The sequence below is a fragment of the uncultured Pontibacter sp. genome, from assembly GCF_947495565.1.
GTDB lineage: Bacteria > Bacteroidota > Bacteroidia > Cytophagales > Hymenobacteraceae > Pontibacter.
Genome location: NZ_CANLZM010000009.1, coordinates 115,343 through 171,746, shown reverse-complemented (window position 1 = coordinate 171,746; position 56,404 = coordinate 115,343). Strand labels below are relative to the sequence as shown.

Annotated in this window: 53 protein-coding genes (2 of these 53 cut by a window edge); 31 read left to right on the top strand and 22 right to left on the bottom strand. The window is 48.0% G+C overall.

Annotated features, from left to right (window positions below):
• The 3 genes from Q1B04_RS12930 to Q1B04_RS12920 all read left to right on the top strand — a co-directional run.
• Positions 1-447 carry the 3' portion of a hypothetical protein gene (locus Q1B04_RS12930; protein WP_299759370.1) on the top strand. The gene continues 153 nt to the left of window position 1, outside the view, so 447 of the gene's 600 nt are visible here — the last part of the coding sequence; the start codon falls outside the window, past its left edge; it ends in the stop codon at positions 445-447.
• Positions 448-487: 40 nt separating this feature from the next.
• A complete protein-coding gene (locus tag Q1B04_RS12925; RefSeq protein ID WP_299759368.1) occupies positions 488-709 on the top strand; it encodes a DUF2905 domain-containing protein in 222 nt (73 codons plus the stop codon).
• A 150-nt stretch (positions 710-859) separates the two neighbouring features.
• On the top strand, positions 860-1,624 hold the full coding sequence (locus Q1B04_RS12920; RefSeq protein WP_299759366.1) for a YdcF family protein: 765 nt from the start codon (positions 860-862) through the stop codon (positions 1,622-1,624).
• Positions 1,625-2,108: 484 nt separating this feature from the next.
• Here the strand turns inward: Q1B04_RS12920 and Q1B04_RS12915 are convergent, their stop codons facing one another.
• Positions 2,109-3,473, bottom strand: a complete 1,365-nt coding sequence (locus tag Q1B04_RS12915; protein ID WP_299759364.1) for an NAD-dependent succinate-semialdehyde dehydrogenase — start codon at positions 3,471-3,473, stop codon at positions 2,109-2,111.
• A gap of 226 nt (positions 3,474-3,699) precedes the next feature.
• Between Q1B04_RS12915 and Q1B04_RS12910 the strand changes: the two genes are divergently transcribed.
• Together Q1B04_RS12910 and Q1B04_RS12905 are read left to right on the top strand one after the other, a co-directional pair.
• Entirely contained in the window at positions 3,700-4,209 is a 510-nt protein-coding gene (locus Q1B04_RS12910; protein ID WP_299759362.1) for a rhodanese-like domain-containing protein, read from the top strand.
• On the top strand, positions 4,196-4,801 hold the full coding sequence (locus tag Q1B04_RS12905; RefSeq protein WP_299759360.1) for a TIGR04282 family arsenosugar biosynthesis glycosyltransferase: 606 nt from the start codon (positions 4,196-4,198) through the stop codon (positions 4,799-4,801). The genes Q1B04_RS12910 and Q1B04_RS12905 overlap by 14 nt, the downstream gene beginning before the upstream one ends.
• A gap of 40 nt (positions 4,802-4,841) precedes the next feature.
• Here the strand turns inward: Q1B04_RS12905 and Q1B04_RS12900 are convergent, their stop codons facing one another.
• On the bottom strand, positions 4,842-5,960 hold the full coding sequence (locus tag Q1B04_RS12900) for a L,D-transpeptidase family protein (RefSeq protein ID WP_299759358.1): 1,119 nt from the start codon (positions 5,958-5,960) through the stop codon (positions 4,842-4,844).
• Positions 5,961-6,137: 177 nt separating this feature from the next.
• Here Q1B04_RS12900 and Q1B04_RS12895 point away from each other — a divergent pair, with 177 nt between their 5' ends.
• Positions 6,138-6,827: a DUF2461 domain-containing protein gene (locus Q1B04_RS12895; RefSeq protein WP_299759356.1), complete on the top strand. Its 690-nt coding sequence runs from the start codon at positions 6,138-6,140 to the stop codon at positions 6,825-6,827.
• 304 nt (positions 6,828-7,131) lie between these two features.
• Here the strand turns inward: Q1B04_RS12895 and Q1B04_RS12890 are convergent, their stop codons facing one another.
• Together Q1B04_RS12890 and Q1B04_RS12885 are read right to left on the bottom strand one after the other, a co-directional pair.
• Positions 7,132-8,469 (bottom strand): glycosyltransferase 87 family protein, encoded by a 1,338-nt coding sequence (locus Q1B04_RS12890; protein ID WP_299759354.1) that lies wholly within the window; start codon positions 8,467-8,469, stop codon positions 7,132-7,134.
• 57 nt (positions 8,470-8,526) lie between these two features.
• On the bottom strand, positions 8,527-9,228 hold the full coding sequence (locus Q1B04_RS12885; protein ID WP_299759352.1) for a glycosyltransferase family 2 protein: 702 nt from the start codon (positions 9,226-9,228) through the stop codon (positions 8,527-8,529).
• Between the two features lie 156 nt (positions 9,229-9,384).
• Here Q1B04_RS12885 and Q1B04_RS12880 point away from each other — a divergent pair, with 156 nt between their 5' ends.
• Positions 9,385-9,876 (top strand): peroxiredoxin, encoded by a 492-nt coding sequence (locus tag Q1B04_RS12880; RefSeq protein ID WP_299759350.1) that lies wholly within the window; start codon positions 9,385-9,387, stop codon positions 9,874-9,876.
• A gap of 93 nt (positions 9,877-9,969) precedes the next feature.
• Here the strand turns inward: Q1B04_RS12880 and Q1B04_RS12875 are convergent, their stop codons facing one another.
• The 4 genes from Q1B04_RS12875 to Q1B04_RS12860 form a co-directional block, all read right to left on the bottom strand.
• Positions 9,970-10,542 (bottom strand): hypothetical protein, encoded by a 573-nt coding sequence (locus tag Q1B04_RS12875; RefSeq protein ID WP_299759348.1) that lies wholly within the window; start codon positions 10,540-10,542, stop codon positions 9,970-9,972.
• 52 nt (positions 10,543-10,594) lie between these two features.
• On the bottom strand, positions 10,595-11,545 hold the full coding sequence (locus tag Q1B04_RS12870) for an alpha/beta fold hydrolase (RefSeq protein ID WP_299759346.1): 951 nt from the start codon (positions 11,543-11,545) through the stop codon (positions 10,595-10,597).
• Positions 11,546-11,653: 108 nt separating this feature from the next.
• Entirely contained in the window at positions 11,654-11,887 is a 234-nt protein-coding gene (locus Q1B04_RS12865; RefSeq protein ID WP_299759344.1) for a hypothetical protein, read from the bottom strand.
• Between the two features lie 353 nt (positions 11,888-12,240).
• Positions 12,241-13,629 (bottom strand): neutral/alkaline non-lysosomal ceramidase N-terminal domain-containing protein, encoded by a 1,389-nt coding sequence (locus Q1B04_RS12860; RefSeq protein ID WP_299759342.1) that lies wholly within the window; start codon positions 13,627-13,629, stop codon positions 12,241-12,243.
• Positions 13,630-14,002: 373 nt separating this feature from the next.
• On the opposite strand from Q1B04_RS12860, the gene Q1B04_RS12855 reads away from it, so the two are divergent.
• The 4 genes from Q1B04_RS12855 (at position 14,003) to Q1B04_RS12840 (ending at position 19,166) form a co-directional block, all read left to right on the top strand.
• Entirely contained in the window at positions 14,003-16,258 is a 2,256-nt protein-coding gene (locus Q1B04_RS12855; RefSeq protein WP_299759340.1) for a Tex family protein, read from the top strand.
• Between the two features lie 158 nt (positions 16,259-16,416).
• Complete coding sequence (locus Q1B04_RS12850; RefSeq protein WP_299759338.1) at positions 16,417-17,055, top strand: porin family protein; 639 nt, start codon at positions 16,417-16,419, stop codon at positions 17,053-17,055.
• A 144-nt stretch (positions 17,056-17,199) separates the two neighbouring features.
• Positions 17,200-17,949 carry an SRPBCC family protein gene (locus tag Q1B04_RS12845; protein WP_299759336.1) on the top strand — a complete coding sequence of 250 codons (750 nt, stop codon included), beginning with the start codon at positions 17,200-17,202 and terminating at the stop codon, positions 17,947-17,949.
• A gap of 47 nt (positions 17,950-17,996) precedes the next feature.
• Positions 17,997-19,166, top strand: a complete 1,170-nt coding sequence (locus Q1B04_RS12840) for a zinc-dependent alcohol dehydrogenase (RefSeq protein WP_299759334.1) — start codon at positions 17,997-17,999, stop codon at positions 19,164-19,166.
• A 136-nt stretch (positions 19,167-19,302) separates the two neighbouring features.
• On the opposite strand, the gene Q1B04_RS12835 is transcribed toward Q1B04_RS12840, so the two are convergent.
• The gene (locus tag Q1B04_RS12835) at positions 19,303-19,734 is read right to left on the bottom strand and encodes a hypothetical protein (RefSeq protein ID WP_299759332.1); all 432 of its coding nucleotides are present in this window, start codon (positions 19,732-19,734) and stop codon (positions 19,303-19,305) included.
• A gap of 286 nt (positions 19,735-20,020) precedes the next feature.
• On the opposite strand from Q1B04_RS12835, the gene Q1B04_RS12830 reads away from it, so the two are divergent.
• The 8 genes from Q1B04_RS12830 to Q1B04_RS12795 all read left to right on the top strand — a co-directional run bounded on the left by Q1B04_RS12830 (position 20,021) and on the right by Q1B04_RS12795 (position 26,612).
• Positions 20,021-20,944, top strand: coding sequence for a membrane-binding protein (locus Q1B04_RS12830; RefSeq protein WP_299759330.1), 924 nt, complete (start codon positions 20,021-20,023; stop codon positions 20,942-20,944).
• 103 nt (positions 20,945-21,047) lie between these two features.
• Positions 21,048-21,770, top strand: coding sequence for a head GIN domain-containing protein (locus Q1B04_RS12825; protein ID WP_299759328.1), 723 nt, complete (start codon positions 21,048-21,050; stop codon positions 21,768-21,770).
• 8 nt (positions 21,771-21,778) lie between these two features.
• Positions 21,779-22,366 carry a hypothetical protein gene (locus Q1B04_RS12820; RefSeq protein WP_299759326.1) on the top strand — a complete coding sequence of 196 codons (588 nt, stop codon included), beginning with the start codon at positions 21,779-21,781 and terminating at the stop codon, positions 22,364-22,366.
• 136 nt (positions 22,367-22,502) lie between these two features.
• Positions 22,503-22,745, top strand: coding sequence for a hypothetical protein (locus Q1B04_RS12815; RefSeq protein ID WP_299759324.1), 243 nt, complete (start codon positions 22,503-22,505; stop codon positions 22,743-22,745).
• A gap of 243 nt (positions 22,746-22,988) precedes the next feature.
• Positions 22,989-23,924, top strand: a complete 936-nt coding sequence (locus tag Q1B04_RS12810; RefSeq protein WP_299759322.1) for a M20/M25/M40 family metallo-hydrolase — start codon at positions 22,989-22,991, stop codon at positions 23,922-23,924.
• A 216-nt stretch (positions 23,925-24,140) separates the two neighbouring features.
• Positions 24,141-24,905, top strand: a complete 765-nt coding sequence (locus tag Q1B04_RS12805) for a thrombospondin type 3 repeat-containing protein (RefSeq protein ID WP_299759320.1) — start codon at positions 24,141-24,143, stop codon at positions 24,903-24,905.
• Positions 24,906-24,999: 94 nt separating this feature from the next.
• Positions 25,000-26,019: an SDR family oxidoreductase gene (locus Q1B04_RS12800; RefSeq protein WP_299759318.1), complete on the top strand. Its 1,020-nt coding sequence runs from the start codon at positions 25,000-25,002 to the stop codon at positions 26,017-26,019.
• 77 nt (positions 26,020-26,096) lie between these two features.
• Positions 26,097-26,612, top strand: a complete 516-nt coding sequence (locus tag Q1B04_RS12795) for an NUDIX hydrolase (RefSeq protein ID WP_299759316.1) — start codon at positions 26,097-26,099, stop codon at positions 26,610-26,612.
• Positions 26,613-26,744: 132 nt separating this feature from the next.
• Here Q1B04_RS12795 and Q1B04_RS12790 read toward each other — a convergent pair whose 3' ends face one another.
• Both Q1B04_RS12790 and Q1B04_RS12785 read right to left on the bottom strand, forming a co-directional pair.
• Positions 26,745-27,455 carry a DUF6565 domain-containing protein gene (locus Q1B04_RS12790; RefSeq protein WP_299759314.1) on the bottom strand — a complete coding sequence of 237 codons (711 nt, stop codon included), beginning with the start codon at positions 27,453-27,455 and terminating at the stop codon, positions 26,745-26,747.
• A gap of 60 nt (positions 27,456-27,515) precedes the next feature.
• On the bottom strand, positions 27,516-29,369 hold the full coding sequence (locus tag Q1B04_RS12785; protein ID WP_299759312.1) for a glycoside hydrolase family 3 N-terminal domain-containing protein: 1,854 nt from the start codon (positions 29,367-29,369) through the stop codon (positions 27,516-27,518).
• 192 nt (positions 29,370-29,561) lie between these two features.
• Here Q1B04_RS12785 and Q1B04_RS12780 point away from each other — a divergent pair, with 192 nt between their 5' ends.
• The 4 genes from Q1B04_RS12780 (at position 29,562) to Q1B04_RS12765 (ending at position 32,568) form a co-directional block, all read left to right on the top strand.
• Positions 29,562-30,383, top strand: coding sequence for a rhomboid family intramembrane serine protease (locus Q1B04_RS12780; RefSeq protein ID WP_299759310.1), 822 nt, complete (start codon positions 29,562-29,564; stop codon positions 30,381-30,383).
• Entirely contained in the window at positions 30,380-31,156 is a 777-nt protein-coding gene (locus Q1B04_RS12775) for a TVP38/TMEM64 family protein (protein ID WP_299759308.1), read from the top strand. The genes Q1B04_RS12780 and Q1B04_RS12775 overlap by 4 nt, the downstream gene beginning before the upstream one ends.
• Before the next feature lie 234 nt (positions 31,157-31,390).
• Positions 31,391-31,915 (top strand): hypothetical protein, encoded by a 525-nt coding sequence (locus Q1B04_RS12770; RefSeq protein WP_299759285.1) that lies wholly within the window; start codon positions 31,391-31,393, stop codon positions 31,913-31,915.
• An 89-nt stretch (positions 31,916-32,004) separates the two neighbouring features.
• A complete protein-coding gene (locus Q1B04_RS12765) occupies positions 32,005-32,568 on the top strand; it encodes an HD domain-containing protein (protein ID WP_299759283.1) in 564 nt (187 codons plus the stop codon).
• 58 nt (positions 32,569-32,626) lie between these two features.
• On the opposite strand, the gene Q1B04_RS12760 is transcribed toward Q1B04_RS12765, so the two are convergent.
• Positions 32,627-32,818, bottom strand: coding sequence for a hypothetical protein (locus Q1B04_RS12760; protein WP_299759281.1), 192 nt, complete (start codon positions 32,816-32,818; stop codon positions 32,627-32,629).
• A 174-nt stretch (positions 32,819-32,992) separates the two neighbouring features.
• Here Q1B04_RS12760 and Q1B04_RS12755 point away from each other — a divergent pair, with 174 nt between their 5' ends.
• Positions 32,993-33,943, top strand: coding sequence for a sterol desaturase family protein (locus tag Q1B04_RS12755; protein WP_299759279.1), 951 nt, complete (start codon positions 32,993-32,995; stop codon positions 33,941-33,943).
• Between the two features lie 18 nt (positions 33,944-33,961).
• On the opposite strand, the gene Q1B04_RS12750 is transcribed toward Q1B04_RS12755, so the two are convergent.
• The 3 genes from Q1B04_RS12750 to Q1B04_RS12740 form a co-directional block, all read right to left on the bottom strand.
• Complete coding sequence (locus Q1B04_RS12750; protein ID WP_299759277.1) at positions 33,962-34,396, bottom strand: hypothetical protein; 435 nt, start codon at positions 34,394-34,396, stop codon at positions 33,962-33,964.
• A gap of 241 nt (positions 34,397-34,637) precedes the next feature.
• Positions 34,638-35,078, bottom strand: coding sequence for a hypothetical protein (locus Q1B04_RS12745; RefSeq protein ID WP_299759275.1), 441 nt, complete (start codon positions 35,076-35,078; stop codon positions 34,638-34,640).
• Positions 35,079-35,168: 90 nt separating this feature from the next.
• On the bottom strand, positions 35,169-36,218 hold the full coding sequence (locus Q1B04_RS12740) for a nucleoid-associated protein (protein ID WP_299759273.1): 1,050 nt from the start codon (positions 36,216-36,218) through the stop codon (positions 35,169-35,171).
• 282 nt (positions 36,219-36,500) lie between these two features.
• Here Q1B04_RS12740 and Q1B04_RS12735 point away from each other — a divergent pair, with 282 nt between their 5' ends.
• Positions 36,501-37,223: a porin family protein gene (locus tag Q1B04_RS12735; RefSeq protein ID WP_299759271.1), complete on the top strand. Its 723-nt coding sequence runs from the start codon at positions 36,501-36,503 to the stop codon at positions 37,221-37,223.
• Between the two features lie 247 nt (positions 37,224-37,470).
• Positions 37,471-38,469: an alpha/beta hydrolase gene (locus Q1B04_RS12730; protein ID WP_299759269.1), complete on the top strand. Its 999-nt coding sequence runs from the start codon at positions 37,471-37,473 to the stop codon at positions 38,467-38,469.
• Between the two features lie 4 nt (positions 38,470-38,473).
• On the opposite strand, the gene Q1B04_RS12725 is transcribed toward Q1B04_RS12730, so the two are convergent.
• Positions 38,474-38,701 carry a hypothetical protein gene (locus Q1B04_RS12725; RefSeq protein WP_299759267.1) on the bottom strand — a complete coding sequence of 76 codons (228 nt, stop codon included), beginning with the start codon at positions 38,699-38,701 and terminating at the stop codon, positions 38,474-38,476.
• Between the two features lie 146 nt (positions 38,702-38,847).
• Here Q1B04_RS12725 and Q1B04_RS12720 point away from each other — a divergent pair, with 146 nt between their 5' ends.
• Both Q1B04_RS12720 and Q1B04_RS12715 read left to right on the top strand, forming a co-directional pair.
• A complete protein-coding gene (locus Q1B04_RS12720; RefSeq protein ID WP_299759265.1) occupies positions 38,848-39,588 on the top strand; it encodes a DUF547 domain-containing protein in 741 nt (246 codons plus the stop codon).
• Positions 39,589-39,687: 99 nt separating this feature from the next.
• A complete protein-coding gene (locus tag Q1B04_RS12715) occupies positions 39,688-40,059 on the top strand; it encodes a hypothetical protein (protein ID WP_299759263.1) in 372 nt (123 codons plus the stop codon).
• A gap of 124 nt (positions 40,060-40,183) precedes the next feature.
• Here the strand turns inward: Q1B04_RS12715 and Q1B04_RS12710 are convergent, their stop codons facing one another.
• From Q1B04_RS12710 to Q1B04_RS12700, 3 genes are all read right to left on the bottom strand, one after another.
• Positions 40,184-40,564, bottom strand: a complete 381-nt coding sequence (locus Q1B04_RS12710) for a hypothetical protein (protein ID WP_299759261.1) — start codon at positions 40,562-40,564, stop codon at positions 40,184-40,186.
• Positions 40,565-40,871: 307 nt separating this feature from the next.
• The gene (locus Q1B04_RS12705; protein WP_299759259.1) at positions 40,872-41,279 is read right to left on the bottom strand and encodes a response regulator; all 408 of its coding nucleotides are present in this window, start codon (positions 41,277-41,279) and stop codon (positions 40,872-40,874) included.
• Positions 41,280-41,292: 13 nt separating this feature from the next.
• The gene (locus Q1B04_RS12700; RefSeq protein ID WP_299759257.1) at positions 41,293-44,619 is read right to left on the bottom strand and encodes a PAS domain-containing sensor histidine kinase; all 3,327 of its coding nucleotides are present in this window, start codon (positions 44,617-44,619) and stop codon (positions 41,293-41,295) included.
• A gap of 373 nt (positions 44,620-44,992) precedes the next feature.
• On the opposite strand from Q1B04_RS12700, the gene Q1B04_RS12695 reads away from it, so the two are divergent.
• Together Q1B04_RS12695 and Q1B04_RS12690 are read left to right on the top strand one after the other, a co-directional pair.
• Positions 44,993-47,227, top strand: coding sequence for a heavy metal translocating P-type ATPase (locus Q1B04_RS12695; protein ID WP_299759255.1), 2,235 nt, complete (start codon positions 44,993-44,995; stop codon positions 47,225-47,227).
• Between the two features lie 36 nt (positions 47,228-47,263).
• Positions 47,264-47,473, top strand: coding sequence for a heavy-metal-associated domain-containing protein (locus Q1B04_RS12690; RefSeq protein ID WP_299759253.1), 210 nt, complete (start codon positions 47,264-47,266; stop codon positions 47,471-47,473).
• A gap of 43 nt (positions 47,474-47,516) precedes the next feature.
• Here Q1B04_RS12690 and Q1B04_RS12685 read toward each other — a convergent pair whose 3' ends face one another.
• From Q1B04_RS12685 to Q1B04_RS12675, 3 genes are all read right to left on the bottom strand, one after another.
• Positions 47,517-47,909, bottom strand: a complete 393-nt coding sequence (locus Q1B04_RS12685) for a transmembrane 220 family protein (protein WP_299759251.1) — start codon at positions 47,907-47,909, stop codon at positions 47,517-47,519.
• A gap of 133 nt (positions 47,910-48,042) precedes the next feature.
• Positions 48,043-49,062, bottom strand: a complete 1,020-nt coding sequence (locus Q1B04_RS12680) for a type IX secretion system membrane protein PorP/SprF (protein WP_299759249.1) — start codon at positions 49,060-49,062, stop codon at positions 48,043-48,045.
• A gap of 11 nt (positions 49,063-49,073) precedes the next feature.
• Positions 49,074-54,929 carry a gliding motility-associated C-terminal domain-containing protein gene (locus Q1B04_RS12675; RefSeq protein ID WP_299759247.1) on the bottom strand — a complete coding sequence of 1,952 codons (5,856 nt, stop codon included), beginning with the start codon at positions 54,927-54,929 and terminating at the stop codon, positions 49,074-49,076.
• Positions 54,930-55,984: 1,055 nt separating this feature from the next.
• Here Q1B04_RS12675 and Q1B04_RS12670 point away from each other — a divergent pair.
• On the top strand, positions 55,985-56,404 hold the start of the coding sequence (locus Q1B04_RS12670; protein WP_299759245.1) for an undecaprenyl-phosphate glucose phosphotransferase. 975 nt of this gene lie beyond the right edge of the window; only the first 420 of its 1,395 coding nucleotides appear in the window; the start codon lies at positions 55,985-55,987; its stop codon lies beyond the right edge, outside the window.

The window sequence follows — 56,404 nt, the reverse complement described above, 5'->3', positions numbered from 1 at the left end:
CCTAACTATAGCTTTGCGCAGGACAAGGTAAACGCCGAACTGCTGTATGGTTTTGTGCCGAAGCTCGATGCCGAAGAAGTACTGCACCTGCTCACTATCCGAGGAATTTACAAGCCCATTAAAAGAATTGAACTGAGCGAGAAGTATAAACTGACGCCCCTGCGTATGAACCTGGGCCTGAGCTATTATTTCCGGGATCAGTTCTCTACCTCCTGGGACAGTTCTTACCCAAAGAACTACTACTGGTGGACCAGCAGCCTGCGCATTACCGGTGGATTGGGAGCAGAACTGCACCACCCGATCAGCAACAGCCGAACTATTAAACAACTGACTTTATACGGAGAGGTAGGGACCTACGACCTGATCGTAACGTCTGCCGTAAAGGACCCTACGCTTACCGCTTGGGATATCATGAGTTTTGCCATAGGCGTGCGTGCAGGATTCTGATAAACCCCGTATATTGGGGCAGTAACCATCCGAAAACCAGATGCAGCCAATCGGGAAGACCATTGTTATCTTAGGAGTTATACTTGTCGTGATCGGGCTGGTAGTATGGCTGGCTGGCGACAAGTTCAGCTGGTTCGGAAACCTGCCCGGTGACATTCGGGTGGAGAAGAAGAACATGCGTTTTTATGCGCCCATCACCAGTATGATTCTGCTCAGCATCCTGCTCTCGCTGGCGCTGTGGCTTTTCCGGAAGTTCTTTTAGGCGCAGGTGCGGTTTTATACTTTAGTCATACTTTCCTAACTTGCCGCCGCCAAAGTATGAACCTAAATGAAACCTAAGATACACAAAGACCTTTACGCCTTGCTGGCGATTGTGCTGGTGTTTCTGCTGCTTTGGTTTTTATTCTGAGCCATGTTCTTTATACTTTCCAAAACCCTTGATTTTCTGCTGATGCCCCTCGTCTGGGTATTGCTGCTCCTTTTGCTGGCCGTTTTCCTGAGGTCAGGTAAATGGCGGCGCATAAGTTTGATCAGTGCGCTGGCGATGCTCCTTTTCTTCAGCAATCCGTTTTTGAACAATCTGGCTTGGCGTGCCTGGGAGGCAAAGCCGGTGCCGGTAAGCGAGGTGGGCAAGTATGATGTGGCGGTGGTGCTGACGGGGGTGACCTCCTTTAAGCCAGATATAACTGACCGCGTGCACACCAACAAAGGGGCCGACCGCTTTCTGCACACGCTGCAGCTGTACCGCTTAGGCAAGGTAGATAAGATCCTGATAACGGGCGGCAAAGGCTTTCTGATGGATGATATGGTGCCGGAGGCGGAGCAGCTAAGGAAAATTATGCTGCTGGCCGGCGTGCCGGAGCAGGACCTGATCGTTGAAACCGGAGCCGTAAATACCCGCGAAAACGCGGTGTTTGCAGCTCAGGTGCTGCAGCAGCATCCAAGCTGGAAAAAAGTACTGCTGGTAACCTCAGCCTTCCACATGCGCCGATCCGAAGGCTGTTTCAAAAAAGCGGGGGTAACCTTCGACAGCTACCCCACTGATTTCTACTCTTCTGAACCTGTTTTTACACCAGATTATACTTTCATACCCAGTGCCGTAGCTTTTGAAGGCTGGCATCACCTCATTCACGAAATGGCTGGGTATGTGGTGTATAAGGTTTTAGGGTATTGCTAGTTGCTTTCGCTGGCGTGCTGTAGATTATTCTCTATTTCCTGTTATTCCCTGGCACAAGCGTCCGCTTGTGCCTATAAGCTTTAGCCTCAGCTTCTCGCAACTTGACATAAGCTATACTTTCTGTCTCCTGTACATCCACAGCTTTATAACCTATTTGTTTCATAGTTGGCTTTGGCTCCCTCAAGCCCAGGAGGGCTCTTCTTCCCGCATCGCGCTGTGTATTGAAGCTGCCGGGGGTAGGGGCCCTCTTTTCCGTTGCGCTGCGGCTGCCCTTGGCGGGCACCGCATCAATACAAGGCGCTCTTTTCGAGGGCCCCTACCCCCACGGAAAGACTGGGATCAGTTCGATAGACAAAGCTAACGGAGCTTCAGCAGAGTTCCCCTCCTTGGCCAAGGAGGGGCAGGGGTGGTTGGAACTGGAACTTTAAACTCTCCCCCAGTCCAACCTTTGAAGATTCACAACAACCGACTAACAACCAGAAAACTAATCCACCCAAATACTCTTCTGGTTTACAAACTCTCGGATGCCAAGGTAGGAAAGCTCACGGCCGTAACCTGATTTTTTGATGCCGCCGAAGGGCATCTCGGGGGAGGAGGCCACCAGCGCATTGACGAACATGGCACCTGTTTCTACTTTTCGGGCCACCCGCAGGCCGCGCTCCTTGTCCTGAGTCCAGACGGCGCCGCCCAGACCGAAGCGGGAGTCGTTGGCTACCGTTATGGCTTCTTCCTCATTTTTTACCACCATCACAGCGGCCACAGGGCCAAACATTTCCTCTTCGTAGGCAGGCATTCCGGGTTGCACATTCTTCAGGATCATCGGCTTAAAGTAAGCACTTTTCTTATTCTCACGGCCACCTTCCAGCACTACCTCAGCGCCTTGCTTTATCGACTCCTGCACCTGTTTCTCCAGGTCTTCGGCCAAGTCTACGCGGGCTAACGGGCCATAGTCAATCTCCTCATTCAGCGGGTCGCCGGTTTTCAGGCTTTGCATTTTTGCTTTGAACTTCTGCAGGAATTCATCAGCTATACTTTCCTCCACAATAAAGCGCTTAGCGGCAATGCAGCTCTGCCCCGCATTCACCATCCGCGACTTTGCCGCTGTCTCGGCAGCTTTCTCCAGGTCCGCGTCATCCAGCACGATAAAGGCATCGCTGCCGCCTAGCTCCAGCACCGTTTTCTTGATCTCCTGTCCGGCTTTTTCGGCTACTTTAGAGCCGGCGCCTTCGCTGCCGGTTAACGTCACCGCTTTTACGTGCGGGTGCTCAATTACGGCATTTACTTCTTTTGAGCCGATCAGCAGCGTCTGGAATACATTCTCCGGGAAGCCTGCTTTCTGAATTATCTCCTCAATTGCCAGCGCGCATTGCGGCACGTTGGAAGCGTGTTTCAGCAGCCCGACATTGCCAGCCATCAGGGCCGGGGCCAGAAAACGATACGCTTGCCAGAAAGGAAAATTCCAGGGCATGATAGCCAGCACCACGCCTAAGGGCTCGAAGGCGATCAGGCTGCGCGAGGCTTTGGTTTCAATTTCTTCATCAGCCAGAAAATCAGCGGCGTTTTCTGCGTAATAGCGGCAGGCAAGGGCACATTTCTTTACCTCAGCAACGGCATCTTTCAAAGGTTTGCCCATCTCCAGCGAAATAATGCGGCCATACTTTTCAGCTTCCTCCTCCATTATATCCGCCTGCTTATTCATATGTTTGGCGCGTTCCACGAAGCTGGTGTCGCGCCAGCCCTGAAACGCTATTTCTGCGGCCTCTATTTTCTGGTTCACCTCTTCCGGGGTATGCGGGGTAAATGTCTTCACCACTTCGCCTGTGGCAGGGTTTATAGTTTCTATAGCCATAGCTTTGTCTTTTCGGGTTGAGTTGTAAATATACGGAACAAGCTTTAAGTAAGCTGACGTACAACGCCTGTCCGCTAATAGCGCAGGCTCAGAGAAACAATTTTACCGGAGGCTTGGTTTAAGGAATGATTCCCGAAATAACTTTACCTTTGATACACGGCTGCAGAGGCAGTCTGTTTGTCCAAACTGATTTTTATTTCTTGAAGCTATACGTTAGGAAGCCATCTTGAAAAAATTTTTACTCTTCTGTGCCCTGTGCGGGCTTACGCTGCAGTATGTGTGCAGCCAGACTGCGGATAAAGCCTATGCGCTGATGCTGAAAGGGCTTTACAAGAATACCGTTGATACTGTTGAGCCGCTTGAGTTGCAGCGCCTGCTAATCTCAGAAAAGCCGTTGCTGCTCGATACGCGGCAGCCGGAGGAGTATGAGGTAAGCCACCTTCTAGGCGCTAAGCTACTGGACTACGAAAAGTTTAAGGTAGAGGAGCTGCAGGTGCCAAAAGACACCCCGATCATACTTTACTGCTCGGTAGGCTACCGCAGCGAACGGGTAGGGGAGCAGCTCAAAGCTTCCGGCTTCACCAATGTGCGGCATCTGTACGGTGGCCTATTTGAGTGGGTAAACCAAGGGCAACCTGTTTACAATAGCAAAGGCAAAACAAATAAAGTGCATGCCTACTCCAGGTCTTGGGGGGTATGGCTGCAACAAGGCGATAAAGTATATGGGAAAAAGTAAACTGTTGCTGTTTGTGCGGAATCCTGAGCTGGGTAAAGTAAAAACCCGGCTGGCGGCCTCAGTAGGCCCGGAGGTGGCGCTGGAAGTATACATACACCTGCTGCAGCACACCAAGCAGGTCACGCAGGATTTGCCCGTTGATAAGGTGGTGTACTACACTGGCGGCATTAACAATAATGATATGTGGCCTAATACTAAGTATGAAAAGCGGGAGCAGATGTCCGGCGACTTAGGCCAACGCATGCAGTCAGCCTTTGCCGAAGCTTTTCTGGAGGGCTATACCTCTGTGGTGATTATCGGGAGCGATTGCCTGCAGCTGACGCCGGAAATTATCAGCAAAGCGTATCAAGAGCTGGAAACGCATGATGTGGTAATTGGGCCTGCCCTGGATGGCGGCTACTACCTTTTAGGTATGAACTGCCTGTATCCGCAGCTGTTTCAGAACAAGCAATGGAGCACAGAGCACGTTTTCCCGGACACTATACAGGATTTGCAGCAGCTGCACCTTTCTTGCTGCCTGCTGCCCCGCCTGTCTGATGTGGATCATGCTGAAGACCTGGATGAAGAGCTGCTGCGCGATTTCGGGCTGTAGCTTATACTTGCTCGAAAGTGGCTGGGCAGCGTTGTTTTTACTACTGCAGCGTTAGTCTTAACAGGGCGTCATAGCCATACACATCCTCCCTGAAATGTACCTCCATGTGCTCATTTACCCAGGAGGTAAAGTATACAATGTGTAGCGGTATCGGTTCCCTTACCCGTACGTAGTGGTTCGGTTTTGCTCTTCGCCATAGTTTATCCACTTCCTCAGTGGTGTAGCCCGACCCCCGCTTTAGCAGGTAATAAGCCAGTTCGACGGGTTTTTCCAACCTAATGCAGCCGTGGCTGAACGCCCGGTTTGGGTATTTAAACAATTCTTTGGCTGGCGTGTCGTGGAGATACTGCGGCAAATGGTTCGGAAACGGGAATTTTACCCGCCCCAGCTCATTGCCAGAGCCGTTTAGCTGTATGATGCGGTAACTAAAATTAGCCCGGTTTATACGATGCCAGTTCACCTTCCAGGGGTTTACCCGTATCCAGCCTTGTGCTGTAGATCGTTCCAAAATCATACGCTTGCGGGCGAGATAGCCTGGGTTGCGCCTTAAAATCGGTACAATTTCGTTTACAGCAATGGATGTGGGCAGGTACCAGTACGGGTTCAGGACAACCATATTTAGAACGGAGTGTATAGGGTATGTTTTCAAGGGCGGTTTGCCTACAATAACGCGCATACGCAGAGAAGCACTGTCGCTGTCTATCACCTGCAGTGCAAATTCTGGTATGTTGATGATTGTGTAGGGTTGTTGCGCTAAGGTGAGTGCAGAATCAAAGCGGGTCAGGTTAATACGAAGCTGCTCCAGGCGCTGCTCCGGAGAAATGTTTAGTGCCGCAACGGTATTTGGCCCAACAACCCCGTCAGGAATAAGGCCATGGCGGCGCTGGAAACGCTGTACCGCAGTTGCTGTTTGCTGCATATAGGCAGTGGCATCTGCCACGGAATCAACGGGCAAATCGCCGGTGAGGAGCAGGTTCTTCTGAAGCAAAGAAACAAAACGGCTACTGTCGCCGGGGTGAAGCAGGAGGGTGTCCGGAAAAGTATGCCAGTGCTCTGACTGAGCCAAAGCCTCGTACTGCTGAATGGCCTGCTGTAGCCGAAGCTTGCTGTAAGGCTGGTATGGCTGCTCCTGCGCCTGTACGTTATTGTGCCATAGCAAAGCAAGCAACAATATGAGCAGTAACCGGAGCATATAGAACAGAATAGAATCTATATGGGTATACGTAACACTGCGGATACTCGCCGAAGGCTGTTACTTTTCCAGGATACGGCTGAGGAAGCAGATCTGCTACTGTTAATAATTGTACTATATATTTGTTGAGAAAAAATCATACACATGGCTACCACCATTGATAAAGACACACTAAGTTTTCTGGCTGACCTGGCCAATCATAATACCCGCGAGTGGTTTAATGAGAATAAGCCCCGCTACGAAAACGCCCGCAAAAACTATATCAGTTTTCTAAACGAGATGGTGCAGGAAATGCAGCATTTTGAACCGGCCGCCCGTGGCCAGCAGGGGAAAGACCTGGTATTCCGTATTTACCGCGATGTGCGTTTCTCTAAGGATAAGCGTCCGTACAAAGACCATTTTGGGGCTTACCTGGCTGAAGGAGGGAAGAAATCTGTATTTCCCGGTTACTACCTGCACCTGGCCAGCGACAACAAGTCTTTTCTGGCGGGAGGTTTGTGGTATCCGCCGGCACCAGAGCTAAAGGCGGTGCGGCAGGAGATTGATTATAACCTGGATGCGTTTGAGAGACTGGTGGAATCGGAGGGGTTCAAGAAAAAGTTCTGCGCTATTGAGGGAGAGCAGCTCAAAACCACTCCTAAAGGCTATGACAAAGAGAACCCGGCAATTCATTACCTGCGCTTCAAAAGTTGGAACGCTATCATGCCGCTTCCCGATGAAACGGTGTTGAGCCCAGGCTTCCTGCAGGTTGTTCTAGACGGTTTTCAGGCGCTAAAGCCCTTAAATGATTTCCTAACAAACCCTATTAAAGATTTAGGCGTGGAGGAAGTATAAAGCTAAGAGAATTAGCGACAAAGCTTGTTTCAAGGGAAGGCAAAATGCGCTGCCTAACATAAACTCTTCGTCTTACCTGAAAATCGCACGTTAATAGAAAAGCCAAGTCTTTTGTAAAAGCTTTTGGTTTTATCGAAGTTTTATACCTGCAGGATAAGAAAATCTGCTTTGTTGTAGTTCTTCTGTTGATCGTTATTTTGCATGTTAGCAACTAACCTGTTAGGATAAATATACTTTAGCTTTAAACTAAGTATAGTAAATAGCAGAAGTGATGTAACTTAAGTCTTACTAAATAATCTATACTTTACTTATTTAGATTGGCGTGATGGCGGCGCTGCCGATAGAGGTATAACTCTGCAGCCAGCCATAGCAGCACCAGGCTGTACTCCAGCGTTACCAGCAGCAAATCTTCGCGGTAGGTGGGCGTGCGGTAAGCAGCATAGGTGAGTATGGCTAAGCCAGACCAGGTAACGGCAAACCGGAAGTGGCTCATAACAGTAAGCGCCAATAAAGTAGTGAGGTACCAGGGGTGCACCGTGGTCGACAACAGCAGGTACATTGTCAGGGCGGCGGCCATGTAACCTGCCAGCCGTCTTACAGATCCGAGCTTTTTAACTGAGGCCATACTTAGTATTAACGCCAATGTACCCAGCGACAGGAGCGGCCCAAGTATAGCAATGGTATTATATCCCGTAACATTAAAGCCGACCCAGCGCAACAGGTAATAAACGCTGGCGTTGAACTCAAATTTCTGAAAATACAGATCCAGGCTCTGAAAGATATTCTGCAGCACCTCCAGGTTTACCAAGGGCGCGAACTGAGCCACTACCGTTACCATTACCACCGTGCCGTAAAGTATAAACTGCCTGAGCCCCAGCTTCCGGAGCAGGAACGGCAGAAACATGAGCGGCAGCAGCTTAGAGCCGATAGCCAACCCAAACGCAAAACCAGACCAAACCAGCCGATGGTAAAAAAGCTGGTGAAGCGCCAGCAGCAGGAAAAAGATCATCAGGGCCTCAAAATGCAGGTTGCCTACCAACTCTAAAATTACCAGCGGGTTAAGGGCGTAGAGCAGCACATGCTTTTCGGGGAGAGCCATTTTGCGGAGCAGGCGCCAGAGCAACAGTATACTTCCTGCCTCAGCCAACAGAAGTACAAGCCGCATCGCCACAATGCTGCCAATGATACTTTGCGGAGATAGCTTTACCGCCAGCCAAAACACGGCCTGCGATACCGGCGGGTACACGCTGTAGTATGCCTGGGAGTTAAGTTGCGCATACAAATCCTGTGTTATACCCGGCACTTGCTGCGCCTCCGGCTGCGTAAAAAAAGCGGGCAAGTATAAATAAGGGTTCAGCCCAGCCGACAGCAACCGCCCATCCCATACAAACCGGAAATAATCATCGGAAAGGGCAGGTGTGGCAAACAGAAAAATAAGCCGGAAAAACATAGCCGCCGCAATGCCGTGCCACAGGTTAAAACGCTGGTTGGTAGTATACAGGTAAGCTACAAACACCACCGCGTACAGCAGGAGCAACTGGGTAAAGTTAGTGCGGGGCGTGGCATAAGCCAGGGCCGCATAAGCCGCTGCAGAAACTGCCAAAGCTGTGTAGCTGAGTAGGTTGCTCTTTGCGGGTGCCATACTTTGTGGAGCGTTTACGCTAGTTTGTTACTTTTAAGCCCATACGGTGAACACCGCCTACAGGTATTTAAATATAGTCAGGATGATCTTGTAACCAGCCATTACGGTGCCTTTTACCGTGCCAGATACTTTAGAGACACCAATGCGCTTACGGTACGAAACTGGCAGCTCCACATACTTTACTTTCTGTTTAGCAGCCTTGGCCTGCATTTCTACCGTCCAGCCGTAGTTGCGATCGCACATGCCAAGCGCCAGTAAAGTATCCATTCTTATAGCCCTGAAGGGACCCAAATCTGTAAAGCGGGCGCCGTAAAACAAACGGATGAGGGTGGTGGCCAGCCAGTTGCCGAAAATCTGCTGCGGCATCATAGCCCCGGCTTCGCGCTGCCCCAGCGCTCTGGACCCAATCACCATATCCGCCTGGCCATCCACAATAGGCTGTACCAACTGCACCATCTCCTGCGGGTAGTCTGAATAGTCGCCGTCCAAAAACACGATTATATCGGGGCGCTGATGTTCGGGTTTGGCGGCGGCATAGGCTATGCCTTTCAGGCAGGCGTTGCCGTAGCCGGGGTTGAGCTCGTGCAGCACAGTGGCTCCGGCGGCGGCGGCCACCTTCGCGGTAAGATCTTTGGAGTTGTTGTTCACCACAATTACCTCGTCCACAAAGCCTTCAGGAATATCCTGCACCACCTGGGCAATAGATTTTTCTTCGTTGTAAGCGGGAATAATAACGTTAATAAGGGGCTTAGCTACCATACAAAGGCAAAGATGCCCAAAATACTGCACACATACTTATCGGGCATCTATTTATAAAACTGTTTTTCTTTGAAATTCTGGCCTGTACGGCACTACCTTTGCAGTAAACTTTTTGCCTGTGAGCAGGTTAGATTATTTACAAACAACACAACAAGTATGAAAGAGGAAGCCATAAAGGTTGGAGACAAAGCACCTGATTTTGAGCTTGAGCGTCAGGATGGGGGCTTTTTTCGCCTGTATGATCTGATTGGAAAGAAAAACGTTGTGCTATACTTTTACCCAAAAGACAGCACCCCCGGCTGCACCAAGCAAGCCTGCGAGTTCCGGGACCAGTACGAAGTTTTTAAAGAACATGGCGCTGAAGTTGTGGGCATCAGCTCAGACAGTGTGGAGTCGCACCAGCGGTTCGAGAAGGTGCATAAACTGCCATTTACACTGCTAAGTGATAAAGGCGGCCAGATTAGAAAATTGTTTAAGGTGCCGCGCAAACTGGGCCTATTGCCTGGCCGCGTTACCTACATCATCGATCAGGAAGGCGTGGTGCGCTACGTTTTCAATTCCATGACGAAGCCATTGGAGCACGTAAGTATAGCGCTTGAGGTGCTACAGGAGATCAACAGCGAAGAGAAACATTACAAAACAGTTTAGCTAGTATAAAGAAACAAAAAGGGGTGGCCGGATAAATTTCCGGCCACCCCTTTTTCTATTTTAGCTGCTGTGTATGCTTGACATCTTTGTAGATTAGCGATTAAAAACATCAATCAGTTCCAGCTTTTTGCCGTTGTTCAGCTCCACATACAAGAAGCCCTTGCTTTTGTTAAAGTATACAATTTTAGGTTCTTCGGCAGTAGTGGTGGTGCCTTCAAATACATACGCGTCAGGATACGTGGTTTCGCCAACGGTTACTTCCTGCGTCTCGTCTGTAGGGCGTATCTCCCAGGCGCTTTTGTTGCCTACGCCAATCTTAACAACCAGCGAGTCGGGTTTCTTCAGTATAAAAGTGCCCAGGTAAGGCAGGCTTCTGTTCTTTTCTTCAATAATGTTGGTAACCTGCGTGTTGCGCTCCTCAATACAGTCATCCGAAATGGAGAAACCATCTCCGGGTACGCTCTGAGCATAAATACCGGTGCGCAGGTACGTAATTGTGTCGCCATTTCCGTTCCGGAATAAAGCTGTGTCTCCGCTGCCATACACCAGCCATTCGGTGTCTTCTATGGTGGGTTCTGTTACAGTAATATCGCCGCAGTTGTCGCAGGCTGCCAGAGTGGCGGAGGCAAACATGAGCAGGAAAAATGATTTAACGGTAGTCTTCATTGGGCGTCTGAATGAGTTAGGAAATCGAAAGTTAATAAATAAAAGATGAGGTTTATAACACAGACCCCATTTGGCGTGCCGAGGGTTGCATGGCCCCGGCTTTTTTATACCAATCCTCTACTTCCGGGAAGTGATCTTTTGCGGCGTCAGGATGCGTCAGTATGTTTACATGGTCGTAATCGTGCAGATAGCCATTGGCTTTGCTTAGCAACCTGAAGGTGCTTTGGCTGCAGCCGGTTTCCAGCATCAGCTGCTCTACATCCACAGGGTGGCCTAGCACGTCATCTTTAGCCCCTGTCAAGTATAAAGTTGGGGGCAGCTTCATGTTCCGGAGCGCTTTGGCGTAATCATACTTGTCGTGCCAGTCGAGCCACTGGCGCTGCACCACCCATTGGTGTGTTTGCCGGTGCGAGTGCTTTGTTTCACTGTCGGATCCCATTTTTAATTTTTTAGCGTAAAGTGCTCCCGTAACGGCTACGGTGGCTTTGGCAAACCAATTCCACATCACATCCACCATAAAGAACTTTTTCAGGCTGCGGATACTGATGCGGCGCTTGCTCCCGAAAAAAGCCATGGCCTGCACCTGCACAGGTATGACGGGGCGTGCCAGGTATGCCAGCATCAGCACCCCGCCCCAGGAGTGGGCACCCCAATACTGCGGCACATCGCCCTTCAGGTCCTTGATTTTCTGAATAAAGGCCGGGAAATCCTCCTGTAAAGTATGATTCAGGCCAAACGTGGATTTGCTTGAAATAGCCGGTGTGCTCTGCCCGCGGCCCCTAAGGTCGGCCACAAACACATCATAACCCTGCTTTGCCAGCCATGGAGCGAAGCCCTTGCCATTGTTGGAATAGAAGATGCGGCCATTCTCAATTGAGCCATGCACTAAAAATACGGGTGGGCCTTGGTGGTTCTCGCTAAAGCGCTTCAGGTGCAGCGTATCACTAGGGGTGGCAGGAATAAAAACAGATTCTTGCAGGATGTCAGGTTGTTCGGGCAGCATAAGCATCAGCGTGTTAAGGGCATAAGAAAGCCGACAGTCGGAAAACAAGCTACAATATACTTATTTTCTGACTGTCGGCTTAGCCTTACTATGTGGTTTCAGGTATGCCTAGCTTCTGACAGGTATGGGCTGGGGTTTCAGCTTTGGCCTGAAAATCAGCCAGGCAAGCGCCCCGGCAACAGTGCCTGAGAAAAACGTCATGCCGGCAATTAACCAGCCATTCATACCGCGCTGCTCAGCATCAAAATATATATAGGCTAAAATCATCCCAAGCAACACCAGGTATAATCCAATCATCAGCAGAAATAGCACACTCGTCATATCTATCATCATCAGTTCCATAACTCCAAATTTAAATTGTACTGTACAAAAGCATATCTGCCTCTGTTCTATTATATTAAACCAATTTTAAGGATTTATGTTTATAAATATTTTTAGAATACTGCTGAATAATTAGATAATTTAATGGTGTTTGATTGTATTGTAGTAAAATCAGGGGCAAAGGGCAGCTGGAGAAGATTTATGAAGGGCTTAAAAGTATGATGGGTAAACTAGCAAACCCTTATACTTACGGCTGAATACGGTCTGTGTTTTTCCGAAAAGAATCTGCTGCTCTATCAATGCAGGGGCAGCAGATTGATCAGAGGATTAAGTAGAGTAGCCGTTGTGGCGGTAAATGAAATGTTGAGTCAAAATTACTCAGGCTGGTGTTGCTGTAGCTGGCGCAGCATGATCTCGGTAAGGTAGCTGCCGCTAGAAGGGCCGAAAAAGTTCATACCCCTGGTCTCGTACTCCTGCAGGTTGTAATACTTGTCCGGGGTGATGTAGCCGATGTAGCCGCCGTTAAAGCTGGTGACAATTGCGTGCTGCCCTTGTGCCTGTGCCTGCTGGGCAATCTGCGCCACAAACTCGCCGGAGTAATCGGCAGGTGCTCCTAAAAAGACAATATTTCCTAACTGCAGGCTGGTAATGTGGGCAGGGTGATCTCCGAAAATGCTGTTGAACAGAACCGGCGCCAGCCTTAAACCCTTGCTGATACGCCAGCTTGGCTCCGGCAGCTGGAAAGGCACACGGCCATAACCCAGCGTGTTGATATAACCGGTTTTAACGTTCAGCAGCTCCTCCCGCAGCAGTTTAGCCAAGCGCTCTCCTACGGCTTTGGTGCTTTCGTGCGTATCGCCTTTAAGGTAAACGGTGCTGTGGCTGCCTACCGCGCCCGCTGAGAAAGAGGTAAATCCTACGCGCTCCTCCAGTTCATCTACCAGCACGCCCGGGTAATCGCGGGAAAGGGTGGGGTCGTCGGAGGGAAGTATGGTGGGGTGCGCCGAGAATACGGAAAGTATGGCTGTGGTGCCGTCCTCCCGCTCAAACTTAACAAAGCGCAGTGCTGTATCCCGGTTTTCCAGTCGCTCTTTATAGTATGGGTTGTCAGGATTTTTAAGCAGGCGGTTTTTGACAAGGCTTGCCGCGCTGGTGCTGCCGAAGCCTACTTTTGTAGGCTGCAGGTTTTGCCGCGCCAGTTCTATACTTTGCACGATCTGCTGCGTCAGCCGCTCCACCAGTTCGGCATCATACTTACCCGACATAAACTTTACACCCAGCTTTTTGCCCCAACCTCCAAAACTGGTGTGGCTATGCGTGGCCGTAAGGTATACCTGCTCCGGCTTTAAGCCCAACTGCGGGTATGCTTGCTCCAGTTTCTGCAGCACCTCCATCGGCACAATCAGCAAGTCCAACGCTACGTAATAGGCCTCTGCCTTGCCGTTGCTGAACGCAAATGTGCGTACCCAGGCCGAGTCGTGCACTTGTTCGTAGGTCATGCCCATGCGTTTGCCATAGCCGGCCAAAGGTGTGCCAACCGGGGGCGTAATATTAATTTTGGCCCAGCCAACCTGCACCGTGTCACCGTGGGTAACGGTGGCCGGGCTTGCGCTTTGACTGCTGATGGTTTCCTGGTAATAGGCTGATTCTTGGTATGGTGTACGGTCTAGCGGGCGTACGACACAAGCTGTAATCAGCAGCAGGAAGAATAGCACATACAGGTATACATAGCGGCGGGCGCGCTTCGGGCTTCTTGTATTCATTTGGTTGTTAGCAAACGCTGCGGCTGCATTAGCAATTACCCTGCCTTAGTTATAAAAGCCACTTCAGCAAAGTATAATGTAGATGGCAGTGCAGTTGCAAAGTTACACATTTAGGCTTTAAACAAGCCCGCGGCTTATACTTTGCAGCGGCTGATAGGGCAGATTTATACTTTAGGTAGCCACCATTTCAGCAGATAAAATTTTCAGGTTTGGCAATAAGGCTTAAATTTGACGTTTGTTAAGTCCCGCGTTAAAGTTTAAAGTCCGGGCAAAGGCAACGGTGGTAGGAGGGGAGCGCCTTTTCAGATCAAGTTCATACTTCCCTGCCATACTTGCCATAGCGCAAAACCAGAAATTGGCTTAAAGTATTATAATGGAACCGAATTTAGACCATCTTTTAAAGATAGCCTCGGAGCTGTCTATTACCATTAAGCAGGTAGAGGCCACCGCCAGATTGCTCGACGAGGGTGCTACTGTACCTTTTATCTCCCGTTACCGCAAAGAAGTAACCGGCTCTCTGGACGAAGTGCAAATTGCGGGCATCCGCGACAGAATGGAGCAGCTGCGCGAGCTGGACAAACGCCGCGAAAGTATACTTAAGTCGATCAAAGACCAGGAAAAGCTGACACCGGAGCTGGAGGCGCAGATTATGGCTGCCGAAACCATGGCCGTGCTGGAAGACATTTACCTGCCTTACAAACCAAAGCGCCGCACAAAAGCAACCATTGCCCGTGAAAAAGGACTGGAGCCGTTGGCAGAGCGGATTTTTGCCCAGGAAAATATCGATGTAGAAACCGAAGCAGCCAATTATATCTCTGAAGAAAAAGAGGTAAAAGACATAAATGAGGCCCTTGCCGGCGCCCGCGACATTATGGCTGAGTGGATGAACGAGAACGCCGAGGCACGTGCCGCTATGCGCCAGATCTTTGAAAAGAAAGGCGTGTTTAAGAGCCGCGTAATGATGGGCAAAGAAGAGGAAGGCCAGAAGTTTAAAGATTACTTTGAGTGGGAGGAGCCGATCGAGAAAGCGCCGTCGCACCGTATTCTGGCCATGCGCCGCGGCGAAACCGAAATGGTGCTGATGCTTACAGCACAGCCTGACGAGGAAGCTGCCCTTGCAAAGCTGGAAAGTATGTTTGTACAGGGCAACAACGCTGCCTCTGAGCAGGTGAAACTGGCCGCCAAAGACTGCTACAAGCGCCTGCTGAAACTAAGTATGGAAACAGAGGTACGGCTTAGCTCTAAGAAGCGTGCCGACGAAGAAGCTATCCGTGTGTTTGCCGATAACCTGCGCCAGCTATTATTATCCTCTCCGCTTGGCCAGAAAACGGTACTGGCTTTAGACCCAGGTTTCAGAACTGGTGTGAAGTCTGTCGTGCTGGATAAGCAAGGTAAGCTGCTGCATAACGAAACGATTTACCCGCACACCGGCCAGCACAAAGAGCAGGAGGCTGCGCAGGCGGTGCGTTATATGGTTACCCGCTTCGAGGTAGAGGCCATTGCCATAGGTAACGGCACCGCCAGCCGCGAAACCGAAGCCTTTGTAAAAAGCCTGAAACTGCCGGCCTCGGTGATGGTGGTGATGGTAAACGAAAGCGGCGCTTCTATATACTCTGCTTCCGATGTGGCCCGCGAGGAGTTCCCGGACCAGGACGTAACGGTGCGCGGTGCTGTTTCCATTGGCCGCCGCCTGATGGACCCGCTGGCCGAGCTTGTAAAAATCGACCCGAAAAGTATAGGTGTTGGCCAGTATCAGCACGATGTGGACCAGTCGGCACTTAAGCACTCTTTAGATGACGTGGTAATGAGCTGCGTGAATGCCGTGGGTGTGGAGGTAAATACTGCCAGCAAGCAGCTGTTAACGTATGTTTCGGGCCTAGGACCTGCCTTGGCGCAGAATATTGTAGAGTACCGTAACCAGAACGGACCATTCAAGACCCGTACAGAGCTGAAAAAAGTGTCGCGTTTAGGTGATAAGGCTTTTGAGCAGGCCGCTGGTTTCTTGCGGATCCGTGATGCTAAAAACCCGCTGGATGCCTCAGCCGTGCACCCGGAAAGCTACCCTATTGTGGAGCAGATGGCCAAAGATCTGGGCGTAACCGTGCAGGACCTGATGCAGAAAGACGAGCTGCGCAAAAAGATCAACCTGAAGAATTACGTAACCGACACAGTTGGTTTACCGACCCTGCAGGATATCGTGAGTGAACTAGCCAAGCCGGGCCGCGACCCGCGCCAAACCTTTGAGGCGTTTAGCTTTACAGAAGGCGTAAACGGGATAAAAGACTTGCGCGAAGGCATGAAACTGCCGGGCATCGTAACGAACATTACGGCTTTCGGAGCTTTTGTGGATGTGGGGGTGCACCAGGACGGCCTTGTGCATGTGAGCCACTTATCAGACCGTTTCGTCAGCAACCCGCACGATGTGGTAAAGGTAGGGCAGAAAGTTGAGGTAACTGTGTTGGAGGTGGATGTGCCGCGCAAGCGTATCTCCCTAAGTATGAAAGGCGACCCTGCAGCAGCTAAACCTGCCGGAGGAGGCAACCGCAACAAAGGCGGTAACAAACGGGAGGAAGAGCCAATGGATGATTTCCAGGCGAAGCTGGCCAAGCTGAAAGGCATGTTTAAGTAAGCTTAAGTATAAATATATAAAAAAAGCCCCTGCTATACTTTAGCAGGGGCTTTTTTTATATTCGAAGAAAAGATGAAAATATTTATATACAAATGATAGTATACTTATAGACTTATTGTTGATATTTACTTGTGTAATCATCAACTAAAACCTTCTTTATGAAAAACAAATTTTTGCTCGCCCTGCTGTTCATGGTGGCGTCAGGCTACGCTTCAATGGCGCAATCAGTTTCTATCGGTCCTCGTATAGGGGCTACTTTTGCCAAGATTACGCTGTCAGAAGAGGAAGATGGCTTATCGAACGATGATATCGAGTCGAATCCAGGGATTCAGTTTGGCGCTGTGGCAAATTTTAGGATCAATGATATGTTCTCTATCCAACCGGAGCTGCTCTATGTTCAGAAGGGCTTTAAAATAGGTGAAGATGATATGTATGTCAAAGGCCGGTCAGAATACTTTGAGGTGCCTGTATTGGCTAAGGTATCCTTGGGAACAGAGCGGTTGCACGCTTTTGTAACAGGCGGCCCCACAATTGGCTATTGGGCAGGAGGCGAACACGCTATGAAAATCGGAGATTCTGAAGCAAGGGAAAGCTACGAGTTTGAGGACTCAGACAACCGCTTAGAAGTAGGCGCAAGCTTTGGCATCGGAGCTGCCTATAGGATGGATCAGGGAGAGCTGAACCTGGATGTGCGCTACGGCCTTGGCTTTACCAGCCTTCATGAAACTAAAAACGGGGAAGCCACCACTAAAAACCGTATGCTTGGCGTTTCGCTAGCTTACCTGTTTAACCTGTAACAATAATATAGTAAATAAAAGGCGGCTCCTGCACCAGCGGGAGCCGCCTTTTTGCATTATAAATTAGTAAGCCCACCATATTGTTGAGCAGTTCGAGAAACGGCTAGCGTGAATAGCATCGTAACCATAATAAAACGATAGCTTATGGATACATACAATCAGAACATGTCTAAGGCGCTGCATACGGATTATATAATGCCACCTGCCAGCGGCTCAAGTCATATTAATGTGGGCAAAGCGGAGCGAATTGCTTCTGTGGTTGGCGGTGCCGTGCTCACTTATCTGGGCATGAGAAAGCATGGAGCCGGAGCTCTTGCCATAGCGGCAGCGGGCGGCGCCATGCTTTACAGAGGGCTTACAGGCTATTGTCCGGTAAACGATGCCGCAGGGCGCGACTCTGCAGGGCATAAAGATGTTTCAGTAGAAATTACCCGCAGCCTGACAATATTAAAGCCACGCGAAGAGGTATATCAGTTCTGGCGGCAGCTCGAAAACCTGCCAAAGTTTATGCACCATCTAAACGACGTGCGGCAGCTCGGCCCCAAACGATCTCATTGGAGTGCTAAAGTTCCGAAAGGCATTGGTACTATAGAATGGGAGGCGGATATTGTGCAGGAGGAGCCTAACCAAGTACTGGCCTGGCGCTCTGTAGCAGACTCCACTGTGGATAATGCGGGAGAGGTTAGGTTTATGGATGCTGTCGGCGGCAAAGGCACAGTGCTACAGGCCACCATTTCTTACCGTCCGCCTGCCGGAGATGTGGGAGGAACCATTGCGCACCTGCTAAACCCGGTGTTTAAGCAGATGGTGCTCAATGACCTGCACCGCTTCAAGCAACTAATGGAAGCCGGAGAAGTGGCTACAGTAGAAGGACAGCCGTCCGGGAGAAGCTAACTGCCTGAAGTGAAATCATTTTTCAACCCAATTTAAGAAAACAAACTATGAAAGCATTATGCTGGAACGGCGTGAACGACCTGCGGGTAGAGCGCGTACCGGACCCATCTATACTTAACCCCCGCGACGCTATTGTGCGTGTGGTCATGTCGTCGGTGTGCGGCTCAGATCTGCATCTGCTGGATGGCTACGTGCCTTCCATGAAATCTGGTGATATTATCGGCCACGAATTTATAGGAGAGGTAGTGGAAGTAGGCGCGGAGGTAAAAAAACTAAAAAAAGGGGACCGCGTGGTGGTGGGGTCCATTATAGGCTGCGGGGGCTGTGAGTTCTGTCAGTCAGACCAATGGTCGCTTTGCGATAATTCTAACCCTAACCCGGAGATAACAGAAAAAGCCTACGGTTACCCGACTGCCGGTATTTTTGGGTACTCGCATGCCTTTGGCGGCTATGCCGGTAGCCATGCAGAACTTATTCGGATTCCGTTTGCTGAACTTGGTGCTTTTAAAGTGCCGGAAGGTATACCTGATGAGTCGCTGGTTTTTGTGAGCGATGCGTTCCCGACTGGTTATATGGCCGCTGACATGGCAGATATTGAGCCGGGAGATACGGTGGTAGTATGGGGAGCGGGAGGCGTAGGGCAAATGGCCATGCAAAGCGCATACTTATTAGGGGCAAGCCGCGTCATCGCCATAGATCGTTTTGAAGACCGTCTGGAAAAAGCCAGAGTAAATGCCAAAGCCGAGACACTTAACTATGAAAAGGTAGATGTGCTGGAGGCGCTGAAGGAGATGACCGGAGGCCGAGGGCCGGATCGTTGCATCGATGCAGTTGGAATGGAAGCGCACACAACTGGCGTAGAGGAATACTATGACAAAGCCAAGCAGGCGCTGCGTCTGCAAACAGACAGACCGGCTGTGCTACGACAGGCTATCATGGCGTGCCGCAAAGGCGGTACGGTGTCTATAGTGGGCGTGTACGGCGGCTTGATTGATAAATTTCCGATGGGAGCTGCCATGAACAAAGCCCTCACTTTTAGAATGGGACAAATGTTTGCACAAAAGTATATCCCCGAACTCCTGAACGTGGTATCCGAAGGTAAGGTAGACCCAAGTTACATGCTAACGCATAAATGGACGCTGGACCAAGGGCCTGAGGGTTACAAGATGTTTAAAGAGAAATCAGATAACTGTATGCGCGTGGTATTCACACCGTAAGGCAATTGCCTGTTCTGAAACAGCAGGAGCCGCATATATAAGCGGCTCCTTTTCTGCCTTATGATAAAGTATAGTTGTAGCCAAAGAGGTGTAGACGTTACATTGGGCAGTCCTATTAGATACTTTACTCCCATAGCTATAAGCCCGGTGAATCCTCGTGTTCTTCAAACCAAACGTAGGCATCTTCCAGTTTCTCAAAAAATTGCATTTCAAAAGGAGTGATATCTCTGGCCTTATCCATCATGCCTTCCAGTATAAGTTGGCTTAAAGTATCAGCCGGTTCTATAAGTGCCATTTTTACTATCTCGGATTTATAAGCCAATTGCGGTATCATTACCTCGTTTGCCCAGATCTGATCCTGTGGTGTTATAATTCCCCCCGCCTTATTATTTACAAGCCAGTACTTTAACCGCCTCTCAATGGCTTGTTCAGTTGCTAGTTCCATGCCTTCTCGGTACATGGCGGATGGAACTTCACCGTTTGCCTGTACAACAATCACACGGTTGTTCGGCTCTATACAGATTGTTAACTGAGGCTCTCTAAAAAGTATAACTTTCGCTTCAGGCATATTGAACGGTTCTATTATTATTTTAGCTTAATATAAGCTTTTTACGCTTGCTGTTCAACCCATCTTCGGATGGAGCGCAATTATTTTAAGTATAAAGCATGGAGCTGTCAGTTAATAGTCGGTCTCAATAAGTTTATTTCTCAAAGGCTCAAGCAAGCTTTTTTTTCTGCTGTAAAACAGGCTTAGCCTGGCAGTTGTATTTCTGGCAAAGTACTTGCTATTGTACTATTGGCGGCTGCACCTGCGTTTTTAATATAGAGCCGCATTATTCTCAAGAACTTATACTATGCCATACTTCAGAAAACTTACTGTTGCGCTAGGGCTTATACTTGCTCCGGTGCTGGGGCAGGTAGCTACGGCTGCTTCTGTAGCTGCAGTTCCCGTTACTGCTACTGTTACCTCCACTGCCGATACCCGTGATATTGTGCAGGAAATCATAAATGTGGTGGGGCTAAAGCCTCGCTTCGAATTGCGTGCCGCCGATATTGACAATGCCGCTGCTGTAGTGTATAACGGCAAGCGTTATATTTTGTACAGTGAGCGCTTTTTAATGGCCATCAACAACGCAGTGCATACTGACTGGGCGGGTGTAAGTATACTTGCCCATGAAATAGGGCACCACCTGAACGGCCATACCCTGAGCCGCAGCGGCAGCAACCCCGGCGATGAACTGGAGGCAGATGAGTTTTCAGGGTTTGTGCTACGAAAGATGGGCGCAAGTATGGCCGAGGCGCAAGCTGCAATCAATCTGCTGTCGGAAGAGGAAAACTCGCGCTCGCACCCTGGCAGAAGTTACCGCCTGGCTGCCATCAGCAAGGGCTGGCGCAGCGCTAACAACCAGTTACTGGCGAGTGCCAACGGGCCGCAGCCCGACCAGCGTGCTATAGAGCCTATGCGCACCAAACCTCGTATGGCGCAGCAGCAAGCACCGCGTACTACAAGTGCAGCCCAAACTGCTTCGCTCGACAGCCGCATGGTACTTTCTAAAGTGGTGTTTAGCAAAGCGCCCCGCGAGCAGTTTTACCTGACATCCCGCCTGCACCTGGTGCACCTGACAAAAGACGGCCCTAAAGTTGTAGGCCGGTTGGCTAAAACAGGCAACCCGGATTATCCTTATTATTTTGAGAGCGACTATATAAAAACGGTATTCATTTCTGATGAAGGCTTGCTTGTAAACCGCCAGGGTCAGCAAGTGGGGCATCTGTCTTAAGCCATCAACACACAAGGTAAAGGCCACACTGCTTGTTGCGGTGTGGCCTTTGTTTATGAATTTAATATATTGCAGCAGTAAGAGCTGTTAAATTCATAATACTATGAGAATCATGAAACTACCTGTGCTGCTGCTTGCTTCAGTAGCCTTTATGGCCTTTTTTACTTCCTGCGATGATCAAGGCTTTTGCCTGGAAGGAGAGGGGGATGTTGAGAGCCGGACGCTTGAGCTTGCCCGTTTCAGCGGTGTAGATGTTAGCGGAAGCACCAAAGTATATATCCGGCGCGGAAGCGAGCAGCGGGTGGAGGTGCAGGGACAGGCCAATATACTGGATCATCTGGAAACTAACGTCGAAAACGGCGTATGGGGCATTGGCTTTGACCGGTGCCTGCGCAAGCACGAAGCAGTGGAGGTTTACATCACTGTGCCTGAATTAGACAGAGCAAGTGTTGGTGGGTCTGGCCGAATAGAGCTGGAGGATGTTTTTAAAAGCCGTACCTTCCAAACCAGCGTTTCAGGCTCAGGAGATGTGCTGTTGCGCCTGGCCACTGCAGAATTAGATGCCCGCATAAGTGGCTCTGGCACAATTCGTGCAGCTGGTGTGGCAGAAAATCAGGATGTATCCATATCGGGGTCAGGCAAGTATTGGGCTTTTGATTTGACCAGCCGGGAGGCAGAAGTAAGCATCTCTGGGTCCGGCGAAGTAGAAGTAAACGCAGAAGATGAACTTGATGCCGACCTTAGCGGGAGCGGAAGAGTATACTACACAGGCAACCCAGACGTTAACTCCAGCGTCTCCGGTTCCGGAAAAGTAATAAAAAAGTAAATCAAAGTATGATGAGAAAAATAGGTAACTACACACTGCTGCTAATGCTGCTGGTTCTAGGCTTTGCCTGCAAAACCAAGAACGATGTAGAGGCTTTTAAAGAGGCAGAGTATAGCCTGGAAAGTATAAACCAAATTGAACTTAACGGCATAGACCTCCTGAAGAAGAAGCGGCCCCAGGATTTTTCATTTAACGATGCTGCCACACTTTACACCGCATTCTCTGACAATGCCCTAAATGCGGTTTCTACCATCGGCCTGAAAGTAAATTTACCTGAAGGCAGCCAAGGTAGAACCATGACTGTAACTCAACTGAAATGGCAACTGCTTGTGGATGATCAGCATACGTTAACTGGTTTGGTCAGTGAGCCGGTGGAGCTGAAAAACGGGTTAAACACCATTACCATCGCTTCTCCGTTAACGTTTGCCAGTGGGGAGGGGAGCAGTCAGCCAGACCTGAACAAGCTTTTGCGTTTGGCCACGCTTCTGAACAAGGACAGCGCTGATCGGCCTAAGGTAACGCTGCAAATAAAACCTACCATTCAGACTTCGGTAGGGCCGTTTGAGCTGCCCGCATTTATAAAAATAAAAGGATAACAGAAAGCCAGGTACACCACCTGGCTTTTGTAATTCTCCTATTTATGAAAAATATTTTGATGCGCTTGTAACTTTTAAGGATATGTTGCCGTAGTGGCACGTTCCTTGTTCTTCTTCTGTTGAGTTTTTTTAGCCAATGTGTAATAGTCAACTGATGAAGACGATGAACTACAAAGATTTAAAACAGGAAGAGCATTTTGTGGAAGCAAGCGCAATAAGATTTTACATGCGCCAGGCAGGATGGGTAAACAACGGAGAAGTAGCAAGTTATAAAACAGCCTCAGCAGCAGATGCCGACGAGGCTGAATCAACCGAAAATAAACAAGAGCCGCAGGTTCTTAGCCAGCACAACTGGATTAACTGGATAAGGTCTTTATAAAAAATACTTTAAGTATAAAAGCAGCTCCTGCTATGTTGGTTTTACTGACGCAGCAGGAGCTGCTTTTTTGTAATCATACTTTATTCTGCTTATTGCCAGGTTTTATACTTAGCACGGCTCAGTTCCAGTAGCCGCTTTCCAATCTATATCAACCTATAATGTATAACCTGGCGCAGCAGCAGCAAAATATCTCAAATTTGCCAAAACCGCTCACAAACCCTACCTTAGGCTTTTCTATACTTTATGAAGAAGATACTTGCTTTTGCGTTTATACTTGCTGCGCCCGTGTTGGGAATTGCACAGAAAAATACACCTGATGCAGCCCAGTTGCTGCGGGATGTAAAGGTACTTTCTGCCGACTCTATGCAGGGGCGGCTAAGTGGCACCGAAGGCAGCCTGATGGCGCAGGAGTATATTCTGAAGCGTTTCGATGAGATTGGCCTGAAGCCTTTTAACGGCAGCTTCAAACATCACTTTGAAATAGATTCTAAAAGGGCGCAGGTAGAGCAGGCCACCAACCTGGTTGGGTATATACCGGGCAAGTCAGGTAAAGCTATTGTTGTAACTGCGCATTACGACCATGTGGGGCAGCACGACGGCAAAATATTCAACGGTGCCGATGACAATGCTTCGGGTGTAGGGGCGTTGCTGGCTGCGGCCGCTCATTTTGTAAAGCACCCACCGAAACATACTATTATTTTTGCCGCATGGGATGGCGAGGAACTGGGGCTTCAGGGGGCAAAAGCTTTTTTAGACAACCCGCCGGTGCCTTTGCAGAACATCTTGCTCAACGTAAATATGGATATGCTGAGCATCAACGAAAAAGGAGAACTTTACGCCAGCGGCGCTTACCATTACCCGCAGCTGCAGCCTTACCTGCTGAAGGTAAAGCCCAGAACACAAGCCCGTTTACTGCTGGGCCACGACAGACCTGAGCAGGGCCAGAACGACTGGACTCGTCAGTCCGATCATTACAGGTTTCATGAGCGCGGCATACCGTATGTTTATTTCGGAGTAGAGGACCATCCGCATTACCACAAACCCACCGATGATTTCGAGAACATCAACAAAACTTTTTACCCGGATGCCGCAGCGCTTGTTATTGATTTTATAGCCCTGATGGATGCCAACCTGCAGCGTTTGCCGGCGCAAAACTTTCCCAATAAGTTAAAGCAATAGCAAAAACAGGCTGTTTTATAGTTTTGCTAAAAGACAGAAGTATATATTATACTTTGACTATTCTGATATTCCGATATTTTTATTCTGAAAGCACCATCTTTCTTACTTATAAACCGTAGAGAAGAAGAAGTTCTGAGTCCGATACTCCATGATGGGGATAGGGCTTGGCGGCAAGTATAACTGCCTTAAATAATGTTGTTAAACCTGTCTGATGATATGAACAGGAAACCATACTACTTACTCTTACTTCTTTCTCTACTCTTACTAAACCCCTGGGACGCACTGGCGCAGCAATACCGCTTTAAACGCAACAGCAAGCAGAGCAATGTGCTGGAGCGGGGCTGGGTTATACTTGTAGGCGGCGGTGTGGCCGCCGTAAGAAGCGATATCTGCGGCAGCTGGGGCTGTAATGATCTTGGGCCGAACGCAAGCGTGGGAGGGCTTTACAAGTTCTCGCCATATGTTGGCATAAGCGGCACAATAGATTATGTAAAACTGGGAGCAGTGGAAAAAGACCCTAACGCACCCTTGAACTTGGCTTTTGAGTCTGAAGTAATCGAGGTTTCCGGGTCTTTGGTGATAAACCTGCTGGACAGCTATGCCGGTTCGGGCAACTACCGCTCCAAGCGCAAACGATTTGCAGTTCCTTATTTCCGGATTGGCGTGGGAGGTTTATACTATACTGCTACCTCTTTTCCGGCAAACGGCAACCTCGACGACACTCAAAGCACCTATGATCCTGAGCAGGACTACCCTGCCTTTGCGGCTGTGGTGCCTGTGGGCGGCGGCATCCGATTTTATATTAACGATGAATTCAGTATTGCACCGGAAATTGCCTACCGCGTTACCAGCACAGATTTCCTGGATAATATAGGGCCTATTACGAGCGGCGGCGGCAGGCGGGACGAGTATGCCGTGGTAGCCGTAAAACTGCAGTACACGCCTGTTCTTAAAAATAAGCTTTTCTCTAAAAAGCCCTAATCAGAAACTATAGTTAACCCCAAAATTTCTACCGCCGTAGAGGTAAAGGCAGATGCTTAACAGGCATCTGCCTTTACTTTTTATACTTCTACCTATGAAAGCAAAAGATAAAAATAAGCTGCTTTGGTTAGCGGCAGGAGCGGGAGCGCTTGCAGTGGTTCGGGCAGTAAGCCGGAGAATGAATGCTTATGACTTTAACGGCAAAACGATACTAATAACTGGCGGAAGCCGGGGGCTGGGCCTGGTGATGGCGCGGCAGCTGGCCAAGGAAGGCGCAAGGCTTGTGCTGTGTGCCCGTGATGAGACAGAACTGGAAAACGCACGCATGGAGCTGGCCGGAAAAGGAGCCGACGTGCTGGTGCAGAAATGCGATGTAACCGACCAGCAGCAGGTAACAGACATGATAACCAATGTGCAGAACGAATTCAGCCCGATAGATGTGCTGATAAACAATGCAGGGATTATACATGCCGGTCCTGTTGCCGAGATGACGGTGCAGGAGTTTGACGAAGCCATCAAAACGCACTTCTGGGGGCCAGTTTACACCACATTGGCAGTGCTTCCGGTGATGAAGGTGCGGGGTGGGCGTATTCTGAACATCGCCTCCATAGGCGGAAAAATAAGCGTGCCGCATCTGGTGCCTTACAGCGCCAGTAAGTTTGCCTTGGTTGGACTTTCGGAAGGTTTACGCGCCGAACTGAAGAAGTATGATATATCGGTAACTACAGCTACTCCCGGCCTGATGCAGACAGGCAGCCCGCGCCATGCTAACCTAAAAGGCCACAACAAGGAAGAGTATGCCCTGTTCAAAATAATGGATTCAAACCCGATTACCTCTACCGGTGCTGAGGCGTCTGCCATGCAAATGCTGGATGCTCTGCGGCACGGCGATGCAGGCGTAACCACCACGCTGTTTGCCACAGCAGGAGAGTTGCTGCACCGCATATCACCGGCTCTAACCACAGATATTCTGGCACTTGTAAATGCTGCGCTTCCCGGTGAGGGCGGCATCGGCAAGAACAGGGCAAAAGGATATGAAAGCGAAACAAAACTCTCGCAGTCTGGGTGGACGGAGCGTACGCAAAAAGCCGCTGAGAATAACAACGAAGTATAAACTCATACTATCTGAGGTATGGCACAGGCTATACTTCAGATTTACTATCTTTAAGCTTAATAGAAAGCAGCACCCTTATGGAGATCAAAAAAAGAGAAAAGGCTTACGACGGCTATTTTAAAATATATGAACTAACAGTAGAGCAACAGGGCCATACCTTTACCCGCGAGCAGTTTGACCGTGGCGATGCCGTGGCAGCGTTGGTGTTTGATACAGAAAAGCAGCAATATATTCTCACCAGGCAGTTTCGTGTTGGCTCAGAGTCTGAGTTGATAGAAGTAGTAGCCGGCATGGTGGACAAGGGTGAGCAGCCAGAAGCAAGTATAAAGCGGGAGATTGAAGAGGAAACAGGTTATCACGTGGAAAAACTGCAGCATCTGCATACTTTTTACTCTTCACCTGGAGGCACCACAGAACGCGTCATGCTATACTATGCTGAAGTGAAGGAGCAGCGCCACACAGGTGGTGGCAATAGCCATGAGCATGAGTTTATCGAGATTTTGCACCTCACGCCCAAGCAACTGGACGCACTGGAAACGCCGGATGCCAAAACCATTATCGCGCAGCAATGGGTAAAGCTTAACCGGAAGTAGTGCCGGTTTTACTATAGACAAGTTCAGTTTTAAAGCAACTTAACATGATTTAGTAAAACAACAGCCATACTTAAAAGCTTTTAAGTATGGCTGTTACGTTAAAAAAGCCCTTAACAGAAGCAGCGGTTGTGGCTAATCTTCTACCTTCCTGAACATATCTCTGGTGTCGGCGGCTCCTTCTAAAGTCAGGTATTCTGCCTGCAAGGTTCTAATCTTGATTTTATCTGAAGTGCTGATCTGGCTCTCTAACTGCCGGCGACGTTGGTTCAGCTGCCCGTACACATGGTCTACGTAGTCCCAGTCATCCTGCGACCAATTGTTGCGCTTGGTACGCACAGTGCCTAGAAAAGTCAGGTATGCTTCGCGCAGCTGGGTTGGTTGTAGCTGCGCCAAATCATCGTACTCACGCAGCAGTTGCTCCTGCCACTGTGTTACCTGCTTTGCCTCCAACGGTTGCTGCATACGGCGCTCCTGGCGCTCCTCCCACTGGCGGTAACGGTCCTGCAGGTCTCTGTACTCAGCTTTCGATTTTTCGGAGAGGCTGTCTACGTTGCGCTCCAACTGCGCATTGCGGCGGCGCAGTTCTTCTTTTACCTGCGGCCACTCTCGCCGGATGGCCGTATCGCCTTTATCGGCTTGCCTGTTCAGCCAGCTTCTGAACTCCTCCAGCTCCTGTTCAGCAGATTCGCCTGATCGAACCACGGTGGCTGTGTCTCTATCTTCTGTGGTGTCAACCACTATTTCTTCATTGCCCTCCACCTCGCGTTGGCCGTCACAGCCCCAGAGCAATGCGGCGAAACAAAGTAAAAACGTAAATTCTAAAGTATATCCAGCCTTTTTCATCAGCATGTTTCTTACACGTGTTGTTTGATGACTAGTACGCAACTTGGCGATTCAGGATACTTAAGGCCCGGCTATGAACGGCTGGTTAAGATAAATGCCGTCGCCGAAGGCATAGTGTTTGTTTACAGTAACAGCCAGCTTGCCACGGGCGGGCACCTTGCCGAAGATTACCTCAGCGGCTGCCGCTTGCGCATGGAAATAACCCTGGTAGGCAACCAGCAACCCTCTACTATCCTCAATAGCAGGGAATTGGTTTAAAGTATAAGTATTATTGAAGAGCGTAATAACAGCTTTGTTAGATTTTGCCAGTTGCTGCACCAGTTTGGTGGCATCTTCAGAATAGCCCAACTTATTGCTCGGGCGGATGCTTGGGCCGTATAGCGCCACCAGCACCACATCATACTTTTTCAGCTGTTTCCAGAGCTTCTTAGTTTCCTTGCTGTTCGCTTTCCGCGAGATAAAAAAGTCGTCTGTATTATCGGTCAGTTGCTTTACCTGGCGCTGAAAAGCCGTCACTCTGGTAGCACCCACCGAAACCGTTGCAATAGACATACGCGGGGTTACGCGCAGCGGCAGCATCTTTTTCTTGTTGTTCAGCAACGTAATGGCGTTCTCGGCAATATTTTTATTGATGAGGTCTGCAATAGGCGGGTTCAGGTCTTCGTAAAGGTTGTCCAGCGGAACAGGTTTATACTTGTCCAGCCCCAGCCATTGCTTGGCCGCTAAAATACGCTTGCATCTTCTGTCAATTTCATCCTGTGTCAGATCTCCTTTTGCGATGGCCTCTTTTACCGCCTTAATTGCCTTGGGCACACTGTTCAGGCGTTCTAGCACATCGTTTCCCGCTATCAGGGCCTTTGCTTCTGCCTCACCGGGCTCAAAGTATTTGGTTACGCCCTTCATCACCATCGCGTCTGTAAATATCAGGCCCTTATACTTCAGTTGCTTTTTTAGGAGGCCGGTAACAATAGGTTGAGAAAGTGTAGAGGGAACATTGGTAGTAGAATCCAGCTGCGGAATGTGCATATGCGCCACCATCATGCCGCCCAAACCATGCTTGATCAGTTCCTGAAAAGGATAGAGCTCTAGAGAGTCTAGGCGGTCGCGCCCGAATGGTATCACAGGCAGGTCATAGTGAGAGTCTACATCGGTGTCGCCGTGGCCCGGAAAGTGCTTTGCCACAGCCATAATGCCTCCGTCCTGCATGCCTTGCATGTAAGCCAGGCTTTTGGTGGCTACATCATACTTATCCTCACCAAAAGACCTGTAACTGATGATCGGGTTCTTGGGGTTGTTGTTCACATCGGCTACCGGCGCAAAGTTAATGTGCATGCCCAGCCGCTTAAATTCCTGCGCCACTTCCAACCCCATGCGGTATATCAGTTCATTGTCGGCCAGCGCACCGAGCATCTGCTGCGACGGGTACTCCACCGTAGAATCCAGGCGCATGCCTACGCCCGTCTCCGCATCCATTGATATCCATAAAGGCACCTTAGAAGCCGCCTGGTACTTATTTGTAAGCCTTGCCTGCCGCACAGGCCCACCCTGAAAAAAGATGATGCCGCCTACTTTATACTTTTGGATCAGGCGCATGACATCTGCGTCATACTTCTGCCCTTTATCTGAGAAGGCTTCAATAATGATCAGTTGGGCAATGCGCTCATCAGGCGTTAGCGTGTTAAAAACGGAGTCTACCCAATAAGTGGAACTATCTTGCAGGGCGGCAATTAATGAGGAGGGGCGGTTATAAGCGGCTGTGCGCTCTACCGGAAAAAACTGCCGCTGCTCTTCCGAGTAGCTTTTCTGACGCGCGTCGGAGCCCTCACAAGAAATAAGGCAAACAGCCAGGAGGAGCAGTAACCATACTTGGTAGAGCTTGGAATATTGTGTTTTATCTATGGTTAACCTATGCATGTTAATCTGGTAACGCGCCAATTTGTACTTTCTTGCATATGGCTGGCGCCGCCAAGGCTTTGTAGAGGCCGGCTTTATACTTACGCCTGGCTCTCTCAGCGTTCTTTACGTTAGAAAGTGCTGATTAGATAAAGGGTCCAAAGGCAGTTTTTGTTCATTTTGGCTTATCTTTAAAGAAACACAGGTTGGCATATGTCATTTTTCACCCCCCGGAACCATACCCGCGCCTTAACTGAGGAAGGCCCCCACTTTGGCTACAGCTTTTTACCCGGTCTGCTGTTTGTGGCGCTTATGTGGTTAGTAAGCCTGCTCAGCTACCTTACCAGTGCCAACCTTGGTTTTCTGGGTATTATGCCCCGCAATTTCCTTGGGCTGATTGGCGTGTTTTTCGGCCCTTTGATTCATGGCGGTTTGCTACACCTGCTGTCTAATACCTTTCCGCTGGTGCTGCTGTCGGGCGTTATACTTTACATCCACCGGAACGTGGCGCTGCGGGTAATTGTGCTGGTCTACTTGCTCAGCGGCTTGCTAACCTGGCTTATCGGGCGGCAGGCATATCATATTGGAGCTAGCGGAGTGGTATACGGCTTAGCCGGCTTCCTGCTCTTTAACGGTTTCCTGAGGCAGAACCGTGGGGCAATGGCTGTGTCTTTGGCAGTGATTTTTCTGTACAGCGGACTTTTTTACGGCCTTTTTCCGGGGGAGGAGCGGGTATCCTGGGAAGGCCATGTAGCGGGACTGGTAAGTGGATTGGTGGCCGCCATCGCCTTCGGTGAAGGGGAGGCAAACCGATTGGCTAACAAACCTTTGGAGCCTAATATTGTGCAGCGGCACGTGAGCAGCACCGTGGGCCGCCATTACCAGCACATGTTCATCAACTACAGTATTCAGCCGCATAACATCAATAATACCTACACTTATACTTTGGATGCCGGTAACATTTCTGCAAAAGTTTCAACCAAGCCTCAACTTACCTCGTCTAAAGAAAGCACAAATGCTACAGCTAAAGTATGAGTGAGAAACAGAAAGATATAAAAAAGCACCACCAGCGGGTAAAAGAAGCGCAGAAGCACTTAAAGCCACATCATCAGGATAACCAGGACCAGGAGGAGGTGAAGCAAAGTAAGTGGCCGCTGATCGTGACAGCCATACTTATTGCAGGTCTGGTGGGGTCGTACTTTATATTTCCGGGTTTTCAGACGGAAATTGATAATGCTTGGGAGGTGCTTTCGAGCGGTGATAACAAGCGCATTTCGGATTGGGTGAGCCAGTTTGGTTTCTGGGGGCCGTTCTTTATTGTAGCCGCCATGATTGCCCAGATGTTTTTGCTGGTGATAAACGTGGTGGCGCTCATGCTGGTCGCTATTGTGGCCTACGGCTCGTTTTGGGGTTCTATAATTGCTATTACCGCTGTGGTGGTGGCTTCTACGCTTGGGTACTGGATTGGCAGAGGACTTGGCGAGGCGGGTATCAGCAAACTGATCGGTCAGAAATCACAGAAGAAAGTATCCGGGTTCATGGAAGAGTATGGCCTGTGGGCTATTATAATTGCCCGTATTTCCCCTTTTCTGTCAAACGATGCGGTAAGCTTTGTGGCAGGCATTGCCCGCATGGGTTATTTTCGGTTTTTGGGAGCTACGCTGGCTGGTATTGTGCCGCTAACCATCTTGCTGGCATGGCTCGGCGAAGACAACGAGCGCCTAAAGAACGGGCTTATCTGGGTGTCGGCTGTCAGCTTGGCGATTTTTATTGGCTATATAGTTTACGATAAGTATATTAAGAAATAACTTTGTAAATTTCTGTGTCATAACAATGGTGGGTTTTACCTTTAGAAGGTTAACTTATTACTATAGTTTTTGACTATATAGTTATATTGTAAATTGTAAAATTTATACAACATTGAAATTCCCGTAAAAGCAGCTTTAATCACTTTTCTGACAACATTGTAAAACCCTTCTAAAAATCCGTCGTTTAAGCGGGTTATTGTTTAGAAAATCGATGTTTCACGAAAAGGACCGCTTATGTTCAGGATTAAAGTACTCGCGGCCGTGTTCTACGTAGTTATAGCACTGGCTGAAGAATTATCCTTTTATAGGGCTGACTCTACCGCTCCAAATATCGAAAAACAGCTGCAGCAACCACCTCTTGAGTGGCCACCTCTGGAAACAGAAGATAAGTCCGCTACTAGCGCAGAAACCACCCAAAATGCCCCGACGTTTACAGTTTCTGCCTCCATATATCACCCAGAGCCAGCGCAAACCGATGCCACTCCCTATATAACCGCTGACGGCTCACGCATCAACAAAAAAAATCCTAAAAAACACCGCTGGATTGCCGTATCGCGTGATTTACACAGCAGATGGGGAGGGCAAATAGAATTCGGGGATTCGCTTTGGGTTTCTGGTATTTCCGATGAATTGGATGGCTTGTATGTAGTGCGGGATATTATGAACCGCCGGATGCGTAAAAGAATTGATATTTTAGTAGGCAAGCACGACCCGATAATGGGCCGCTGGGATAATGTTCAGATAGCCAGATTAGATTAGTGTGGCCGGTAAAGTATGAGTAACTATAGCTTTTGCCGTTCCCGATTTATCGTTATTTTGGATCTTCTGAAAACTAGAATAAAAGAGCGATGATTACACACGACGAAGCCAGAGCTATACTGGAAAGTATGACGAAAGGCGATAGCCTGCTGCGCCACGCCCGAACCGTAGAACTGGTCATGCGCGCATATGCTGATAAGTTGGGGGAGAACATAGAGCAGTGGGGGATTACCGGCCTGCTGCACGACGCCGATTACGAATCTTACCCCGACCAGCACCCAAATGTAATTGTAAACCAGCTGCGGGAGCGTGGGGAGACAGAAATAGCACATGCCATTTCAGCACACTATACTAAATGGGGCGTGCCTTACAATACGCTGCTGGACAAAGCTTTGCTGGCTTGCGATGAAATTACGGGTTTTGTAGTGGCCTGTGCACAAGTAAGGCCAACCAAGCTGCAGGGCTTGGAGGCAAAGTCAGTGATAAAGAAGCTGGGGCAAAAGAGCTTTGCAGCCTCTGTAGACAGAGAAGAAGTGAAGCTGGGTGCAGAGATGTTCGGTGTTGACCTGAAAGAGCACATCAGCTTCATAATTGAGGTACTGCAGCAGCACCAGCAGGAGTTGCAACTGCAGCCACAGCAAGCGCAGGCTTAGCATTTATAAAGTATAGAACAGCGGCAGCTACTCCTTAAAGTGGCTGCCGCTCTTTTTTTTACATTATATAGTCGCTCAAAATCTCGATTGCTTCTTTATCGTCACGGGCCTCCACCACCTCGTTTATCACAAACTGAATTTCCTGTTCGGTCCAGTTTTCCTTTTCGGCGGCTTTTACAAAAACATCAAGGGCAGCAAAGCGAGAAGCTTGGGCGGGCAAGGTGGTTTTAACTTTCTTTCGGATGCGCATGTTTAATTTTTGCCCCAATTTACGAAGACTGCGCTAAATGGTGCTGCTTTTATACTTCTCTGGCCTCTGTTATAACTCTAAAACCTGATTTTATACTTGTCTGCGCTTGCCTGAGCTTAACTCTTTTCTGCTCTGGCCGTTCAAATAGGCTATATCAGGCTAAGATCACCAAGTATGGAGAAAGAGTTATACACTTTTGATGAGCTTAAAAAGCTGGATGACCTTACCATTATGCATTATGCCATACCGGTTATTGTGCTCTCTGTGGTGGGGGAGTGGCTTTATGGTATCTATAAAAAGCGGGACACCTACCATAAAACAGAGTTTGTGTCGGCACTTACCATTGGGGCAGTCAATACTATACTTAGCGCAGTACTGAAAGTATGGCTTTTCGGAGTAGCTTTGGCTGTCTATAACATGGTGCCCTGGGCTATTCCGAGAGGTTGGTGGCTGTTCGTGATCTGCTTTGTAGCTATTGACTTCTGCCGTTACTGGGCTCACAGGGTGGCGCATGAGCAGCGGTTCTGGTGGGCAACTCACGTAACGCACCATTCTTCGGAGCGCATGAATTTCTCTGTTTCGTTCCGCACCGGCTGGACGCAGCACCTCAAATTCATCTTTTTCCTGCCTGTGCCTTTTCTGGGCATCGACCCGTTTACTTTTTTTGTATGCCATCAGGTGGCGGTGCTGTACCAGTTTTTTGTGCACACAGAGTTGGTGGCTAAGTTGCCGAAGCCAATCGAGTATGTTTTTGTAACACCCTCTCACCACCGCGTGCACCACGGCTCTAACCCTGGCTACATAGACAAAAACTACGGCTCTACCTTTATTATCTGGGACAGGATGTTTGGCACATTTGAGCCAGAGCGGGAGCAGGTAAAGTATGGATTAACCAAACCGGTGACTTCTTTTAACCCGGTTTACCTGGTTTTCCATGAGTGGGTAGATATTTGGGAGGACATGAAGCATGCGCCCTCTCTTAAAGAAAAATTTCTTATACTGTACAAGCCGCCCGGAGCCGTTATTACTGAGCATCAGCGTAAAAACCAGCAGCAGGCAGGAATGGAGCAGCCGTCCGGTGAGGCGCAAGCAGAAGGAAAATTGGCTTCAGATGCGGCAGTCTGAGCAAGAGAAAATATAAAATCACTCTTCAGAAAAAAGCAGCCAATGCAGCGCGCTTTCTTCGTCTACAAAAGACTCAAACTGTAATTCATGTTTGCAGGTTTCCTCAAACTCTAGTTTATGCTTCAGTTGCAAGGAGTTAAGCTCTATCATAGAATTCGGGTTCTCAACACGTGCCCATTTTTGGAGCGAGCAAATTTTCATGACTGGCAGGATGGTGGTGCTAAGCCAATTGGCATCTTCCATCTTCATGTAGTGCAGCGACCGCACGTCACCTAAAAAATATCTTATCTTATGCGCTTTAATGAGCTCCATTACCTCCAGCAGGTTTTGGCGCAGTTCCTTATTTTCGAAATGTTTTTTACAGACAATATGAAGTATAGATAAGGTTTGGCATACTTTGATAGTACATCTTTCATTATCTTTTAGTACAACCAGTTCCCTTTCTACTTCCATAGTACTATCTGTATCCCTTTTAATTGTACAATGCTTATTAATTACAAAAGGCACTGTAAACTAGTATTTTATAATTCGAGTACTAGTTGAATTCAGTTACAAAATATAGGTGGAGTATTCTGAAAGTACAAATTTGTATGACGAACAGTTAATTTTACTAGGTGAAAATGAATGGCCTGTAAGCCAACGTGCTGAAAGCCACTAAAACAAAAAAGCATGGTGAAGACCATGCTTTTTTGTTTTAGTGGCTTTCCTGGTGCAAAGGACTTTGCTGTTTTGCATTTGGATTGCTTTGGGCCTCGCGCGGCACGCCCATTTTCTCCTCGCGCCTTTGCTGGTACTGCTGAAACTGAAGAGGCGTCAGCACATCCTTTAGCTGGGAGAGGCGCGTCTGGCTGATAACATCCATGTGCTGCACCATCTTTCTGGGGTTGTTTTTATACTTAACCTTGGCTTTTTCTGCCTGCTGCAGGCTTGTTAGGTTAATGGTGTATACCTTCTGGGTTTGCTGCGGCGAAAGGCGCAGGTTTTTAGTGAAACCAGCCGTAATGGCCTCGGCGCGTTGTTCAAGGGAAGCAGGCTCAGCTTGCGCGGCTTTAGCTTGTGGCTGCTTGGCTTGTACCTGCGCAACAGCGGCAGAGCCGGCAAGGGCAAAAGCTAAGGCAAAGATTATTTTCTTCATGTAGTGCGGTTTTATCTCCAATTTGATCTAGGCAATTTTCGTTCCGTTTCTGCAAGTATAGAAAACAGCATTTTACCGGCTATAGTTCGGTTAGCTCTCGTTGTAAAAATATACTTTATAAAAATGCATTCCGCGCTCCTGGTCAAAGCCGCGCTCTACATACTGCTCGCTTTGTTCTGGGTTATAGCCGCTAAACTTGATTTCTATCTGCGTGTCCAGTTTAATAAAGTTTCGAAACTTGCGCTTCATGTTGCGTACTGTGTTTTTGTTGATCGTGAAATCGTTAAAGCCTTCAATATCACGTTCCTCGGCAAAAGTCTGGCTATAGTTTTTAAAGCGCTCTTTTGTCTCAGGCTCGTCAATCACGCTGCTGGTAAACTCCTCCAGGTCAAATGTTTCGCTTTTAGAAAAGTAATCTACGGAGCGGCTGATAAAGTCTACCTGCGCTTTTTTGCTCTCTGTTCTGGCGAATACCTCTTCCGAAAAATCCTTGCACAGGTTCAGAACGGCTTTGGTGCTGTAGTTTGTGTCCTGCAGCTCGGTCACGTTCAGGAAATCCTCCTTCCAAAACACGGCGTCGTAGCTGTTGGCGTCCACTAGCTTCACCCGATAACCGTCATCAGCTTTTGTGTTAAAAATCATGCAGCCTTTGTCCACGCCCTTCAGGTTCACGCCAAAATGGTAATTTACGTTCAGGTCGTCCTCCTCATCCTGAAAGGTCAGGAATGTATCCTTGTTCTCAGATTTAAAGATGCCGATAGCCTCCACCACTTCGTCTTCCATCACACAACCATCAAAATGAACCACGTATAGCTCGCCGCTTTTCACTTTTGGATGGTCAGACTGCTCGTAAAGATGGTTTAGGATATGTACCGAATATTCTAAGAAGTTATGTGGTTCGTTAAATATGAGCGCAGAATAGGCAAATATTTCGTTCAGAGCCAGGTCCGAGGTGTGGGTGAAGCGGAAAAACTCTTCCTGTTTAAATGGAGAAACAAAGTAGTTTACCAGCAGGTCATATAGCTGCTCGTCGTGCAGGTCCACCAGCTCCTTAGAGGCAATCACGCCTTCTTCCTTTGATTTGTTACCCACTCTGTGCACGGCCAGTCGTTTCAGGCGCACCTGCGTTCTGTCTTTCATCTCTGTTTCAGCTTCGGTTTACAGGAGGCAAAGCTAAGCAATTACCTGCTTTTTGCCGCCGCTCCGCTTATATTAGCCTCAGTAAAATTAAGTGGTTAGGTTACTCCGTAAGTATAGATTATTGCTAAATTTAAATTTTATAGTATTGATTATTAAATAGTTGTGTGTTGGGTGATATACTTTATAAAAAAATAGTTCCTTTTCTGGCACGGTTCTTTCATTCATCCAATTCGAGCGGGCCAGCTTATCGGAAAAGAATGAAGAGATTTAACTGTTACTACCATGAAAAAGATATTTTTACTTATAGCTGTGGCATTAGGGTTGGCAGCAGCCAGTGCAGAGGCCCAGCAACAGCCTGTTCGCTATAACAAACAATCTACCTATAATAATACGTCCAACCAGTTGCGCTTCGGTATCAGAGCCGGTCTTAACTTGGCAGATTGGGAGGGCGAAACAATGCAAAGCGTGCAAGACCTTGTGGATATGTCGGGAGGGTATGCCGGCCGCGAGATGCGCACAGGGTTTCATGTGGGTACTTACCTGAGCATACCAGTGGCACCGGGTTTCGAGATTGAGCCGGGGCTGCAGTATTCTCAGAAAGGAATGGTACTGAGAGGCAAAGTTCCGATGGAGCAGTATGATTTTGTGAACGCCAACGTTACCCTGACCAACAAAGCTGAATACCTGGACCTGCCCGTGCTGGCAAAAGTATATGTAGGAGAGGGATTTCATATTTACGCGGGGCCGCAGGTGTCTTACCTGCTATCCAATAAAGTATCTGCAGAGGCAGGAGCCTTTGGTTTTAAGGCACTTAACCAGGAGTGGGACATGAAGAGTGGTTTCAGGGAGGTAGATGTGGCCGTTACAGGTGGTTTGGGATACAGGTTCGCCAGTGGCTTTAACGTCAGTGCAGGTTACGATTACGGCCTCAGTTCCATAGACAGTAACAACAGCTTCGACACCTTTAACCGTGTTATAAAAGCGTCTGTAGGCTATACGTTTTAAAAGATAAAGTTTAGTGTTTGGTGATTTACACAAGGCCCACTGCAGTTGCGGTGGGCTTTTTTTGTTAATGATGTAAGCCGCTTAAAATCTTAGATTCCATAGAAGAGAATTATCATACAAAGTTATACTTACAGCCGGAGCTGTAGTATGAAGTATTGTTTAAACCTCTGGCAGGAATCCTAAATAGCTAATTTTGGAACAATAGCTTTTGAAACCAGTAATGTAGAGTTGTACTTAGAATAAGATTATGAAAAAGATAAACCTACTACTGCTTATCATCTTATTTTTAGCCTGGCACGTGCAGGCGCAGCAGGTGCCCGCTTCGCTTAATGCTACGCTAGACGATTATAAGTATCCTTTCGAGGTAAAGTATTTTGATGCTGAAGTAGAAGGGCAGAAGTATAAAATGGCTTACATGGACGTGCCGCCGGCAAAGCAAGTGCAAAACCCGCCTGTAGTTCTGCTCTTGCATGGTAAAAACTTTATAGGTGCCTATTGGGGCCAGACAATCAAGTTTCTGACGGAGAACGGCTTTCGGGTAATTGTACCAGACCAGATTGGGTTTGGTAAATCTGTTAAGCCTGAAATTAACTATACTTTTCACCAGCTGGCGCAAAACACGCATCAGTTGCTGCAGCAGGCCGGGGTTAAGCAGGTTATGGTGGTCGGGCATTCTATGGGAGGCATGCTGGCCACGCGGTTCACGCTCATGTACCCTGACATGACTGCCAAGTTGGTGTTAGAAAATCCGATTGGTTTGGAGGATTACCGTTTGTTTGTACCTTACAAAAACCTGCAGCAGCTCCATCAATCGGAGCTGAAACAGACTGCTGAAGGTATACGCAAGTACCACCAGACCTACTATACCGCCTGGAAGCCTGATTACTCGGAGTGGGTAGAGGTGTCCGCTGCTCAGATCAATCACCCGGATTACCCTAAAGTAGCTAAAGTATCAGCCTTAACTTATAGTATGATTTACCAGCAGCCGGTGGTGTATGAGTTCGACCGCATTCAGGTGCCCACCCTACTGGTAATAGGGCAGGAGGACCGTACAATTGTAGGGAAAGGCTATATTGAAGACAAGCAAAAGCTGCAGGAGCACGGGCAGTACCCGCAATTGGGGCAGCGTACGGCTAAAGCCATACCTGGCGCTAAACTAGTGGAACTGAAAAATGTGGGCCATATTCCGCATTTGGAGGCTACCAAGCAGTTTCATGAGGAGCTGCTGAAGTTTTTAAAGCAGTAGCGCTTTAATGATGGTGATGATGGTCGTGGTCATCGGGTTTGCTGTTGTAGTTGGCGATGGTGCCGAGGGTAAAAAAGACAATCCAACAAATATAAAGCGCGTTAAAGTTTTCCACGGTCTTGCCTAAAAACAACAGGATCAGGTTGGCAACAATAGTCATGACCAAGCCGGTAGTTGCCACAAACTGATAGGAGTTCATCTCCCGGGGATCATAAATTTTAGATAGCTTCATGCGCTGTACTTAATAGTTATTTTCTTCCTAACGCTTTATAAGCAATAGAGGTGCCATAAAGGGAAATTTACGGCAAAGATAGAAGAACTCAGCATACCTTTTGCTTCTATTCTCAGCAGTACAACTTACAAGCTCATACTTCTTACATGATGATAAAGCAAAACCTATACTTGTTGCTGATGCTGCTATTGCTGCTTGTGCCATACACGGCCACACGTGCTCAGCAACAGGATTTTTATACTTCAGCTACTCGGCTTTTGCAAGGCCACGTGCAGCAGGGGCAGGTAAACTACCGGAGCCTCAGGCAAAGTCAGGCCGAACTGCAGCAGCTGGTAAAGCAAATTGGTGGCTATACTTTAAAAGAGGCATCTGCTTCGGAGAAAAAGGCATTTTATATAAACGCTTACAATTTGCTGGTGCTGCACCAGGTGCTGAAGCATTATCCGCTTAAATCGGTGATGAATGTGGAGGGATTTTTTGATCGTCAGGAGTTTATGGTGGCCGGGGAAAGTATGACGCTAAACGAGCTGGAAAAGCAGAAGCTACTGGCCAATTATCCGGATGCGCGTATTCATTTTGCTCTGGTCTGTGCTGCTAAGTCCTGCCCGCCACTGCTGAACAAAGCTTATACCCCAGCGGATGTAGAACAGCAGTTGCAGCAGCAGGCTGTAAACACACTCCGGCATAATGACTTCATCCGGGTGCAGCCAAAGGAGCAGCGGGTGCTGGTGTCTGAGATCTTCAAATGGTATCAAAATGATTTTCTGAAGGAAAAACCTTCCGTTAAAGCCTACATCAACTCTTTCAGGCTTAAGCCTATACCTGCCAGCTATAAATTAGGCTACTATACTTACAACTGGCAGCTGAATGAGGCAGGACAACAATGACATTTCCAGTGTAAAAATTATGTTAAGTATAGCTTTTGCAAAGCCAACTACAACTCCCGAGCAGCGTATATCACTGTATAACTAACTAGACTTTGTAAAATGGATAATAAAGAAGAAGATAAAAAGAAAGCCCCTACGGACGAAAACAACGTGAATAGCGACTACAACAAACGCATGACCATGGGCAACCACCCTGATCCGTCCGCTAAAAGGAACATTGGCCCTGATGGCTATACAGAACGCGCAGGCCAAAAAGACAAGTTAAAGAACCTGCACATAGGTGGAAATGAAGCGACAGGCTATGGTGCTAACGATCCGAATAGTACTGAGTCTTTCTCGCAAGGGCCGGGTTTCGGGGTAGAAGGAAGTGACACAGGCATGGACGACGATGTAGCCGGTATCCGCAGAGGCGACCAACCGTTGGGGGAAGACAAGAAGAACCCTGACGATGCAGATTACAGCCGCAGGTAATGAAGTATAAATTTATCATAAACAGCAAAGGGAGCCGATTTCGGCTCCCTTTGCTGTTTATGATAAATCCGTTCGAAGAAGGCCGACAGGTGTGGCGGCCTTCTTCATCTTGGGTGGTGGGGGGTTAATTGTCTTTACTTACAGCTATAAACTTAACTTCTGATATAGGCTGCTTCTTATAGTTAGCATAGGCCTGCAGTTGGTTAGAATTCAGGAAAGCAGTCACCTTTTGGTCGTATGCTACGGCAAGTTCCTTAAGTTGCTGGTCCAGCAGGTCTGCATTGCCATTGGCGTTTTCCAGAACTTCTTCTGTAGCAAGCATGCGCTCACGGTTAATCTCTTTCAATTTGATATAGCCAATCTCATTCAGACGAAGCTCTTGAGCCATGGCACGAGTAATTTGGGTGCAGCGTTCCTCCGCCTCACGGCTAAGCTTAAACGGCGACTGAGCGAAAGTAGCAGTACTGATAAGGAAAGCGACAATAAGTAGTAAAACGTTTTTCATGAGGTTAGTAAGCTAAGTAAAAAGTATATTATAAGTATAAATGAGAAACTTATAAAGCAGCTATATAGCTATATAGTGCCTTTGAAGTTATTTTAGCTTACGGACCTCTTTTTAATTATGTTGTTCTATTTTTAGAAATTTTTTGAAAACAACAAATAAATGTAAAATTGAAAATAATAATATTTATATTATTATATATAGTAATAGTTCTTTCTATGTAGTACGCATAACTGCTGGGAGAGGTGGTAGAAGGGCATAAAAAAAGCCACTAGTTTGCAGTGGCATTCATTATATAGTAGTAAAACGACTATAAAATATAGTCTTCCCTGATCAGGTTTAGTATCTCAGGAGATAGGGGCTTTGAGAAAAAATCTTTCACTTCAATGTGAGTTTTAGCGCATATAATATCCTCTCTGTCTACAGCTGAAGACAGCATAAACAGGCAGCATCTTCCGGTGGCGTGCTCCGGCAGTTTTCTATACTCTTCCAGAAACTTCCAGCCATCCATACCGGGCATGTTAATATCTAAAAATATTAAATCAGGGAAATCGCTAGGGTTCAACTCAGCAATGTGCCTCAGGTTATTCAGGGCGTCTTCTGCCCATTCGTAACTAATTACATTTTCTGCAAAGTTTTCGCTTTTGATGATCGTTTCGCAGACAAAGTTATTTATCTGGTCATCATCAATAAGAACCACTTTTTTTAATACTTGCATTAACAAAGTTTGTTTATAAGTAGATTTTGAACATGGTGCCCTCACCAACCCGGCTGTCTACTTCAATTTTACCATCCAAAAGATCGACTTGAGTTTTAACAAGGTGCAAACCTAAGCCTCTGCCTTCTATGTGGTGATGAAAGCGTTTGTAGAGACCAAATAGCTTGCCCTTTTCCTTTGCAAGATCAATGCCGAGTCCGTTATCGGAAATTTCAATGCAAATATAATCCTTTTGTCTAGAACTTCTTAAACAAATCTTAGGTACGCGATTTGGGTCTCTATACTTGAGTGCGTTTGTTAAAAGGTTCAGCAAAATACTGTGCACATAGCTTCTTAAGGATACAACCGAGCAGGCTTCGCAGAAATTGTAAGCAATCTGCGCTCCTGTTTTTTCTATCTCGAGAGTCAAACTTTTTAAAATGTCTTTTAGAATATCTTCAAAGTATACTTGCTCCGACACGTCCAAAATCTGACCACGTATGGTAAGTATGTCATTCAAATCCCTGATGGTGTGGTCTAGGTGCTGCGCTGACTTGGCCAGGTTTTCTACTACCTTTTTATTTGATTCTGCCTGGGGCTCAATCTTATTGTAAATAGATGTCAGGCCAAGTATGTTGGCGATTGGTGCCCGCAGGTTATGCGATACAATGTAAGCAAACTGCTTTAAGTTCTGGTTCTGAACCTGCAACTGCTCAGTCAGTACAATTCGTTTTGCCTCTATGAGTTTACGCTCATTAATATCGGCCACAGATCCGTCTATTCTGATTATTTCGCCATTCTTACCCAACATTGGCGACATGCGCAGCAAAATCCATTTCGTTTTGTTATCGCGGGTGATAATGCGCATTTCATGCTGGATTTTCTCGCCTGCTAAAATTTGTGTATCTAAAATAGTCTGCAACTGCGGCAGATCTTGCTTATAAATAACCTTTGGCCATAAATGCTCTTGTTTAAACTCCTCCTCAGAGTACCCGGTCACTTCACGGCACTGCGGGCTGATATAAATGATTTTTAGCTGAGCGTCCGTAGAAAGTATAATTTCAGGTATATTTTCAATAGTAGACTGAAAACGGTTTCTGGCTTCCCTGATTTCCTGCTCTTTTTGCTTCTGCTCTGTTATATCCTGAGTAGTGCCTGTAATCCTAATAACCTGGTGGTTGCTGTTAAAGTATGGCTCCATGGTTTGGTGCAGGTACTTTTGGGTGCCGTCTTCAAGTATAATGCGATGCTCAGTTACCACCTGTGTGCCTTCCTCCGACACCCGGCAAAAATCCTGCATGACTCTTTCTTTGTCTTCAGGATGAAAAAATCCGGTAACGCTGTTAATAGAAGGAATGAAGGTAAGGGGCGAGATGCCGTAAATGGTATAAATGTACTCTGATAGGGTCAGAGTTTCTTTCAGTGTATCAAACTCCCAGTTGCCGATTTTTGCCAGGTTTTGTGCGCGGGCCAGTTTTGCCTCACTGTCTTTTATAGTGGCTATGGTTTTGTGCTGCTCCGAGTTGTCGTGTATACTTAGTGCAACTGCAATTACTTCCTGGTCCTCAGTCAGGATAGGGCGGTAAGCTACTTCAAACCAGAGCTCTCCGGAACCTGTTTCATACTGTACAGTCTTACCCTCTAAGGCCTGTGCATGAGATGCTACTAATGTTTCTTTAAGCTCTTCTGAAGTATAAGCAAGTATACTTTGCCCAGCCTTCAGCTCATTCAGCGTAATTTGTTTTACCTCAGCTGCGGCAACTGCATTAAACAAAATGATGTTCAGTTCTTTGTCTAACAGGTAAATAGCCTGTGGGGAGCTATCCAGCAGCGCGCGCAGGTTGGCCTCGCTTGTTATCAGCTTTGCCTGGGCCTCTTTCTGATCTGTTATATCTATAAAAGTGCCGTTGTATAACACAGTGCCGTCATTTTTAGAGGAAGGCAAGCAATGCCCACGAATCCAGGTCCATTTCTCCTGTGCCTTGTTCCAGATTCTTAAATCGTGAATCCAGGGCTTAAACTCGCAGGTGGATGCATCTATACTTCGGTTCACGCCATCCAAATCCTGAGGGTGCACAGCCTCAAAAATAATGTATGGGTCAATGTAAACTTCCTCAGGAGTAACATCAAAAAGATTGGCTATACCGTCGCTTACAAATGGTAAGCTTATGTTGCCGTTTTCATCCCGTTTGTACTGGTACACAGCCCCCGGTATACTAGAGCTCACCTCGCGCAACTGCTTCTCATTTCTGGCCAGCTCTGCAATAAACTCTTCGCGATCCTGAACATTTTCGCAAGTAACCAGGCGCGGGGAAATATTCTCCTGTTCCTTAATAGGGTGCGACTTTAGGTTTACCTTGAACAGTGATCCGTCCTTGCGCTGGTGCAGAGCGCCTTCAACAACAGCATCAGAGCGCTTGTCAAGCTGATCAAGGATGCTTTTAGTGCTTTCAATGTCCTTAGTAGGCCGCAAGCTAAAAACATCCATCTGAAGAAACTCCTCCCTTGTATAGCCATATTCTTGCATGGCAGCCTCGTTTACTTCCAGAAATTTAAATGTATCCTGGTCATACACCCACATAGGGATAGGGTTCTTTTTGAACAGCCGCTGAAAATGCAAACGGGTTTCATTCAGGGTTTGCTGCAGCATTTCCCGCTCTCTGATCTCCTTGTTGAGTTTCTCGTTCTCGTGCTGCAACCGCTTCGTTACTTTGTTAAAAGCAAAAGCGGCCCACACAATCAAAAATACCACCAACAGGATCAGGAGGATATGCTCATCCACTAATTGTGAAAAAGCAGGAACAAAGCTATTGGTATACTCATGGGCAGAAACCGTCAGCTCCTTATTAAGGCTGATGAGGTTTGCCTGATTACGCATGTAAAAAGCGCCCATATGCGCTGATGAATAGGCTATGGCTTCCTTCTGCTGTTGCTTGCCAGATAACTCTAGCAGGCTGTCTACGTGGAAATGGTAAGTATCAAGATCTTCGCTCAGGTTGTGCAGCTTTTGCAATTGCCCAGGCTGTTCCAGCACATAATGCAGTTCTTGAATGGTAGCTTGATTAGCGATGTAAGCCTGTACCAGCTGCTGCTTTAAACTGTCTTTTTTAGAGACGTCCTGTGTATTGAGGTGCGCTCTGAGAAGAGTTTGTGTAGTCTCCTTATTCTCGAACAGCTTGTTTACCAGCTCCAGCCGTTTATAAATGTGCTGTATATTAGTATTATGCTCTTCCTGAACGCCTTTGGTTTGCACATAAAAAAACATACCAACCATCAGCAAGGCAGCCAACATGCTGTAAAAGGAGATGCCTATGTATCGTATGATGCGTTCATACCCAAGATGTTTATCAGAATGCTTCATTTGCAGCCTTTAAGCTGTATACTAAAGGGTTGTAATCTTATTTAATCAATTTAATAATGATGAATTGCTATTGTACAATAAGTGACATATGCTGTTCATCGGTTAAATATAAGGACGTCAAATCAAAGATCTAGATTAGTCACTAAAAAGGTTGATTATTCAATATTTATGGTATTAAAGTGCAATTGTTGGTAGGAGTGTTAAAAATTAGATAAGTTGATAAAGTGCAATATTCGTACTTTGATGCTTACTAGCCAATTAATAAGTCTGAAGTATGCAAAGGCAAGTAAAATTTATAATGCTTACCGGTAATTATGTAACAAGGTAGCGTAAGTGTAGGTGTACCTTTGTATCAGATAATTAAATAAAAGAAATGGCAGCTGTAAAAGATAAAAAACTTACGAAGGCCACTTTTCCGGTAGAGGGCATGACTTGCGCCTCGTGCGCCAATAGTATACAAAGTATGCTGCAGGCCCGAAAGGGAGTGGCAGAGGCTAACGTGAACTTTGCCGGTAAAACCCTGCAGGTAACTTTCGATGAGAAAGAGGTAAAACCTGGCCAACTTCGCGAAACAGTGCAGGAGATAGGCTTCGATATATTGATTGAGGAAACAACGCAGGAAGAACTGGAAGAGCGGCAGGCAAGGTCGTTAGCGCTTTTAAAGCGCAAAACTATAGTGGCTGGCGTGCTGGCGCTGCCGGTATTTATACTTGGCATGTTCTTTCACGATACTTTTGCCTGGGGTAACTGGGCAATGCTTATACTTACCGCACCGGTATTGCTGTGGGCGGGGCAGCGCTTTTTTGTAGGAGCATGGGCGCAGGCAAAGTATTTCCGTGCCAATATGGATACGCTGGTGGCGCTGAGCACAGGTATCGCCTTCGCTTTCAGCTTGTTCAATACAGTGTATCCTAAGTTTTTCCTGAGCCGGGGACTGGTGCCGCATGTTTACTATGAGGCGGTGGCTGTCATAATTGCGTTCATACTTTTAGGTAAATACCTGGAGGAGGGAGCGAAAGACCGCAGTTCGTCGGCTATTAAGAAGCTGATGGGGCTGCAACCTAAAACCGTTCGGATAGTGCGCAACGGCACCGAGATGAACCTCAAAATTGAAGAGGTACAGGTAGGCGACAGAGTTGTGCTATTGCCGGGTGAGCGTGTGCCGGTAGATGGAAAGGTGGCCGCAGGCACCACTTATGTGGATGAAAGTATGCTGAGTGGCGAGCCTTTGCCAGTGCAGAAGCAGCCAGGAGATGCCTTGTATGCCGGTACCATCAACCAAAAAGGCAGTGTGCAGATTATAGCCGAGAAAACCGGTGGCGAAACTATGCTGGCGCACATTATAAAACTTGTGCAGGAGGCGCAGGGCAGCAAGGCGCCGGTGCAGAAAATGGTGGATAAAATTGCCGGTATCTTTGTACCGATTGTGCTGCTGGTTGCTGTGCTGACTTTTGCTGTCTGGTTGTTAGTTGGTGGGGAGGCCTATCTTACGGAGGCGCTGCTGTCAACAATTTCTGTGTTAGTGATTGCCTGCCCATGCGCACTTGGCTTAGCCACTCCGACGGCTATTATGGTAGGAGTGGGCCGCGGTGCTGAAAATGGTATACTTATAAAAGATGCCGAGAGTCTGGAACAGGCGCACAAAGTAACTGCCGTTATACTTGATAAAACTGGCACCATTACGCTAGGTAAACCCTCTGTTACGGATGTGGTGTGGGCACAGGATACACAGGAGCAGGACCGACTAGAGACGCTGTTCTTTTCAATGGAGGCGCAGTCGGAGCACCCCATTGCCCAGGCAATTTATACTTACTACAAGGACCAAGGCAAACAAGCCCTGCAACCGGACTCATTCAACAGCCTTACAGGGTTAGGTATTGAGGCCGAGTATATCAAGAAGCGGTATTTGGCCGGTAACGAAAAGCTGCTGCGCCAGCAGGGCGTACAACTACCCGAACAAATGCTACAGGCGGCAAGGCAACTGCAGGAAGACGCCAAAACCGTGATTTTCTTTGCTGATGATAAAGAGGCGATTGCCGTATTTGCCGTCAGCGACCCTATCAAGCCTGCCGCTGCCGAAGGCATAAATGCGATGCACGATGCCGGGCTGGAAATCTACATGCTCACCGGAGACAATAAGCAAACAGCCGCTGCCGTAGCCCGCCAGGTTGGAGTGGAACATTTCCAGGCCGGCTTATTACCGACGGATAAAGCTGACTTTGTTAAAGAACTGCAAACCCAAGGCAAAGTAGTGGGCATGGTGGGAGATGGTATAAACGATGCGCAGGCACTTGCTACCGCTGATGTAAGTATAGCCATGGGGCAGGGAACAGACGTGGCAATGGATGTGGCAGGCATAACCCTCATGCGCTCTGACCTGACGCAGGTGGCTAAAGCTGTTAAACTATCCCGGGCAACCGTGAAAACCATTCATCAGAACCTGTTTTGGGCCTTTATCTATAACGTTATCTGCATTCCGGTGGCGGCAGGCGTTCTTTTCCCGTTCACAGGTTTCCTGCTAAACCCGATGATAGCGGGAGCCGCAATGGCCTTGAGTTCCGTGTCTGTGGTAACGAATAGCCTTCGCCTAAGAAGCAATAAATTGTAAAGTGTAATTAATATGTTAAATTGATAATCATAAAGTATGGAAACCTATAAATTTAAGACTAACATAAATTGCGGAAGCTGTGTGCGTGCCGTTACGCCTCACCTGAATAAGCTGGAGGGGGTGCAAGAGTGGAAAGTGGATACTGACAATCCTGATAAAGTACTGGAGGTAAAAGCTGATGCCGCCGATGCGCAGGCTATTAAAAGCACTTTAGAAAAAGCTGGTTTTCATGCAGAGCAGATCTGAAGTATAATAAATTGAGTTTTACTGTGGGCTATCTGGTTTTATATCAGTTAGCCCATTTTGCTTTTTGAAGTTGCTGAAGTCTTTCCCTACGGCGAAAACCGTAGCTTTCTGCCAAGGCAAAGCCCGCAAACACGGTGGTGCTGATAAACAAACCTAAAGACTCCCTGGCTTCTTCAATGTTTTTGATGTCGCCGCCACCGATGCTGACTCCCTCAAAACGCTCCGGCCACATAATAATGCCGCCAGCCGCAAACACTGCAGCGGCCGCCCATAGTATACCGGTAGTGGCTTTACCTGCTGCGATAGCAAAGCACAGCAAGGCTGCTATGCCGTATACTATCATCCAAATCATCGGGTCCGGATCATTATATTGCAAGGCAATAAAAGATAGAAATACCAGGCCGAAAAGTATGGCGGTTAATTTTTTTAAAAGCATAGTGTTGGGGTTGTGTTATTGCCATACTGTAAAGCCACTATATTGGTTGCACCCGGCTGCTTTTTCCAAAAGAAAAGGACAGCTAAAATAGCTGCCCCGTTTCTGTCTCTCAAACTAAACCATTATTTAATATTTACCATGCCCATTCCGGGCAAATTATCTTGCGTGTGTTGCGCAGCTTAAACCCGAGCACAACTTCGTGGCTGCCTGCGCTTGCCTGCCCAAGCGGGGAGGTGGTGGCATCATAAGAGTAAGCCAAATCTAGCAGGTGGTTGATGCTAATGCCCGCCATAGCTGCCACAGATTCTTTATGCCTGTAGGTAATGCCCGCCCATAGTCTGTCGGCGTAAAGGGCCTTCATGGTAGCATCCACTGATAAAGGACTCGGCTGTGCCATTTTTACCATTACCGAAGGTATCAACGCGAAGTATGGAGCTACATCCAGGCGGTAACCGCCGGTAACATAATAATGCTGCTGTAAAGAACCTTCGTTATCGGATACTGTATTGTCGGCAACAAACTGGCGCTTGCTCGGAACAAGTTGCGCCCCTGCTACGCCGGCATAAAAATTCCGGGAGTAAAGCCACAGGCCCATTGTTAAATCGAATTTCACTTCGTTTACGCGGCCATCGTAAATAGCTGGGTCATGCAGGCTGTTGTTGGCCAGTTTTACACTTGCCGGGTCAAGGCTGTACTGAATAATGCCCGGCTGCACACCTGCCGACACCTTAATATTGCGTGAAAGCGGCTGGTGATAGGCATAGCTGGCCGAGATGCTCCCGCGCTTTAAAGGGCCAGTTTCTGTCGACATCGCCATCAGGCCGAAACCGTGATGCGGCCGCGACTTCCGGTAAATATTCGACGATTTCATACTTGACTCTTTCGCCATGCTGCGTCTGCCGCCATAAGTGCTTCCGCCGGGCTTGTTTACCGGCATGTGCAGTGAAACATAGTATGACTGCGGTGCACCTTCCAGGCCCGACCACTGGTGGCGCGTTCCTAGCTTCAGGTCTGCGTAATCCTCTATACCTGTTATGGCAGGGTTAGCGAGGTAGTTGTTTAAAGTATACTGTGTGTACTGTGGCCGCTGCTGGGCAAAGGCGCTGCCAGCCGCAACCAAAAACATCACTCCAAAGGCTAAAAGTTTGTTCATAGATAATTGGCTTATTTAACGATCGTAACACTGCCAGTTAATGGCTTTTCGTTTTGGTCTAACTTGATAATATAGTAGTAAGTAGCCATTGGCAACGGATTTCCGTTCTGGCGGCCATCCCAAGGTTGCTTGTATCCTTCGGAGCTGAAGACCACGTTACCCCACTGATTGAAAATCTGCACCTTACAATTGCTATACTTGTCAATATTTTCGATTTCCCAAGTGTCGTTTATACCATCCTGGTTCGGTGTAAAGGTGTTCGGGATGTCAACAAAAGGCAGTACCACAACTATCACCTCATCAGTAAAAGTACAGCCGCCTTCCGTCGTGGCCGTTACTGTGTACACGGTAGTTTTCTCGGGCGCAATGGTTGGGTTGGCGATGCTCGGGTTGTCCATGCCTTCAGCCGGAGACCAGCTGTAAGTAAGGCCGCCGCTGGCTTTAAGCTGTGTGCTTCTGCCTTTTACCACTGTTACATCAGGGCCTGCAGTTAGCTCCGGTTCCGTTACTTTTACCGTTACCGGCTGGCGCTTACTCGCGCAGCTCTTTACCTCCTGCACATAATAAGTGGTGGTGTGCAGCAGTACTGGTGTTCTGAAAGTGCTACCCGTGGCAAGTGGCGTTCCGCCTGCCGCACTGGCATACCACTCCAGCCTGCCTCCTTTGCCTGTAGCGGATAGTGTAGTGCCGGTTCCGGCGCAAATGCTGGCTCCCTGTGCCACCGGCATATCTGGCAATGGCGTTACCCTTACCTCAACACCATTGCTGATAAGCGAGCCGCACGAGGAGGAAGTTACCACTCTTCTGAACCAGGTGTTTTCTGTTAGCGGGCTAGGGGTATAGTCCTTTCTGTCGTTCTGGCCCGGAGCAGGCGTGTAAATACCGTTGCGGGCATTGCTTTGCTCCCACAGGTAAGCAGGTTCTCCGCTGCCGCCTGTTGGCTCAGAGCCAGCCAGCGTAGCCGGCGCCTCTCCGTAGCAAACCGTCTGTGTATTCGATAGCACCACATTGTTGCTTAGCTCAGGCTTTACAGTTATCAGCACAGCATTACTGATATCTGTGTAAACGCCGGAAGTAGCTACGCGGCGGAACCAGGTGTCTTGGGTAACAGGACCTGGCTGAAAGCTCTGCCCATCGTTTGGCGAGCCATTATAGCCTTGTGCCGTCACAAAGCCAGTTTTATCGTTCTTAGTGCTGCTTTCCCAGCGGTAGTTAAAGTTACCTTCGCCGCCTTTTGGCTGTTCGCCCTCTAGGGGTGCAGGCACGTTACCGATGCAAATCGTCTGGTCTGATTTGATGACGTTGTTGGCAATCTCCGCTATCACTGAAATCAGGATCTCATTAGATGGCACCTCACAGCCACCGGACATAATCACGCGGCGATACCAAGTGTCTTGGTACAGCGCTCTCGGGAAAGTATAGTCGGCGTTCTGATTGTTTCCTTCAGCAGGTTCAAAATTGCCGCCTTCCGTTCTGCTCTCCCAGCGGTAGGTATACTTGCCGTTTCCACCTGTAACAGGAGTCGTGTTAAGGCCCGTAAGCGTAGCCGGTTTTGTGCCGGAGTAAATGTTTTGAGACGCTTTAATGTTATAATTCTCGATGTTCGGGTTTACCGTCACCGTAATAGGATCTGAGTAGCTGGTACAGCCGTCCGAAGTGACTTTGCGGCGGAACAGGGTAGTTCTGCTCAGGCTGCCTGGCTGGTAGCTGCCGTCGGCGCTGTTGTTGGTGCCTGGTGCCGGCATATAGTCGGTTTGATCGAGGTATTTATACTCCCAAGTATAGTTATACTTGCCCTGCTCGCCGCCTGTGGTAGGCGTAAGGCTGATAAGCAGCTCAGGAGTGCTGCCTTGGCATATTTCCTGGTCGCCCGCAATCAGGTTCAGCAGCTTAGGGTTTACCTTAACGGTTACAGGGTCGCTGGTGCTTACGGCGCAGCTGCCAGACATGACCACTCTTCTGAAAGTTGTGGACTCCATTAGGTTCGCAGCTGTCCAATCTTTTGTGCTGTTGCCACGGCTGTTCGGAATCTCCCTGTACTCGCCACCTGCAGTTTTGGACTCCCAGTAGAAAGTATAGCTGCCCGTGCCGTAGCCGCCCTCTGGTGCCTGACCGGTAAGTATGGCTGCGTCTCCCTCACAGATAGTTTGCGTGCCTGTGATGATGTTTTTGCTGATAGCAGGCATCACCCGCACCATAATAGCATTGCTTGTAACTGCTGGGCAGGAGCCGGACTGTACTACGCGCTTATACCATGTATTGGTAATGAGTGCTGCGGTTGGCTGGTAACTGGCCGAATTACTGTTTTCTATTTTTTTGAAGTTGGTGTTGTCTTCGCTCACATACCAGATATAGGTGTAAGGTTCAGCGCCTCCGGCCACTACACCCTGAATCTCTGCAGGAATCTGGCCGGAGCAGATAACAGGTACTTCGCGAAGCTCATTTTTTGTAAAGGCCGGAATCACCTCCACTTTCACTGCTTCAGATTCCTGTGCGCAGCCGTCAGAGTATACCACGCGCATGAACGAGGTTGGCAGCGCCAGCCCCTCCTGCGATTGATAGATTTTGCCCGTTGCACCCGTAATGATGGTGAAGGTAGTGCCGTCCAGGCTGCTCTTCCACTGGTAAGTATAAGTGCCTGCACCGCTGCCGCCAATCGGCTCAGAGCCTGTTATGGTTAAAGGCGCGTTAGCGCATACTATTTCCGGGGCTTCAATGGTGTTGTTATCAAGTATAGGATTTACGGTTACCTGCACTTGTGTTCGCGGGCCGGCGCAGTTGCCTATAACCGCCTCCGCAAAAAATACTGTTGTTTGTTCTACAGTTGGTTCAAATACTTTGTTTCCCTGGCTTACCACTAAGTTGGCGCTGGCATCGTACCAGTTATACTTACTAGCGGAGCCTTGTGCTACCAGAGTGGCTTTGCCTGCTCCACAAATCAACACAGGCTCTATAACCGGGGCTGCAATTTCTGGACGTACTAGCACTGTTACTTTAGTTCGTGGGCTGGCACACTGGTTCTCGCCAATGTGCTCTGCATAAAAATCAGTTGTAGTAGTCAGTTGCCCAGTTTCGTAACCAACGCCAGCCGGAGTAGTGCCCAGTAGTTTGCCCCCGTTCAGTTGGTCGTACCAGTTGATGCTGCCCGTCTGTACTTCCGCCTGAAGTATGGTTGCTGTGTTATAGCAAATGTCTTTTAAACCCGATACAGCAGGTGCTGCCGGTAATGGCTTTACCGTAACCTCCATTTGATCTGTAGTAAAGCAGGTGCCGGTATACACAGTATAAGTAACAGTATAAGTGCCCACTTCTGAAGGAGTAAATGTTCCATCCTCCGAAACATACCTGGACCCGCTCCACTTGCCGCCCGCAGGACTTGCGCTAAGTATAAAATTGCCTTCGTTCAGGCAGACTTCAAGGCTTTTCTGCGCTACCGCCGCCTGCGCAACATCTGTGACGTTCACCGTCATTTGGTCGGAGTTGGTACAGCCTTTGGCGTCTGTGTAAGTATAAGTCAGCACAAAGGAGCCTTTGCCGTTAGGTATAAACTGGCCGTCAGAGTTCACGAATTCACCGCTCCACACACCACCAGAAGGGCTTGCCTGCAACTGCAGCGGAGTAGGATCATCACAGACGGTAAGGTCTGCTCCAGCGTTAACCTCTGGAAGCGGGTTAACAGTAACAGTAACTGTGGCAGTGCTGCTGCAGCCAGTGGCGCTGTTATATCCTGTTACAGTGTAAGTCGTGGTTTCAAGCGGACTTGCCGTGATTTCTGCACCTGATGTGGCACTCAGACCCGTGGCAGGAGACCAAGAATAGCTGTTGGCGCCGGTGGCGGAAAGTATAGCCGCACCTTGTCCCAGGCAAATTTCCTGAGTATTTGAGGATACCTGCACTTCTGGCAGCGGATTCACCTCTAAAGTAAAGGTTGTGGTGCTGGTGCAGCCTGTTTCTGAGTTGGTGCCGGTAACGGTATAAGTTGTTGTTTCAGTTGGATTCGCGGTTAGAGTGCTGCCAGTAGTGGCGCTCAAGCCTATGGCAGGTGCCCAAGTATAAGTATCAGCGCCCTCTACCTGCAGCGTAGTGCTGCTGCCTATGCAAAGAGCTGGCTCCGTTGAAGTGACTTTCAGATCTGGTAACGGATTGATTACGATCTGCTGCGTTGCTGTTTCAGAAACACCGCACTCGTTGGTAGCTGTTACACTGACAAGATAAGTGCCCGCCTCGCTGAAGCGGATGCTCGGGTAAGCCGAGCCTGCTTCGGTGCCATCTCCAAAAGCTGTTGCCCCAGGGCCTGTAATAGACCATTGGTATTGGCTGATGGTGCCCTGTTGAGCATCGTAAACAGGTGCGTGTGCTGCGTTTTCCTCAGAAAAGAGAATTGTTTGAGGGCCGCAGTATACCTGTTGCTCCGGCAACCGCACTTGCGGCTTATCCTTAATAATAATTGTTGTTTCCTTAAGTGATGTTTGGCAGTTGTTGCCGGCTGTAAGCGCTATGACATATGTGCCCGACTTGCTAAACTGAAACCCGGCATCGCGAGAGCTAGCGGTAGTGCCTTGCGTAAACTCCCAACCCTCGGCAGGGCTCACCTGCCAGGTATAGGATGCCTCAGGCCCGGTAGAAGTATTGGTTGCCGTGAACACAGCCGGAGTACATGTGTTGTCGCCGTTAAAAGTAAAATCAGCAACAGGAGGCTCTTCTATTGTTATTACCTTCTCGATAGTGCTGGAGGTACATTTTGTGTTAACACCAGTAGGAGTGGAGGTAAGCCGGATAGTATAAGTGCCAGGCACTGTAAATATTACAAAAGGATTGTTTGACTTAAAGTTGCCGGTAGTATACTCCCAGCCCTGCGCTGGAAAAATTTCCCACTCTACCACATAGCTGCTGGCGCTGCTTCCATTGGCGGCGTTCGCGTTAAATCCTGCAATTGTTTTGTCAGAAAGTTTAATCGGGGTGTTCAGACAGGCCTTGCCAATGCCAAAATCAGCAATAGGCCCTTTGGAAATCCTAATGCCGCCCACCGTGGCTGGCGTGGTTCCGCAAGGGTTGGTGGCTGTAGCGCTCAGTGTAAAGGCACGCCCAACCTTCTGCATGGAAGATTCCGTGAAAGTATGCTCGATGGTTTTAGGCAGGTTGGCGTGTGTAAACGTCATGGGAGCCGAGCCGTCATCAAACTGAAAGGTATAAACAGTCTGAGCTGAGTTGCCTTCCGTGTTAAGAATATCGAATATAAAGGTAGCAGGAGCACAGTCGTTAGTGTTACCGCGGCTCGCCAGGCCAAGGCTCGGGTTACTGCCGATAAACACTCGTTCTTCGTGAGTGCTGCTGCAGCCGTTGGTGTCGTAAGCAGTTACCGAAAGCTTAAAAGAACCGCCAGACCTGTAGGTGTGCGCGGCGGTTTCAAACTCTTGCCCTAACGTGTTGGTAGTGCCGTCGCCCCAGTTTATCTCGTAACGGGTGTTTGAATCCTTCGTGGTAGAGGCGTTTTCTATTGTCAACTCGAAAGTTGAAACATTGCCGGCATAGCTACAGGAAGTAAAGAAATTGATTGGGTCAGCCACAGTGGCATCGGGGCCATTTGTCACCAAGAACTCCTCGGAATTGCTTTCGCAGCCATCTGCCTGAGCGGTTGTGACACTGTAAGTGCCTGGCTGGGTAACGGTTATGCTTCGTGTAGTGGCTCCGTTAGACCACAGGTACGTATCTGCCTCGCTTGCGGAAAGTACAACATTGTCAGAGCCGCACAGGCTGCCGGCGGAGGTGATAGAGGTAGTACAGTCTTGGGCGTAGGTGTAGTTTGTGAAGGCACTCCAAAGCTGCAGCAGGAGCAGACATAAAATGCCTTTGGCAGGTAGACGCATATACTTGGGCGGTAAATTTTCTTTATATAGTTCTTAATTTAATGGCAAATACCAGTTGCTAAATCCCAGCCTTAGGTTTACTTAAACCCTTGCGCACAAACAGCACGGTCGCGGGAGTTTTATAAAAAGGTGTCAATATCAAGCTTGTGCTGCTAGCGAACTCATCAAGTATAAATACAATAGGTGCTAATGCAGATACACCACGAATAAGTATTATTGAAGGTGCTAAAGTTCAATCTCCAGAGGTTTTTTTTGCAATTATTTCTACAAGAGCAAAACATTAAAAAATTGTAAAGCGTATACAGCTCGTTTTTCGGTAGTTAACCGGATAATTGCCTATAACGGTAGAACATAGTTCTTTATCAAAATTCCGTCTCTCCCATGTTTTCTCTTAAACTCCTCTTAGCAATAGTAAAATTAGATTAATTGCACATTTTTCAAAAGCTTAATTATAGGTTTTTGCAGTAAGTCCATGAAAAAAGTCTTATTTATATAAATGCTTGTTTTTGTGGATTTAATTTAGCTTTATATAAAAATAATTATATAAAATGAACTTTAATACATACTTTGCTGCCCCTCTTTAAAGCCAACTTCAGGAGCGACTCCATATAAAGATTTAACATAGTTTAAATTATATATTCAATAAATATTTATTTAAATAACACACTACGCTAATATAGTAGCGATGTAGCTATATGCTTAATTATTAGGGGTTTTTAATATATAAATATCTAAATTTTAATATATTATTAAATTATTCTTTTTTAATAGAACTTGATAAAATCATAAACCTTCCTGCGGCTAAGGTCGTATTTCACACTAAACACACAAGACCCACAGCTAAAGCTTTGGTACCACAGTTAATAAGACAAATAGCTGAATTGCCAGACAAGGATAGCTTATGTTAGCCGGAGACGCCGGTAACACATTTAAAGACTAGTGTTAAGTAGCAAAGCAATGCGGTATGACCTGAAAAGGTAGTATGTGAAGATGGAAATTGTGAAGCAGTGTAGAATACCAACGTTTACTTATGACCCCAAAAAGTACTCAACCAAATGAATAAATATAAACACTATTATAGCTTTAACAGGTTTCTTCTGTTAGCCTTAGATGCTACTCTTATCGCCTTCGCTTTTAAGTTCTCTAACTTCGTTAGGTACGGAGACCTTGAGCTGGACTATCAGTACAATATCTTTTTCGTGTTGTTCGCCTTGGTATGGTGGATCGTTTCTGGCTTCTCTAACTTTGTGTTAAGGATAGATGGTATTCTGCCTGTAAGCAAACGCCTAGGTAACCTGATCAACACATTTGTATTGCATGCTCTTATCTTGGCAAGCTGTATTGTGATATTTAATTTGGAGCAACTGTCAAGACTCCTGCTGCTTTATACTTATGCATCTACCGTAATGCTTATCGGTTTCAGCCGTCTGATTATGTTTCAGGTGGGTCGATACTTTACCAACTCCGATATGGCG

What these genes read in the sequence shown, in the direction of transcription:
- Q1B04_RS12685 (WP_299759251.1), bottom strand. Translation starts at nt 47,909, where the DNA reads ATGCTTTTAAAAAAATTAACCGCCATACTTTTCGGCCTGGTATTTCTA.
- Q1B04_RS12840 (WP_299759334.1), top strand. Translation starts at nt 17,997, where the DNA reads ATGAAAGCATTATGCTGGAACGGCGTGAACGACCTGCGGGTAGAGCGC.
- Q1B04_RS12880 (WP_299759350.1), top strand. Translation starts at nt 9,385, where the DNA reads ATGAAAGAGGAAGCCATAAAGGTTGGAGACAAAGCACCTGATTTTGAG.
- Q1B04_RS12810 (WP_299759322.1), top strand. Translation starts at nt 22,989, where the DNA reads ATGAAGAAGATACTTGCTTTTGCGTTTATACTTGCTGCGCCCGTGTTG.
- Q1B04_RS12820 (WP_299759326.1), top strand. Translation starts at nt 21,779, where the DNA reads ATGATGAGAAAAATAGGTAACTACACACTGCTGCTAATGCTGCTGGTT.
- Q1B04_RS12780 (WP_299759310.1), top strand. Translation starts at nt 29,562, where the DNA reads ATGTCATTTTTCACCCCCCGGAACCATACCCGCGCCTTAACTGAGGAA.
- Q1B04_RS12720 (WP_299759265.1), top strand. Translation starts at nt 38,848, where the DNA reads ATGATGATAAAGCAAAACCTATACTTGTTGCTGATGCTGCTATTGCTG.
- Q1B04_RS12770 (WP_299759285.1), top strand. Translation starts at nt 31,391, where the DNA reads ATGTTCAGGATTAAAGTACTCGCGGCCGTGTTCTACGTAGTTATAGCA.
- Q1B04_RS12850 (WP_299759338.1), top strand. Translation starts at nt 16,417, where the DNA reads ATGAAAAACAAATTTTTGCTCGCCCTGCTGTTCATGGTGGCGTCAGGC.
- Q1B04_RS12790 (WP_299759314.1), bottom strand. Translation starts at nt 27,455, where the DNA reads ATGAAAAAGGCTGGATATACTTTAGAATTTACGTTTTTACTTTGTTTC.
- Q1B04_RS12855 (WP_299759340.1), top strand. Translation starts at nt 14,003, where the DNA reads ATGGAACCGAATTTAGACCATCTTTTAAAGATAGCCTCGGAGCTGTCT.
- Q1B04_RS12715 (WP_299759263.1), top strand. Translation starts at nt 39,688, where the DNA reads ATGGATAATAAAGAAGAAGATAAAAAGAAAGCCCCTACGGACGAAAAC.
- Q1B04_RS12915 (WP_299759364.1), bottom strand. Translation starts at nt 3,473, where the DNA reads ATGGCTATAGAAACTATAAACCCTGCCACAGGCGAAGTGGTGAAGACA.
- Q1B04_RS12860 (WP_299759342.1), bottom strand. Translation starts at nt 13,629, where the DNA reads ATGAATACAAGAAGCCCGAAGCGCGCCCGCCGCTATGTATACCTGTAT.
- Q1B04_RS12785 (WP_299759312.1), bottom strand. Translation starts at nt 29,369, where the DNA reads ATGCATAGGTTAACCATAGATAAAACACAATATTCCAAGCTCTACCAA.
- Q1B04_RS12730 (WP_299759269.1), top strand. Translation starts at nt 37,471, where the DNA reads ATGAAAAAGATAAACCTACTACTGCTTATCATCTTATTTTTAGCCTGG.
- Q1B04_RS12695 (WP_299759255.1), top strand. Translation starts at nt 44,993, where the DNA reads ATGGCAGCTGTAAAAGATAAAAAACTTACGAAGGCCACTTTTCCGGTA.
- Q1B04_RS12875 (WP_299759348.1), bottom strand. Translation starts at nt 10,542, where the DNA reads ATGAAGACTACCGTTAAATCATTTTTCCTGCTCATGTTTGCCTCCGCC.
- Q1B04_RS12750 (WP_299759277.1), bottom strand. Translation starts at nt 34,396, where the DNA reads ATGGAAGTAGAAAGGGAACTGGTTGTACTAAAAGATAATGAAAGATGT.
- Q1B04_RS12745 (WP_299759275.1), bottom strand. Translation starts at nt 35,078, where the DNA reads ATGAAGAAAATAATCTTTGCCTTAGCTTTTGCCCTTGCCGGCTCTGCC.
- Q1B04_RS12905 (WP_299759360.1), top strand. Translation starts at nt 4,196, where the DNA reads ATGGGAAAAAGTAAACTGTTGCTGTTTGTGCGGAATCCTGAGCTGGGT.
- Q1B04_RS12725 (WP_299759267.1), bottom strand. Translation starts at nt 38,701, where the DNA reads ATGAAGCTATCTAAAATTTATGATCCCCGGGAGATGAACTCCTATCAG.
- Q1B04_RS12920 (WP_299759366.1), top strand. Translation starts at nt 860, where the DNA reads ATGTTCTTTATACTTTCCAAAACCCTTGATTTTCTGCTGATGCCCCTC.
- Q1B04_RS12870 (WP_299759346.1), bottom strand. Translation starts at nt 11,545, where the DNA reads ATGCTGCCCGAACAACCTGACATCCTGCAAGAATCTGTTTTTATTCCT.
- Q1B04_RS12925 (WP_299759368.1), top strand. Translation starts at nt 488, where the DNA reads ATGCAGCCAATCGGGAAGACCATTGTTATCTTAGGAGTTATACTTGTC.
- Q1B04_RS12700 (WP_299759257.1), bottom strand. Translation starts at nt 44,619, where the DNA reads ATGAAGCATTCTGATAAACATCTTGGGTATGAACGCATCATACGATAC.
- Q1B04_RS12690 (WP_299759253.1), top strand. Translation starts at nt 47,264, where the DNA reads ATGGAAACCTATAAATTTAAGACTAACATAAATTGCGGAAGCTGTGTG.
- Q1B04_RS12890 (WP_299759354.1), bottom strand. Translation starts at nt 8,469, where the DNA reads ATGGCACCCGCAAAGAGCAACCTACTCAGCTACACAGCTTTGGCAGTT.
- Q1B04_RS12760 (WP_299759281.1), bottom strand. Translation starts at nt 32,818, where the DNA reads ATGCGCATCCGAAAGAAAGTTAAAACCACCTTGCCCGCCCAAGCTTCT.
- Q1B04_RS12895 (WP_299759356.1), top strand. Translation starts at nt 6,138, where the DNA reads ATGGCTACCACCATTGATAAAGACACACTAAGTTTTCTGGCTGACCTG.
- Q1B04_RS12815 (WP_299759324.1), top strand. Translation starts at nt 22,503, where the DNA reads ATGTGTAATAGTCAACTGATGAAGACGATGAACTACAAAGATTTAAAA.
- Q1B04_RS12675 (WP_299759247.1), bottom strand. Translation starts at nt 54,929, where the DNA reads ATGCGTCTACCTGCCAAAGGCATTTTATGTCTGCTCCTGCTGCAGCTT.
- Q1B04_RS12800 (WP_299759318.1), top strand. Translation starts at nt 25,000, where the DNA reads ATGAAAGCAAAAGATAAAAATAAGCTGCTTTGGTTAGCGGCAGGAGCG.
- Q1B04_RS12735 (WP_299759271.1), top strand. Translation starts at nt 36,501, where the DNA reads ATGAAAAAGATATTTTTACTTATAGCTGTGGCATTAGGGTTGGCAGCA.
- Q1B04_RS12765 (WP_299759283.1), top strand. Translation starts at nt 32,005, where the DNA reads ATGATTACACACGACGAAGCCAGAGCTATACTGGAAAGTATGACGAAA.
- Q1B04_RS12795 (WP_299759316.1), top strand. Translation starts at nt 26,097, where the DNA reads ATGGAGATCAAAAAAAGAGAAAAGGCTTACGACGGCTATTTTAAAATA.
- Q1B04_RS12865 (WP_299759344.1), bottom strand. Translation starts at nt 11,887, where the DNA reads ATGGAACTGATGATGATAGATATGACGAGTGTGCTATTTCTGCTGATG.
- Q1B04_RS12705 (WP_299759259.1), bottom strand. Translation starts at nt 41,279, where the DNA reads ATGCAAGTATTAAAAAAAGTGGTTCTTATTGATGATGACCAGATAAAT.
- Q1B04_RS12710 (WP_299759261.1), bottom strand. Translation starts at nt 40,564, where the DNA reads ATGAAAAACGTTTTACTACTTATTGTCGCTTTCCTTATCAGTACTGCT.
- Q1B04_RS12680 (WP_299759249.1), bottom strand. Translation starts at nt 49,062, where the DNA reads ATGAACAAACTTTTAGCCTTTGGAGTGATGTTTTTGGTTGCGGCTGGC.
- Q1B04_RS12755 (WP_299759279.1), top strand. Translation starts at nt 32,993, where the DNA reads ATGGAGAAAGAGTTATACACTTTTGATGAGCTTAAAAAGCTGGATGAC.
- Q1B04_RS12775 (WP_299759308.1), top strand. Translation starts at nt 30,380, where the DNA reads ATGAGTGAGAAACAGAAAGATATAAAAAAGCACCACCAGCGGGTAAAA.
- Q1B04_RS12845 (WP_299759336.1), top strand. Translation starts at nt 17,200, where the DNA reads ATGGATACATACAATCAGAACATGTCTAAGGCGCTGCATACGGATTAT.
- Q1B04_RS12835 (WP_299759332.1), bottom strand. Translation starts at nt 19,734, where the DNA reads ATGCCTGAAGCGAAAGTTATACTTTTTAGAGAGCCTCAGTTAACAATC.
- Q1B04_RS12825 (WP_299759328.1), top strand. Translation starts at nt 21,048, where the DNA reads ATGAGAATCATGAAACTACCTGTGCTGCTGCTTGCTTCAGTAGCCTTT.
- Q1B04_RS12805 (WP_299759320.1), top strand. Translation starts at nt 24,141, where the DNA reads ATGAACAGGAAACCATACTACTTACTCTTACTTCTTTCTCTACTCTTA.
- Q1B04_RS12885 (WP_299759352.1), bottom strand. Translation starts at nt 9,228, where the DNA reads ATGGTAGCTAAGCCCCTTATTAACGTTATTATTCCCGCTTACAACGAA.
- Q1B04_RS12830 (WP_299759330.1), top strand. Translation starts at nt 20,021, where the DNA reads ATGCCATACTTCAGAAAACTTACTGTTGCGCTAGGGCTTATACTTGCT.
- Q1B04_RS12740 (WP_299759273.1), bottom strand. Translation starts at nt 36,218, where the DNA reads ATGAAAGACAGAACGCAGGTGCGCCTGAAACGACTGGCCGTGCACAGA.